Raw genomic sequence first — 43090 nt, forward strand, 5'->3', positions numbered from 1 at the left:
CACCTTCAAGACCGACGCCGTCAAGGGCGGCCTGCTCGTCGGCACCGCCACCATCACCGCCCAGATCAAGTAACACCCGGCGCGTCACCAGACGCACCACCACCACGAGAACGCCGCCCCGGCACACACCAGGGCGGCGTTCTCGCGTTCTCCCACCATGTGCCCGTGCGAGCGCGCCGACGTGACGGACGCGTGTCGCGCCTCCAGGCCGGTCACCGGCAGGAACGGTCAGCGCACCTCCGTCGGCTCCCGACACCTACCCGAGCGGCTCGACGCCGTAGCTGGTGACCACCGCGCGTAGCTCGTCCAGGTACGTCTGCGCCTGCACGGTCAGCGGGACCGAGGCGTGGGCGATCCACCCGATCTCGATGCATTCGTCGACGTCGAGCGGGATGGCGACGATCTCGGGGTCCAGGTCGTCGCTGATGAGCCCGGTGGAGATCGTGTACCCACCCAGGCCGATCATGAGGTTGAAGATGGTCGCCCGATCCGAGACCCGGATCTCCCGCTTGCTCGACATCGTCGACAGGATCTCCTCCGCCAGGTAGAAGGAGTTGTTCGCACCCTGGTCGAACGTCAGCCGGGGCAGGTCCGCCAGGTCGGCGAGGGTCGCGCGCTTCCGTGACGCGAGCGGGTTGCGCCGGGCGACGAAGATGTGCGGCTGGGCGACGAACAGCGGGGTGAAGACGACGCCGGCGTCCCGCATCAGCTTGCCGAGGACCTGTCGGTTGAAGTCGTTCCGGTAGAGGATGCCGACCTCGCTGCGCAGCGTGCGGACGTCCTCGATGATGTCCCAGGTGCGGGCCTCGCGGAGCGAGAACTCGTACTCGTCCGCGGCCGCCGCCTCGACCATGCGGACGAAGGCCTCCACGGCGAACGAGTAGTGCTGCGCCGAGACCCCGAGCAGCCGACGTGACGGCTGGCCGCCGACGTAGCGCTGCTCGAGCAGCGAGACCTGTTCGACGACCTGCCGGGCGTACCCGAGGAACTCGACCCCGTCGACGGTGAGCACGACCCCACGGGCCGAGCGGGTGAACAGGGGGCGGCCGATCCGCGTCTCCAGGTCCTTCATCGCCGCGGACAGGGTCGGCTGCGAGACGTAGAGCAGATCGGCCGCTGCACTGATCGAGCCCTCGGTCGCGACCTCGATGAAGTAGCGGAGCTGCTGCAGGGTGATGTCGTTCGAGACCCGAGCCATAGGCGCAGGCTATACCGGTGCATAGCGTCTCGGTATTACCTGATGACCCGGGCCTCCCGTCATGATCGTGGGATGGCGAATGACCTGACCTTCAGCATCACGCGGACGCGGTTCGACGAGGACTACTCCCCCGCCGACAGCTCCCGGCTGACCACGAACTTCGCCAACCTGGCGCGCGGCGAGCACCGTCAGCAGAACCTCCGTGCTGCGCTGGCGATGATCGACGGGCGCGCGAACGACCTCGCCGGGGTCCATGACCGCTACCGCCTGGAACTCGACATCGTGTCCGCCGCGCTCGCGTTCTCCGACGGTGGATCAGACGCCGAGTTCCCGCTGCTCGAGATGCTCGACGTCACGATCGTCGACCAGCACACCGGCGAGCGCCACCACGGCATCCTCGGCAACAACTTCTCGTCGTACCTGCGCGACTACGACTTCTCGGTGCTGCTGCCGTCATCGCCGGGCTTGCCGTCTGACTTCGGGGCGCTGCACGGGGCGCTCTTCCAGCGCTTCCTGGAGTCATCCGCGTTCCACTCGACTTTCAGTGCCGAGCCCGTCGTCTGCATCAGCGTCTCGACGAGCCAGACCTACCGCCGGACCGGGTACGTCCACCCCGTGCTCGGCGCCGAGTACGAGCACGAGCACTCCTCGCTCACCGACGACTACTTCGGTCGGATGGGCATGCAGGTCCGGTACTTCCAGCCCGCCGGAGCGTCGGCCCCGCTCGCGTTCTACACGCGCGGCGACCTGACCGGCGACTACACGGACCTCCAGCTCATCGGCACGATCGCCACCATGGAGACGTTCCAGAAGATCTACCGCCCGGAGATCTACGCCGCGAACACCCCGGCCGGGAGCACCTACCGCCCCACTCTCGACCACACCGACTTCACGCCCACTCCGGTCACCTACGACCGTGAGGAGCGCAGCCGCCTCGGGATCACCCAGGGCCGGTGGACCGAGGAGCACCTCGTGACGCCGCACCGCGCACTCCTCTCGCGGTTCGCTGCCGACTCCGTCCCTGCCCGCTGACCGACTGGATCGACACTTCCATGAGCTCTCTCCTCCCCACCTCGATCGTCGGCAGCCTGCCGAAACCCTCCTGGCTCGCCGAGCCCGAACGTCTCTGGAGCCCGTGGGAGCTCGAGGGCGCAGCGCTGACCGAGGGCAAGCAGGACGCACTCCGCTCCGCCGTCCACGAGCAGGAACGCCGCGGCATCGACATCGTCAGCGACGGCGAGCAGACCCGTCAGCACTTCGTCACGACGTTCATCGAGCACCTGGACGGCGTCGACCTCGACCGCAAGGAGACCGTCCGGATCCGTGACCGGTACGACGCGGCCGTCCCGACCGTCGTCGGTGCCGTCAGCCGCCGGGCGCCCGTGTTCGTGGACGACGCCCGCTTCCTGCGCGCGCAGACCGACCGGCCGATCAAGTGGGCGCTCCCCGGCCCGATGACCATGATCGACACGCTCTCCGACCAGCACTACAAGTCACGCGAGAAGCTGGCGTGGGAGTTCGCCACGATCCTCAACCAGGAGGCACGCGAACTGCAGGACGCCGGCGTGGACGTCATTCAGTTCGACGAGCCCGCCTTCACCGTCTTCCACGACGAGGTGCAGGACTGGGGCGTCGCCGCACTCGAACGCGCAGCCGAGGGCCTCCGCGTCGAGACCGCCGTGCACATCTGTTACGGGTACGGCATCGAGGCAAACAACAGGTGGAAGGAGACACTCGGGGCCGAGTGGCGCCAGTACGAGCAGTCGTTCCCGCTCCTGCAGCAGTCCTCGATCGACATCGTCTCGCTCGAGTGCATCCACTCGCACGTGCCGCTCGAGCTCGTCGAGCTCATCCGCGGGAAGAAGGTGATGCTCGGCGCGATCGACGTCGCGACCGAGACCGTCGAGACGCCGGAGGAAGTGGCTGAGGTGCTGCGTCGGGCGCTCGAGTTCGTCGACGCCGACAAACTCATCCCCAGCTCCAACTGCGGGATGGCTCCGCTGGCACGGGGTGCGGCGCTCGACAAGCTCGGCGCCTTGTCGGCCGGAGCGGACATCGTCCGCAACGAGCTCGTCGGCACCGCCGTCCCGTCTGCGCGTTAGTCGTCATCAACTGCAGGGCGGCTCCCCTCCGGAAGCAGGAGAGCCGCCCTGTTCGTCGCGTCCGCGGGATGCTTGGCTCTCGATCCGGCCTGGAGGCGCGGCTACCGTTCGACCGACGGGTCGCGTTGGTACTGGTGTCACCCCTCACCGCATCCGCGAACCGGATCGCCGTCGGAGCGGCGAGTGGATCGACGCGAGCAAACGATGACGATCGTCGCGAACACTGCAGCGGCGATCCAGGTCCCGACGCCGACCGGCCCCGCGAGGGCGAGGTCCGGCGGGTACTTCGCAGAGGAGAACAGCAGCACCAGACCGCCCGCTGCGTTGAACGCGCCGTGCCCGAGCACGGCGGGCCAGACCGAACCACTCCAGATCCGGAGCCAGCCGAGGAACGTGCCGACGGCGGTGGCTCCGACGATCATCAGGAAGACCCCCCACAGGTCTGGACGATCGAAGTTGTAGCCCAGCAAGACGATCGGAGCGTGCCAGACGCCCCACACGACGCCGGTGATGAGAACGGCCGGCCAGTCGCCGAGAGGTCGTAGGGCAGGGAGCAGAAGACCTCGCCACCCGACTTCCTCTCCGAATGCGAGCACCCCGTTCAGAGGCGCAGCGATCGGGATCGAGATGACCTGCACGAGGACGAGTACTCCGATCGGCAGGAGGTCCCGCGCTTCTTCGGGAAGCATCGCGGCAAACCCGCTGAACGTCTCGAGGTCGAGGCGGACGAGATGCAGGAGCGCGGCGACTGCGATGCCGGCGATGACGACGAGTGGCAGCAGGACGATGCCGCCCAATGAGAAGCGCAGGAGCTTTCCGACCGGTCGGAGCGGGACGATTCCGAGCTGCCGGACAGCCTGCCGCACCGGAACGCGTTGCTGCAGCAGCACGACGATCGCTGCTGCAGCGCAGGGTGTGAACATCATCGTCGGCAGGACCCACAGCGCGTGCACCGAAGCCAAGCCCTTCGGATCGATCCACAGCGGCAGGCTGACGAGCCATCCGAAGCCCCAGGCCAGGACCGAGAAGATCAGGATCGGCTTCCAGCGGACCTCCGCTGCCACTGACCCAGGAACGACAAGGCCATCACTGTGAAGCATCAGGTGCCTTCCGGACTGCTCGTTGCGCAGCGGCGACGCTCCACAGCCCCCCCGGCCAGCAGCACAGCAGCCTGGTGCCCTCGGCGCCAGGCTGCAGCATCGTGCATCGTCGCTCGCGTACGAACACCGACGAACGAGTTCCGGCCGATGACGCCCCATGCGGGCAGCACGACGAAGACCACTGTCACCACCGCCGCAACCATCTCGACGAAGACCACCGTCTACCCCTTCTCCAGAACGACCGAGCGCGCGCCTGGCCGTTGAACGTTGATACTGAACACCGCAGCGTTCTGCAGCGCGCGGCAGACGAGGAGCGCCCTGCCCGACGGACTCTTCGATCAAGACGCCTGGCCAGGAACTGATCTTTCACCGTACAGATGTTGCACGCCAGAAGGAGCCAGTGCAAGCGGCTCTTCGTGAAGAGGTGGATCCGCATCCTCGTCGTCGTCGCTGCAGCCACGGCGCACGGGTGCCTGTACCCGAGCCCGCTCCTGACCGGCTGGATGGGAGCAGCCACACTCTGGATGGCAACGACGCGCTGGAGCTCCGGCGAGCCGATCGAGCTCCCTGTCAGCACAGAGATCGATCCCGCAGACGTCCGCTCGCCAGTCCGCGTGGGCTTCGACGGCCGAGCGCGCCGTCGGACGCGAAACCACATGGCAGGTCCGACGAACGGACGATCAGGACGACGACCGCCCATGCCAGCAGACGCCATCCGGAAGGCGGCGCAGAGCGAATCAACGAGATGACGGCCGCGAGATCCAGGAGTAGCGCGACCAGCGCGACGGCCGTCAGCGCAACGGCGAGCACTGTCGGGACGAGTGGGTTCACGTACTCCGCCTCGGTCGACGGCGTCACTCCGTCGTTCCGCAACGCCAGACAATCGGTAGTACATTGCCGTTTCTATCCCGTGACGTTAAGTTGTTTGTGTGGTTGGAGCAATGGTGTTCGCGCTGGCACTCGTGATCGGCGGCGCCGTCCTCGTGACCTGGCTGACCTGGAGGGCTGCCAACGGATCTCTGGCTCGGAACGATCTCGCTGGCGTCCGGACGCGGGTCACGATGTCCAGCGATGAAGCCTGGCGAATCGGGCACCGAGCAGCACTACGCCCGACGGTCATTGCCGGAATCCTGACCGTGCTGTGGAGCCTGGCGAGCATCGGTCTCGCGCCGCTCCGCAATCCGGTCTCGGTCCTCGTGGCCACGGCGGTGCTCCTCGGCGGCGCGCTTCTGTCCATCCCGGTGGCGCATCGCGCGGTGCGCCGCTGCAACACGGAGAATGACGCCCCAGCCTGACTCGAGCGTCCGATCGCCTCGTCGATCGAGGCCGTCCGAAGACGGACGAGCGCTTCGCCGCGAAGTGTCAACCGGAAGGGCGTTGACTACCCCCATGATCACCAAGAGCATGATCCACGAGGTCGAGAACGCGACCGTCCGAGACCGCGAGGGTGCCTCGGTCGGCAAGGTCGCGCAGGTGTTCCCCGCCGAGGACGGCAGCGCTGCGTTCGTCAGCGTCGCGACAGGACTCTTCGGGGGTCACACCGCGCTCGTCCCGGTCGAGGACGCCACGTTCGACGGCACGGACCTGCACGTCGGGTACGCGAAGAGCGCGATCAAGGGAGCACCCTCCCCCGGAGTCGGAAACGCTCTGTCTGCCACCGAGGCGAACGCCGCCCGCAAGCACTTCGGGCTGTCCCCCACCGGCAAGGCCACCGGAGACATGGGCGACCCGCACGAGAACCTCGACCAGGCTGGTACCGGTCCGGCGGGCGCCGACGACACCGAGGGTGCGGGCACGACGCCGCCGGTGTGAGCAGCGCCGGCGAGTGACCCGACCCGTCGGGACGGAGCTGACGGTACTGCTCCGTCTGGTCGGCCGGGAGGCGCGGTGCCAGCTGGCACCGCGCCTCCAGTCAGGCACACGGTCGCGAACACGCGACGGCGATGCCGCTACCACTCACATGTCGGCGATGAGCCGGAGCGTGTAGTCGTCGGGGACCGTCTGGTGCTCGACGTGGTGCATGAACACCGGTGCTGCCTGGTCGGCCGTGAAGAGTTCCTCCGGGTGGCGCGGTTCGTGGGCCGCCTGCACGTCGATGGCCTCAGTGAGCGGTTCCCCGAGGTCGTGGTCACGGCCGACGATGTAGAAGCGGTACTCGCCGTCGTCCTCAAGGCGGCGGAGCTCGACGCTCATCTTCTCCGCGGTGCCGCCAGCCTGCAGGTACGAGCCGCCGTACTCATCGATGACCGACTGCGGACCAGCGCGCCAGGTCCGGTCGTCGATCGGCGCGGCGAAGACGAGCCACGCGAACTGGTCGTCGTTGTCGAGCAAGCCGAGGCAGAGGCGTACCTGGTCGAGGAGCGGGCGGAACGTGTCGTTGAGCACGCTGCTGACGGAACCGTTGGTCTTCATGATGATCACCGCGGGCAAGTCCCCTCGATCGTCGGCGGCGGGTTCTGGGTCTTTCTACTTCCTCGCCAGCAGAACGAACCCTACAAGGGACACATGCCCAGGGGCGCGCTCCCGCGAAGGAACGCCATGCTGAGACCCCGGGGATCGCGACCTCGACGACGAGGGGACACGCAGCAGCGACGATCGCGATCGTCAGTCGTCACGGGGCCGCCGCACCTCCTGCTCGACGAGCGCCGTGGCGATCCGGTCAGCTGCGTACGGAGCCTTCGCGAGCGTGTGGACGACGGCGGTCACGCCGGCCGCATCGACGATGACCGCTCCTGCCGCTCGGACCTCTCCGTTGATCCAGGTCGAGCCCCCTTCGCGCTGCCAACTCACCGTGCGGGATGGTCCGGCACCAGGCTCGAGGGCCCAGTCGGCGTAGCGACAGAGGTCGTCGAACGTGGCCCAGATACCGCCTGCCGCTGCAAAGGAGGACTCACCGAGTACCCAAGGCTTGATCGGGCGCCCGAAGAACGTCGGCATCACGCGCTCTGTCGGAGCGGGCACGAGCGTGGCGGAGACGATCCCCGCCGGCTCGAGCACATGGTGGCGGGCGGCGGCGAACCAGTCGCCGTGCGCTGCGTCGAGGACCGAACCGAGGAGCGCGTACCCGAGATTCGAGTAGACGAACTGGCCCCGAGGTGTGACAGGTACCGCCGATGCCGGATCCAAGGGAACGCCGACGGCCCTCCGGTACGGGTCGACGAACAGGTTGCCGCCCATCGTGACCGGCATCCGCGGCAAGCCGGAAGTGTGATGGACGAGGTCGGCGACGGTCATCTCGGTATCGGGCACCTGCGGGAGGTAGTGCGCGACCGACCGATCGACCTCGAGTGTGAGCCAGGCCGTCGTACCGACGACACCTTTCGTGATGCTCCCCCACTCGAGCAGCGATGCGGCGGCGTACGGTCCGCGAGGCTCCCGAACGGCGCGCCAGCTCTCAGCCGTGCGAACACTCGCGCGCCAGTCCCCGGAGCTTGTCAGCGGATTCCGCACCGTGTCCCTCTCTCTGATGAGGGGCGATCGTGGCGGCGCAGCCGTCACGTATCCCTCACGCTTGCCAGGTTGTACGCCTCAGTGACGTGTAGCACTCTAGGTGCTCACGCCACGCTAGTGGTGATGACGAGGGGGAAGACCATGAAGAAGACGATTCCGGTCGTGTCGGCGACCATGACCACCGCGATCGCGGCAGCGCTCCTGATCGCTGCGCCTGCACAAGCCCAGAGCGGAACCGGTCGCTCGAAGTCCGTCCCGTGGGGGAATGTGGCTGCCACCAAGAAGATGAAGGGCCTCACCGGCGTCGGCTGGGCCGGAGTGCAGTGGCAGTGATCCCAGAGCGATCGCGGCGACGCAGCGTCGAGGCCCTGGCCTCGACCTGCGTCGCCGCAGCCGTCCTGTCCGGGTGCTCGACGGGCTCCGACGAGCACGACCGTGGCCTGCCGCCGGCGCAAGCTCCTGCGCGCCTGCCAGGACCGGCTCTCGACGCGTCGGCGATGGAGAACTTGGCCGATGAGCTTCGCGCAACGGTGCCGTGCACGCGGGCAGATGCTCTGCTGGACGACCTCGCGTTCTGGGACACCATGCGCGGCTTCGACTGCCTCGATGGTGACGCACCGACGTTCATCCGCGTCTACGCGCACACAGCGTCAGTGCCCCAGACCCTCGTGGAATGGGACGGCACGTTCGGGCCAGAGCGGGCAGTCACCAGGGGAGCGAATTGGTACGTGATCGGCACTCCCGCAACCGTCTCGGCCGTGAAGCCTCCTGGCGAGGCACCTCGAACGGCGAACGATCTCGGGTCGCCGGTTCCCCTGACGGCGGAGCAGGACTACCTGACGACCTGCATGCTGTACGTCTCGAGCGAGAGCCAGCGGTACGTCCGGCATCCGGAGCAGCGAAGCGCGTCCGCCGACCAGTACGGCGCGCTCTTCCCTGGCATCACCGCCGCCGTCCACGCGGCGGTCGACGATCTCGGGCGGAGCAAGGTGACGCAGATCACGGACGAGGATCGATGGATCGCGGCCTTGTCGGTCATCGGACCGCAGCTCAAGGAGCAGTGCGGCGCTGCGTACCGAATGGTCGGAGACTCCGTCCGCCCGGTTGACGGGGGCCGAGGATGACCACGTCGCGATCCTCCCACTCGGCCATCACCCTGACCGCCTCCGCGTTGATCCTCAGTACCGCTGGCGCGGCCTTCCTCTCGATCGACAACTTGCTCGGATTCGTCGACACCCATGCGATCGGCACGGCTTCGGTCCCGATGGTCGCATGGTTCATCCTCTTCGCGGGTTCGGTGGCGGCTCTCGGTGGCATGCTCACTCGCGACCTCACGCGTGCGCTCGTCGCCATCGCCATCGTCGGCTTCGTGGCGACGCGTTCCCCCGCGACCAGCCTCCATCTGTCGCTCCCCATCGCGATCGCGCTCCAGGCCCTCGTCCCACTGACCTTCGCCGCGGCAGGAGCATCCGTCCTGCGCCGTCCTCGAGACCTCGTGATCGTGCAAGTCCTCGCGGCGCTGCTCATGGGGCTCGCCCTTGCTTGGACGGCGACTGCCTTCATTCCGGTTGCGCTCGGAGCGTTCCTCATCGCGCAGGCCGGCACGCTGCTCGTCGCGCTCAGCCTGAGCCTGCGACCGGTCCTCCGCCTGAGTCGGGATGTCGCACGCGACCTCTGGTCGAGCGCCGACGTCCGATGACGGCTCGATCCGGACGGCCACCCCATCCTGAGCCCAGAGACCTCGGCGACGTCACGTATCGATCATCTCGTGTGTCGTCCGGAGGCATGACCGCTCGCCGGAGCGCACAAGTCCGGTACATCTCGTCGGACTGGAGGCGCGCTACCAGCTGACACCGCGCCTCCCGTCCGGAACAGGGTCGCGGACACGCCGAGGCGATGCCACCACCACTCACATGTTCGCGATGAGCCGGAGCGTGTAACCGTCGGGAACCGTCTGGTGTTCGACGTAGTGCATGAACACCGGCGCCGCCTGGTCGGCCGTGAACAGCTCCGCCGGGTGCCGGGGCTCGTGAGCAGCCTGCACGTCGATGGTCTCAGTGAGCGGTTCCCCGAGGTCGTGGTCGCGGCCGACGATGTAGAACCGGTACTCGCCGTCGTCCTCACGACGGCGAAGTTCAACGCTCATCTTCTCCCCGGTACCGCCGGCCTGCAGGTACGAGCCGCCGTACTGCTCCTCAGCGGGTTCCGGGTTGAACATCCAATCGGCGTCGTCCGGACACCACCAGATCAGCCACGCGAATTGCCCATCGTTGTCGAGCAACCCCAGCCTGCGGCGTACCTGATCAGGCATCGGCCGGAAGGTGTCCTGCAAGATGCTGCTGACACTGCCGTTGCTCATTGTGATGATCATTCGCTGGCGCGGCCGTTCGCTACCGCGAGGGTCGACTTGCCGCTGTTCGACCGTGCCGGGATGCAGGTCTGGTTGCCGAGGTCGTCGAGGGCCATCTGGAGATTCTCGCAGGGGCGAATCGATGACCACCACCTCGTCCGCGTCGACCGGTAGCGGATCATGGTCCGGACGTTCGCGAGGAAGCGCATTCGGAGTGCGTCAGACTCGACACGTGGATGGCGAGCTTGGTCGGATCCTCGTCCGTGCGGCGACCGGTGACGACGTGGAGGCGGTGCTCGACGTTCAGCTCCGCTCACCGGGACGGTCCACATCGGCACACTTCAGGCAGCACGTCAGCGCGGGGATCGCTGACGAGTCGGTACTCGTCCTGATCGCCACTGTCGGCCCCGAGACTGTGGCGTGGGCGATGACCACCCACTTCGACGAGTCTGAAGGCCTGGCGCCCGCCGGGTACTACCTGACGGGCGTGACCGTTGCACCGGAGTGGCGTCGCAAGGGCGTGGGCGGGCTCTTGGTGCAAGCACGGTTGAACTGGATCGGAGAGCGCGACACGAAGGCGTTCTTCTTCACGAATGCCCGTAACGACGGATCGATCAAGTTGCACGAGCGATACGGATTCCGACCCGTCGCTCACGGAGCGCGGTTCCGCGGGGTGTCCTTCGAAGGAGGCCGGGGAATCCTGTTCGAGGCCGATCTGACGCACCGCGACAGCAGAACGCCCCGCCGGCCGAAGCCAGCGGGGCGTCCCCACAAGTGACCAGGCTCAGAAGTCCCAGTCCTCGTCCTCAGTGCTCTCCGCCTTGCCGATGACGTACGACGACCCCGACCCCGAGAAGAAGTCGTGGTTCTCGTCCGCGTTGGGCGACAGCGCCGACAGGATCGCCGGGTTCACGTCCGTCGTCTCCTTGGGGAACATCGGCTCGTAGCCCAGGTTCATCAGCGCCTTGTTGGCGTTGTAGTGCAGGAACTTCTTGACGTCCTCGGTCAGCCCGACCTGGTCGTAGAGGTCCTGCGTGTACTGGATCTCGTTCTCGTACAGCTCGAACAGCAGGCTGAACGTGTAGTCCTTGATCTCCTGCTTGCGCTCCTCCGAGGCGCCCTCGAGACCCTTCTGGAACTTGTACCCGATGTAGTACCCGTGGACGGCTTCGTCGCGGATGATCAGGCGGATCAGGTCAGCAGTGTTGGTGAGCTTCGCGCGCGAGGACCAGTACATCGGCAGGTAGAAGCCGGAGTAGAACAGGAACGACTCGAGCAGGGTCGACGCGACCTTGCGCTTCAGGGGGTCGTCGCCGGTGTAGTAGTCGAGGACGATCTGTGCCTTCTTCTGCAGGTTCACGTTCTCGGTGGACCAGCGGAAGGCGTCGTCGATCTCGGGCGTCGACGCCAGGGTCGAGAAGATCGACGAGTAGCTCTTGGCGTGCACCGACTCCATGAACGCGATGTTCGTGTAGACGGACTCCTCGTGCGGGGTGATCGCGTCGGGGATCAGGCTGATCGCGCCGACGGTGCCCTGGATGGTGTCCAGGAGCGTCAGACCCGTGAACACGCGCATGGTGAGCTGCTGCTCTTCGGGCGTGAGGGTGTTCCACGACTGCACGTCGTTCGACAGCGGCACCTTCTCGGGCAGCCAGAAGTTGTTGACGAGGCGGTTCCAGACCTCGACGTCCTTCTCGTCCTGGATGCGGTTCCAGTTGATCGCGCTGACCGAACGGATCAGCGGGACGGCTTTGCCGGTGGCGTGGACCGGGTCGGTGAGAGTCATTGCTTCTTCCGGAATTGAGATGGTGACGAATCGAAAGCCGGGAGGCGCGGTGCGGGCTGGCACCGCGCCTCCAGGCCGGGGGTGGTCGCGTCAGCGACCGGAGGTCACAGCATGCAGCTGACGCAGCCCTCGACCTCGGTGCCCTCGAGGGCGAGCTGGCGCAGACGGATGTAGTAGATCGTCTTGATGCCCTTGCGCCATGCGTAGATCTGGGCCTTGTTGATGTCACGCGTGGTGGCGGTGTCCTTGAAGAACAGCGTCAGGGACAGGCCCTGGTCCACGTGCTGCGTCGCCGCGGCGTACGTGTCGATGATCTTCTCGGCACCGATCTCGTACGCGTCCTGGTAGTAGTCCAGGTTGTCGTTCGTCATGAACGGCGCCGGGTAGTAGACGCGGCCGAGCTTGCCTTCCTTGCGGATCTCGATCTTCGACGCGATCGGGTGGATCGACGACGTCGAGTGGTTGATGTACGAGATCGAACCGGTCGGCGGGACGGCCTGCAGGTTCTGGTTGTAGATGCCGTGCTGCTGGACGGACGCCTTCAGCGCCTTCCAGTCGTCCTGCGTCGGGATGGTGATGTTCGCGTTGTCGAACAGCGACGCGACGCGGGCGGTGGCCGGCGTCCACATCTGGTCGGTGTACTTGTCGAAGAACTCACCCGACGCGTACTTCGAGTCGCGGAAGCCGTCGAAGGTCTCCCCGGTCTCGATCGCGATGTTGTTCGAGGCGCGCAGGGCGTGGAACAGCACCGTGTAGAAGTAGATGTTCGTGAAGTCGATGCCCTCTTCGGAGCCGTAGTAGACGCGCTCACGAGCCAGGTAGCCGTGCAGGTTCATCTGGCCGAGGCCGATGGCGTGCGACTTGTCGTTGCCGTCCTCGACACTGCGGACCGAGGTGATGTGCGACATCTGCGAGACCGAGGTCAGGCCGCGGATGGCGGTCTCGATGGTCTTGCCGAAGTCCGGCGAGTCCATCGTCAGCGCGATGTTCAGCGAGCCGAGGTTGCAGGAGATGTCCTTGCCGATCTCCTTGTACGAGAGGTCCTCGTTGAAGGTGGTCGGGGTGTTGACCTGCAGGATCTCGGAGCACAGGTTCGACATGTTGATCCGGCCCTTGATCGGGTTGGCCTTGTTCACCGTGTCCTCGAACACGATGTACGGGTAGCCCGACTCGAACTGGATCTCCGCGATGGTCTGGAAGAACTCGCGCGCCTTGATCTTCGTCTTCTTGATGCGCGAGTCGTCGACCATCGCGCGGTAGTTCTCGGAGATCGGGACGTCGCCGAACGGGACGCCGTAGACCTTCTCGACGTCGTACGGCGAGAACAGGTACATGTCCTCGTTGTTCTTCGCGAGCTCGAACGTGATGTCCGGCACGACGACACCGAGCGACAGCGTCTTGATGCGGATCTTCTCGTCGGCGTTCTCGCGCTTGGTGTCGAGGAACTTCATGATGTCCGGGTGGTGGGCGCTGAGGTAGACCGCGCCGGCACCCTGACGCGCACCGAGCTGGTTCGCGTAGGAGAAGGAGTCTTCCAGCAGCTTCATCACGGGGATGATGCCCGAGGACTGGTTCTCGATCTGCTTGATCGGGGCGCCGGCCTCGCGGATGTTGGAGAGCAGCAGGGCCACGCCGCCGCCGCGCTTCGAGAGCTGCAGCGAGGAGTTGATCCCGCGCGAGATCGACTCCATGTTGTCCTCGATGCGGAGGAGGAAGCAGGAGACGAGTTCGCCGCGCTGGGCCTTCGCGGTGTTGAGGAACGTCGGGGTCGCGGGCTGGAAGCGGCCGGCGATGATCTCCTCGACGAGGTCGATCGCGAGCTGCTCGTTACCCTGCGCCAGGCCGAGGGCCGTCATCACGACGCGGTCCTCGAAGCGCTCGAGGTAGCGCTTGCCGTCGAACGTCTTGAGCGTGTAGCTCGTGTAGTACTTGAACGCACCAAGGAACGTCTGGAACCGGAACTTCTTCGAGTACGCCAGGTCGTTGAGCCGCTGGATGAAGTCCATCGAGTACTGGTCGATGGTCGCCTGCTCGTAGTACTCGTTCTCGACCAGGTAGTCCAGCCGCTCCTTCAGGTTGTGGAAGAAGACGGTGTTCTGGTTGACGTGCTGCAGGAAGAACTGCTTGGCCGCCTCACGATCCTTGTCGAACTGGATGTTCCCGTCCGCGTCGTAGAGGTTGAGCATCGCGTTGAGGGAGTGGTAGTCCATCCCCGTCTGCGGCGACGTCAGATCGACGTCTGCAACTGCTGCGTCCAAAATGCTTCCAATCCTGAGTTGACCGCCACCACGTCGTCGGGGGTCCCGAAGACTTCGAAGCGGTAGAGAACGGGGACTCCGCACTTGCGCGCGACGATGTCCCCGGCGAGGCCGAACGCCTCACCGAAGTTGGTGTTCCCACCGACGACGACGCCCCGGATCAGAGCCCGGTTGTGTTCGTCGTTGAGGAACTTGATGACCTGCTTGGGGACCGCTCCGTGTCCGTTGCCGCCACCGTAGGTGGGGAGGACCAGGACGTAGGGCTCGTCCACACGGAGGGGTTCCTCACTCGCGTGCAGCGGGATCCGGTCGGCGTCCTGGCCGAGCTTCTCCACGAACCGGGCGGTGTTGCCCGAGACACTCGAGAAGTAGACGAGGCGGCTCATGGTGCGCTCCCTGACGAGGTGCGGACTGCGGACCGGAGGGGTGTGGCGGGGGCGGGACGAGCCTCCAGGCTGTCCTTCCGCCGCCGGGCGACGCGGGCCGGAGGGCCCGCGAGGCGTCAGGCCAGTTCGGCGCTGAGGGTGGCGATCTTGTCGGGGCGGAAGCCCGACCAGTGGTCGTCGTCGGTCACGACGACGGGGGCCTGCATGTAGCCCAGGCTCTTGACGTGCTCGAGCGCTGCTTCATCCGTGGAGACGTCGTGCACTTCGTACTCGATGCCCTTGTTGTCGAGGGCGCGGTACGTCGCAGTGCACTGGACGCAAGACGGCTTGGTGTACACGGTGACGGCCATGATCTCCCCTGGTTCTGGGCCCGGTTGGAGGCCCGTCGTTCTGGTGCTGTGTTGTCGATGACGCTACTACATGTAGTGCCCGATGGACGGGTGGACCACTAGAGGAAGTGTTACACCCCTGTAGTTTCCACAACGTCATCCACAGTCTGTGGATTCCCGCGAGGCCCGGTTTTCCGCCACTCTGCCACCGCCCACCGACACTTCCCACACCCTGTTGGGGGGACCTGTCCACGGATGTGGAAACTGCACGCCCGGCGTGTCTGAGAACGTCCAGCGGACAGCGGTCCGACACCCCGTCGACAGCCGCTCCCCCGCTCGGGGGCCACCACTCTCCGCCTCGGGGGCCACCGCTCTCCGGGTCGGAGGAGAGCGCTCTCCACACCCGCCGCAACGCGGTCCGTCCGGTCCGTACACTCGTCACGTGAGCGCGTACGGGTCCCTGCTGAAGACTCCCGGGGTCGGCCGGGTCATCGCCGCGCAACTCACCGCGCGTTTCCCGTTCGGCATGCTGTCGCTGGCGTACCTGCTGCACGTCGAGCACATCTTCGACTCGTACGGCGCCGCCGGCCTCGTCCTCGCGACGACGAGCATCGGCCAGGCCCTCGCCGGTCCGCTGACCAGCCGGTGGATGGGCCGCTGGGGCATGCGCCCCGTGCTGATCCTGACGAGCATCGTGGCGTTCCTGACCATGGGCGTCATCGCCTTCTTCGTGATGCCGCTCTGGGCGTACGTCGTGATCGGCTTCGTCGGCGGCCTGGCGGTCCCGCCGGTACAGCCCGCGGTCCGCACCATCTACCCGAAGATGGTCACGTCCTCGCAGCTCACCCCGCTGTTCTCCCTCGACGCCAGTGCGCAAGAGCTGATCTGGGTCGCCGGTCCGGTCATCACCACGTTCGTGGCGACGCAGATCGGCACGGTCGAGGCGATCGTCGTCGCAATGGTGTTCCTGCTCATCGGCTGCACGTGGTTCATCGCCTCCCCCGAGCTCGGCCGCGTCCGCATCCCCCGCTCGAAGCGCGCCTTCGGTGTCGTCATGAAGCGGCCGTCGGTCGTCGTCGCCACCGTCACGGGCCTGCTGCTCATCGGCGCGTGCTCCGCGGTGGAGGCCAGCGTCACCAGCGTCTTCGGCGAGGGCAGCCCGAACGCCGGCATCGTCCTCGCCGTGTTCGCGGTCGGGTCACTCGCGGGCGGGTTGGCGCTCGGCCACCGTCCGATCTCGCAGAACGCCCTCTGGCTGCGCATGACGATCGTGTTCGTCGGACTCGTGCTCGCGGTCGGCAACCCGACGCTCTGGTGGCTCTGCATCTCCCTCGTCATCGCGGGTGCCGGCATCGCCCCCGCCCTGACGGTGATGTTCGGCTCGGTCTCCGCCACCGTCAAGTTCTCCGACACGGCCGAGGCGTACGGCTGGATGGGAACCGGCCAGCTCATCGGTGCCGCCGGCGGCTCCGCGGTCGCGGGCTTCCTCATCGACAGCAACGGTCCGAGCGGCGGCCTGATGGTCGGCGCCGTCATGGCCGCGGCCGGCGTGGTGTTCCCCCTGGTCATGCGCCGCTGGCTGCCCGACCTGCGCGGACGCGACGCCAGTCCACTGCCCGACACCGAGCCGGTCCACCTCCCCACCTGATCCGTCCGGCCTGCGTTCTCCACAGGTCGGACTGGAGGCCCGCCCCACCCCCGTCACGCCGGGCAGGATGGGTGCATGGTCACCTCGATCCCCCTCCGCGACGGCCGGAGCATCCCCACCATCGGCTTCGGCGTCTACAAGGTCGACGACGCCGAGGCAGCGACGGCCGTCGGGCTGGCGCTGGACGCCGGGTACCGCCACGTGGACACGGCCGAGATGTACGGCAACGAACGGGGCGTCGGGCAGGCGCTCCGGGCCTCCGCGCTCGAACGTGACGACGTGTTCGTGACCACGAAGGTGTGGAACGACCACCAGGGCCGCGACGCCACGCTCCGGGCGTTCGACGCCAGTCTCGAGCGGCTGGGGCTCGACGCGGTCGACCTGTACCTGATCCACTGGCCGGCGGCGGCGAACGACCGCTACGTCGAGACCTGGCGGACGCTCGTCGAACTCCGCGCCTCCGGGCGGGCCCGCAGTGTCGGCGTCTCGAACTTCCAGGTGCCGCACCTCGAACGGATCATCGACGAGACCGGTGAGGTCCCGGCGGTCAACCAGGTCGAGCGGCACCCGTGGTTGCCGCAGCGCGAGCTGATGGCGTTCCACGAGCAGCACGACATCGTCACCGCGGCGTGGTCGCCCCTCGGTCGCGGACGGCTCATCGACGACCCGGTGCTCGTCGGCATCGCTGCTGCCCACGACGTCAGCGTCGCCCAGGTGCTCGTGCGGTGGAACGTGCAGCAGAGGGTCGTCGTGCTGCCGAAGTCGGTGACGCCGTCGCGCATCCGCGCGAACCTCGATGTCGACGGCTTCGTGCTGACGGACGACGAGCTGGCTGCGATCGCGGCCCTGGAGTCCGGCCAGCGCACGGGCTCCCACCCCGACGCCGTCGCCTGACCGCAAAACACCGGTGTTCGTCAGTCGCGCCGCGCAGTCGCGCGGTGTCTCCGACGAACACCGGTGTTTCGAGAAAGCCCAGCGCCGCTCGGGCGGCCCGGCGCCGCTCGGGCGGCCCGGCGCCGCTCGGGCGGCCCGGCGCTCAGCCCTGGCGGTCCTCCTCGGACTGCCACGGCAGGTGCAGGTCGCCCGGCTCGGGCTCGACGTCACCGGCGTCGTCCGCGCCACCGGTCCCCGGTGCCGCGACGATGCGGGAGGGGTCGATGCCGTCCGCGCGCAGGTCGTCGTCGTCGCGCTGCTCCGTCTGCGACGCGTCCATCTCCCGCTCGCTCGAGGGGCTGTACGACGTGTCGGCGGCCCGCTGCTCGCTGCCGCTCACCCCGTCGACGTCGTCGCTGTGCGCTGCCGAGGCCAGGGCGTCGGAGCGGTCCCGGTCGTCGGAGTGCTCGGGGCCTGCGATGTCGTTGCTCATGGTGGTTCCTCCCGTTTCCCCGAACGCTAGGCGGCAGCGCGCCCCGGACTCCCAGGCCGCCGGGCCGATCGGGGCACAACCGGACCCCGGTCACACCGGTACCGTCGAAGCGTGATGGATCCTCGCGCCCTGGCCACCGAGCAGCTCCGACCCGGGGAGCGCCTGCTGTGGGTGGGGCAGAGCGACCCTGCGCGGCTCTTCACCGGACGAGACGGCTTCCTCGTGCCCTTCAGCCTCCTGTGGGGCGGCTTCGCGATCTCCTGGGAGGTCGGCGTCCTGACCACCGGAGCGCCGTGGTTCTTCGCCCTCTTCGGCAGCGTCTTCGCCCTCATCGGGCTGCAGCTGATCATCGGCCGGTTCTTCGTGAAGCGCCACCGGAAGCGGACGGAGGCCTTCGCCGTGACCGACCGGCGGGCGTTCATCACGAACGGACGCAGCAGCCGCGAGACCGACGTCACCCGGACCGACCGGAACATCGCCTGGACACGCGATCGGACCCACTGCTCGGTCGAGTGGGGCGACAGCTCCGGACGCGGAGTCTTCGGCGGCGGCGGGTTCGGCGGACCCAACCTCCAGCACATCTACGCCAACACCGGCCTGGACGGGTTCTTCGGTCCACGCCCCATGGCGTTCTACGACGTCGCCGATGGCGCAGCCCTGGTCCAGGCGCTCGATGACGCAGCCCGACGCTGACCACGGGCTGGTCGCCGCACTCCGCCGGACGGCCGGGCGCTGACGACAGCCGGGAGGCACGCCGCACCCCGCAGGTCCGTTACGCTCGTCGGGCACTCGCCACCACCAGGAGGTCCCACCGTGACGATCGTCGCCGCCGCTGACGGCTCAGCCCTCGGCAACCCCGGCCCTGCCGGCTGGGCCTGGTACGTGGACGACGACCGCTGGGCTGCCGGCGGCTGGCCCCGCGGCACCAACAACCAGGGCGAGCTGACCGCCGTCCTGCAGCTGCTCAAGGCCACGAAGGACTCCGGCGAGCCGCTGCACATCCTCTGCGACAGCCAGTACGCCATCAAGGCCTGCACCGAGTGGCTCGCCGGGTGGAAGCGCAAGGGGTGGCGGAAAGCCGACGGCAAGCCGGTCCTCAACGTGGAGATCATCCAGGAGCTCGACGCCGAACTGCAGGGCCGCAAGGTGACGTTCGAGTGGGTCCGTGGGCACATGGGCCACGAGATGAACGAAGCCGCTGACGTCCGTGCCCGTGGTGCGGCGACGGCGTACCAGAACCGCACCGAGGTCCCGACGGGCCCGGGCTGGCCGGGCGTCGACGTTCCGGAGCCGGCGGCGATCCCCGAGGTCGCCCCGCCCGCGACGCTCTTCTAGACCGCAAGACGGTCGCCAGAAGCCAGATGACAGACAGCGAGGGCGGGACCGATCGGTCCCGCCCTCGCTGTCTGTCATCTGGCTTCAGTAGGTGCCGTCGCGGCGGTCCTGCTGGGTGATCTGTTCGCCCGAGGCCGGGTCGACGCCGGAGCGCGTCGTGGTGGTGGTCCGGCGTCCGCCGAAGCCGACCGCCAGGCTGATGATGAGCAGGACGACGCCGGCGGCCATCAGGATGTAGCCGATGAGGCGCAGGTCGATGCCGGCGACCTGGTAGTCGACCGCGAACGCGACGATGGCGCCGATCACGATCAAGGCGATGCTGGAGCCGATTCGCATGGGGGTTCCTTCCGTGGGCTGCGGCTGACCGTACCCGGTCGGCTGCCCACGTGTTCCGGCCAGGCGAGCCGTGCGTTCCCCGGAGCAGAGCGGGCCGGACCACGCGCACTCAGTCGACGTCGACCTCGGCCCACCCGTCGAAACGGCCGATCTCGGTGACACGGACCACCGCCTCCCCCGTGTCGTCCGAAGCGTCGAGGTCGATGGTCGCCGAGAACCCGAAGTCCTTGTCACCCGCCGGGTCGGCGAAGATCTGTCGCGCACGCCAGGTCCGCCCCTGCTCGGAGAGCACGAGGTACTGCATCGACCGGGCCTCGGCGTCGATGCCGATCGTGTCGTGCTCGTCGTAGTACTCCTCGAGCACGGCGTCCCAGGCGTGCTGGTCGAAGCCGGCGGTGGCGTCGAGTTCGCCGAGGCCCTCGATGTCGTCCCGCGCGGCCAGCAGCACGCGCTGGAACAGGGCGTTGCGGACCAGGACGCGGAAGGCGCGGACGTTGCCGGTGAGTCGGGCGGGCTGCGGCGGCGCGATCTCCTCGTGTTCCGCCTCGGCGAGCGCGATGTCCCCGTTCATCAGCGCCTCCCACTCGTCGACGAGCGAGGAGTCGACCTGGCGCACGAGTTCGCCGAGCCACTCGATGATGTCGTCGAGCTCCTGGGTGCGGTGCTCGTCCGCGATGGTCTGCCGCATGGTGCGGTACGCGTCCGACAGGTACCGCAGGACCAGCCCTTCGGAGCGGGTGAGCTGGTAGAAGCGCACGTAGTCGCCGAAGGTCATCGCCCGCTCGTACATGTCGCGGACGACGGACTTCGGGGACAGCGAGAAGTCGAGCACCCAGGGCTGTTCGTCGGCGTAGCTCTCGTACGCGGCGGTGAGCAGTTCGTCGAGCGGCTTCGGCCAGGTGACCGCTTCGAGGAGCTCCATCCGCTCGTCGTACTCGATGCCCTCCTGCTTCATCCGGGCGACCGCCTCGCCACGTTCCTTGAACTGCTGCTGCGACAGGATCGCCCGCGGGTCGTCGAGGGTGGCCTCGACGATGGACACCATGTCGAGGGCGAAGGTCGGCGACTCGGGGTCGAGCAGTTCGAAGGCGGCGAGCGCGAACGGCGACAGCGGCTGGTTGAGCGCGAAGTTCGCCTGTAGGTCGACGGTGAGCCGGTAGGTGCCGTCGACCTTCTCGATCACCCGGGCGTTGACGAGGGTCCGGGCGATGGTCAGGGCTCGGCGTGCCATCGCGAGCTGTCGGGCGCGGGGTTCGTGGTTGTCGTAGACGAGCGAGCGGACGTCCTCGAAGGCGTCCCCACCGCGGGCGACGACGGACAGCACCATCGCGTGGGTGATCCGCATCCGGGACGCCATCGGCTCGGGCTCGGCGCCGATCAGCCGTTCGAAGGACGCCTGCCCCCAGGACACGAAGCCCTCGGGTGCCTTCTTCCGCTTGATCTTGTTCTTCTTCTTCGGGTCGTCCCCGGCCTTGGCGACGGCGCGGGCGTTCTCGATGTCGTGCTCGGGCGCTTCGGCGACGACGTCGCCCTCGGTGTCGTACCCGGCCCGTCCGGCACGGCCGGCGATCTGGTGGAACTCGCGAGCGGAGAGCTGGCGCATCTTGGTGCCGTCGAACTTCGTCAGGCCGGTGAACAGCACGGCGCGGATCGGCACGTTGATCCCGACGCCCAGGGTGTCGGTGCCGCAGATGACCGGCAGCAGGCCGCGCTGGGCGAGTTGTTCGACCAGCCGTCGGTACTTCGGCAGCATGCCGGCGTGGTGGACGCCGATGCCCGCGCGGATCAGGCGCGACAGGGTCTGTCCGAACCCGGCGCTGAAGCGGAAGCCGGCGATGGCCTCGGCGATCTGGTCGCGGCGTTCGCGGGAGGCGACCTTGGCCGACATGAGCGCCTGGGCGCGTTCGAGGGCGGCGGCCTGGGCGAAGTGCACGATGTAGACCGGCGCCTTGCCCTCCTCCAGCAGCCGTTCGACGGTCTCCTGCACCGGGGTCATCACGTACTCGTACTCGAGCGGCACGGGGCGGGAGACGCCGGTGACCCGTGCGGTCGGGCGTCCGGTCCGACGGGAGAGGTCGTCCGCGATGGTCGTGACGTCGCCGAGGGTGGCGGACATGAGCAGGAACTGTGCCCGTTCGAGCACGAGCAGCGGCACCTGCCAGGCCCAACCGCGGTCGGCGTCGCCGTAGAAGTGGAACTCGTCCATCACCACGACGTCGACGTCGGCGTCGGGTCCTTGGCGCAGCGCCAGGTTCGCGAGGATCTCGGCGGTGCAGCAGACGATCGGGGCGTCGGCGTTCACTGCCGAGTCGCCCGTGACCATGCCGACGTTCTGGGCGCCGAACAGGTCGACGAGCTGGAAGAACTTCTCGGAGACCAGGGCCTTGATCGGCGCGGTGTAGTAGCTGCGCTTGCCCTCCGCGAGTGCGGCGAAGTGGGCGCCGGCCGCGACGAGCGACTTGCCGGTGCCGGTCGGGGTGCTCAGGACGACGTTGGCGCCGGACACCAGCTCGATGAGGGCTTCGTCCTGCGCCGGGTACAGCGGCCGTCCGCCGGACTCCGCCCAGTCGGCGAAGGCCTGGTAGACGGCGTCGGGGTCGACCACACCGCCGGGGGCCGCCGGCATCGCGGCGACGAGCGGGGCAGCAGTGGTGGCGTCGGTCATGTGCCCATCCTCCCAGCCCGGCCGTGGCCGACGGACGGGAGGCTCGACATCCGTGGACAGACCCCGCACCTTCCACAGATCCATACGGCCGCATAGACTCGCCCCGTGCGCGAACTCGGCTTCCTCTCCTTCGTCCCGAACCACGGCGGTACCGACGGTGCCGCGAGCGCCCTGGAGGACGGACTCCGGCTCTTCCAGACCGCGGAGACCCTGGGCTACGGCACCGGCTGGGTCCGCGGCCGGCACTTCGAGCCGTTCCTCACGAGCCCGATGACGTTCTTCGCCGCCGCCGCCCAGCGGACCAGCACGATCGGCTTCGGCACCGCCGTGCTCGGCATGCGCTACGAGGACCCGGTGCGCCTGGCCGAAGACGCCAGCACCGTCGACCTGCTCAGTGGTGGGCGCGTGCAGCTCGGCATCAGCACCGGCATCGCCGGCTACGGCCCGATCCTCGACCCGGTGTTCGGCGCCTCCGAGCGGTCCTTCCGCGACGAGGCCGAAGCCCGCGCCTCCCGACTGCTCGAGGTCCTGCACGGCGACGCCCTCGGCTCGGCGGGCAAGGGTTACGAGAGCATCCCCGCCGGCGCCGAACTCACCCTGCAGCCCCGGAGCCCCGGTCTGCTCGACCGTGTCTGGTGGGGTGGCGGCAGCATGGGCACCGCGGTCCGAACGGCGGAGAAGGGCCTGTTGCTGCACTGCTCGACCCTGAACACCGAGGACACCGGCGAGCCCTTCGCGGTGGCGCAGGCCGCACAGATCGGGGCCTACCGCGAACGGTTCGCCGACCTGCACCCGGACCGGCAGGCGAAGGTCGCCGTCGGCCGCATCATCGTCCCGCTGCTCGACGACCACGACCGCGCCGTGCACGAGGAGTTCCTCACCGGGTACGCAGCCGGCATGGACGACGAGGGCCGACCGCTCTCGGGCCCGCCGTTCCGCTTCAGCAAGGTGCTCTCGGGCGAGCCGGCCGCCATCATCGACGCCCTGCGTGCCGACCCGGCAGTGGCGGCGACCGACGAACTCGTCGTGACCCTGCCCGCCAACGGGGACGGCGCCTCCCACGAGCGGATCCTGCGGATCATCGCCGAGGAGATCGCCCCGTCGGTCCGCGCCGCCTGAGCAAGCGGCCAAGCGGGCAAGCGGGCAAGCGGGCACGCAACCGCGCGAACGACCAGGGAACATCCGACGGGGCCCACGGGTCGGTGAGTCCCGTGGGCTCCCCCGCCGGACGACCATGGCATCCCTGATCCGGACGCGATGGTGCACTCATCGTTCCACTTGCGCACCTCTTTGTCACACCCGGAGGAAGACGGGTACCGGCTGCCACAGTGCGCTTCCCGGAACGAGGATGCGCCCCCGCACCAGGTGCGGGGGCGCATCGGAACGCATCAGGACCACCGGGGCGTCATCGGCCGGATCAGGAGGCCGCGACACACACTCGGCAGTCCTTCTTCGATGCGTGCGCCGACGGTAACCAGCCGACTGGCGCACCGACAAGCGTACCGACGTCATCGGACGCGGTGCGGAAAATGGACGGATGTACAGCCTCGTCAGGCGCTCCAGTCCGAGGGTCACGCCGGCAGCCGCCGCCCGGGAGGGCACTCCGCCCCCGGACGGTACAGTCGCGCCATGGCACGACGGGGTTCGTACGCGAAGGGCATCGCGAAGCGCGAGGAGATCCTCGCCGTCGCGCTCGACCGTGTCGCCACCCAGGGGTTCCGGCGGACGAGCATCCGGGACATCGCGGCCGCCGTCGGTCTCACCCAGGCCGGCCTGCTGCACTACTTCGACTCGAAGGACGACCTCTGGGTCGCGGTGCTCCGACGCCGTGACGAGGAGGACCGTGCGGCCCAGTGGGACGCCCCCGACCTCGCGTCGCTCCTGGCGTCGGTCGTCCGCCACAACGCCGAGGTGCCGGGGCTGGTCCAGATGTTCGTGAACCTGTCGGCGGCAGCGGCGACCGACCCGGAACACCCGGCACACGCGTACTTCCGCGAGCGCTACGAGTCGGGTCGTGCCCGCATGACGGCCGACTTCCGCGCGATGCAAGTGGACGGACGGCTCCGGAGCGACCTCGACCCGGCGGAACTCGCGAGCGTCCTCCTCGCCGTCGCGGACGGACTGCAGATCCAGTGGCTCTACGACCCGAGCCGCGACATGGCGGAGCACGTCGAACTCGTCACCCGACTCGCCATGGCCCGGGTCTCGGTCGGCTCCTGACCTAGCCGGGAGGCTCGCCCACCCTCCGGCGGGCAGGTACCGCCCGTACCTGGTTGCGTCCACCACCGGCAGGGCAGGATGGGCGTGACCCGACCCGGGGTCTCGACGACGAGGTGGAGTGACGCGATGACGCGTGTAGTGGTGACCGGTGGCAGCGGCAAGCTCGGACGGGCGGTCGTCCGCGACCTGGACGAGCACGGCTACGACGTCGTGCTCCTCGACCGGGTGGCCTCCCCGGACAAGCCGGAGCGGGTGCAGTTCGTCCGCACGGACCTGACCGACTACGGCCAGGTGCTCAACACGTTCCTCGGGGTCGACGACCGCTACGACTCGGTCGACGCGGTGGTGCACCTCGCGGCCGTGCCCGCGCCGGGCCAGGTGCCGGACGTCGCGCTCATCACGAACAACGTGACCGCGTCGATCAACGTGTTCCACGCCGCCCGCGCAGCCCGCATCCGGAACGTGGTGTGGGCGTCCAGTGAGACGCTCCTGGGGATCCCGATGGGTGAGCACCACCCGCCCTACCTGCCCGTCGACGAGGAGTTCGCGGTCCGGCCGCAGTCGTCGTACTCGCTCGGCAAGGCGGTGGAGGAGGAGATGGCGCGCCACTTCACCCGCTGGGACCCGCAGTTGAAGATGATCGGCCTGCGCTTCTCGAACGTCATGGACGAGACGGACTACCCGGCGTTCCCGTGGGACGCGTCCCCGGAGGCGAAGACCTTCAACCTGTGGTCGTACATCGACTCGCGGGACGGCGCCCAGGCCGTGCGCAAGGCGGTGGAGAGCGAGCTGACCGGGTTCGAGGCGTTCATCATCGCCAGTCCGGACACCGTGATGGAGACGCCGACGCTGGAGCTCGTCGAGCGGTTCCTGCCGGACGTCGAGCGTCGTGCCGAGATCGACGGCACGAGTTCCCTGCTGTCCTCGGACAAGGCCCGCGAGCTGCTCGGCTACGCCCCCGAGCACACCTGGCGCCCCTGACCCCCTCGCGGGCCCCTACGCGGGGAGGAGCAGGCCGTCGAGGACCAGGTCGCGGAGGCGCGGCAGCAGGTCCGCGGACAGCGCCCGGTCGTCGACGCCGGTGAGCTGGGCGATCGCGCCGACGATCTGCCCGACCGTGAGCTCGCCGTCGGCCGCGCCGACGAACGCGGCCAGCGCGGTGTCGGCGTCGACCCGTCGGCCGAACCCGCCGCCCTGCACGAGCGTCATCACGGTGGGGTCGTCGTTGCCCGGCCAGTAGTGCCGTTCCTCGGTGACGTCACCGGCGACCCGGAGGTGCGCGGCGGCGAACGCGTCGTCGTCCCGTCCGGCGAGCCACGAGACCGCGTCGAGGGTGCGGGCGATGGTGGCGCCCAGGCCGGCGGGGTTGGCGCCGAGCACCTGTGGGAGGCGCTCGAAGCGGCGGAGGGCGGAGGTGCCTCCCGACCGGACGACGACGTAGCCGAAGCCGACCCCGGTGACGTGCCGGTCGCGGAAGTCGTCGAGCCAGGCGTCGACCAGGTCGTCGAAGACGGGCGTGCCCGGCTTCGTGCCGCCGTCGCGGATCCACGTCTCGGCGTAGGCGGGCGGGTCCTCGCGCTCCCGTTCGACCACCCACACGTCCAGGTCGGTGTCGGCGAACCAGGAGCGGACGCGCTCCAGGCCGTCGTGGCCCCACCGGTGTTCCCAGTTGCCGAGCAGCTGCGCGGTGCCGCCGGGCTCCAGGTGCTCGGCCAGACCGCGGAGGACGGTCTCGACGAGCGCGTCGCCGACCATCCCGCCGTCGCGGTACTCGTAGGCGGGGACACCCTCGCGCCGAGGGGTGATGACGAACGGCGGGTTCGAGACGATGCGGTCGAACCGCTCCCCCGCCACCGGCTCGAACAGTGAGCCGTGGCGGAACTCGATGCCGTCGATGCCGTTCAGCTGCGCGTTGAAGCGGGCGATGTCGAGCGCCCGTCGGGAGATGTCGGTGGCGACGACCTGCTCGGCGAAGCGTCGGGCGTGCATGGCCTGGATGCCGCAGCCGGTGCCGAGGTCGAGCACCCGCCGGACCGGCACGGGCAGCTGCAGGCCGCTCAGCGTGGTGGTGGCGCCGCCGATGCCGAGGACGTGCTCCTCGCTGATGGCGTGGCCGAGGGCGAGTTCGCCGAGGTCGGAGACGATCCACCAGCTGCCGGCACCCAGGTCGTCGACGAACGCGTACGGGCGGAGGTCCACCGCGGCGGCGACCGAGTCCCCGTCGATGCGCAGGACCCCGGCCGCGACCAGGGCCGGAACGCCGACGGTCGGGAACGCGGCCTCGGCGTCGGCCCGCGGCACCGGCAGACCGAGCACGAAGAGCGTGGCGGTGGTGGACAGCGGGGTCGTCGGTCGGGCGGCGAGTGCCCGGCGGGCGGCGACCCGGACACCGCGGTGCAGCGCAGCGGCGGCCTCGGTGCCCCAGAGCGCGTCGACGCCCTCGACCGTGTAGCCGTCGGTGGTCAGGTCTGCGGCGAGCGCCGAGGTGACGGCGGGCTCGGCGACGACGTCGGGCAACCGGACTGCGCTCACGCCGATCTCGCCGCTCACGCCAGGGCCTCGGCGCGGACCAGGCCGGCGGGCACCTGCCAGTCGAGGACCAGGTCGAGCAGGCCCGGGAACCGCTGCTGGACCTCGTCGGTCCGGACTCGGCTGACGCGGGTCAGCCCCTCGAGGTGCTGCTCGAGCAGCCCGGCTTCGCGGAGGACCCGGAAGTGGTGCGTCAGCGTCGACTTCGGCCGGTCGATGCCGACCCAGCCGCAGGAGCGCTCCTCGCCGGCACCGTCGACCAGGTACCGGTGCAGGATCGACAGCCGGATCGGGTCGGACAGGGCGTCCAGGACGACCGGCAGGTCCATCTCGGCCGGCGTCGGCTGCGGAAGCGGGGTGTGCTGCGGGAGTGGTGCGGCTCCGTCGGTGCGCTCGGGCATGCACGGACGGTACCACTCCGCACCGACTAGTACGACTTGCGTCGTACAGCGCGAGTAAGGTACGAATGCAGTCGTACAATGAAAGGGACGGCCATGCAGTCACCACGTTCCGTCGCAGGGTTCTGGATCCTCGCGACGATGCTCCTCGTCTCGGTCGCCTCGTCGGCCGTGCCGTCGCCGATCTACCCGGTCTACGCGGCCGAGTGGCACCTCACGCCGCTGATGCTCACCGCGGTGTTCGCGATCTACGTCGCCGGGCTGCTGCTCAGCCTGCTCATCGCCGGTCGGCTGTCGGACCACGTCGGCCGGAAGCCCGTCCTGGTCGTCGGCGGCCTCGGCGTCGCCGTGTCGCTCGGGCTGTTCGCCGTCGCCGACGGGCTCGGCGCGCTCATCGTCGACCGCATCGTGCAGGGCGTCTCGGTCGGGCTGCTCATCGGTGCCCTGGGAGCGGCACTCATCGACAACTCGCTCGAGCGGCACCCCGCGCTCGCGGGTGTCCTCAACGGCGTCATCCCGCCGATCGCCCTCGCCACCGGTGCACTGTCGAGCGGGGCACTGGTCGAGTGGGGTCCCGCGCCGGAGCAGCTCGTCTACCTGCTGTTCGGCACGCTCCTCGTGCTGCTCGTCGTCGCGCTCGTGGTCGTCCCCGAGCAGGTCGTCGCTCGACCCGGGGCACTGCGGTCGCTCCGTCCGACGGTGTCGGTGCCACGGGCCTCCCGTCGGCTGTTCCGCAGCGTCGCCGGGTCGCTCGTGTCCAGCTGGGCGCTCGGCGGACTGTTCCTGTCGCTCGTGCCCTCCGCCCTCGGCGCGGTGTTCGGCATCCACAACCACTTCGCGGCCGGTGCCCTGATCGCCGTGGTCACCGGTGTCGGCGCCCTGACCGGCCTGGCGATCCAGCGGGTCGACACCCGCAAGGCCGTCCTGCTCGGCCTCGTCGCGCTCGTCCTCGGGCCGATCGTCACGGTCACGTTCGTGGTCATGCCGTTGCTGCCCGGACTGGTCGTCGGCAGCGCGATCGCCGGTGTCGGCTTCGGCGCGGGGTTCCAGGCGCCGCTCCGGATGCTCCTCGCCACCGCGGCACCCACCCACCGCGCCGGACTGCTGTCGACGATCTACGTGGTCAGCTACCTGGCCTTCGGCGTGCCGAGCGTCATCGGCGGGTTCCTCGAGCCGGCGCTCGGCCTGGTGCCGGTGCTCGCCGGCTACGGGGCGTTCATCGTCCTCGCGGCGCTCGTCGCCCTCGTCCTGCAGGTCACGTCGAAGGACGCGGCCGAGGTGGAAGAGGCCGCAGCCGACGAGGTCGAACGCACCGCGACCGGATCGGTCCGCACGGTCTGACGCGCAGCGAGCGGCGAGCAGACTGCGGGCGGCCCCCAGCGCCGGTCAGCGCCCGGTGCGCGCGGTCAGCGCCCGGTCCGCGCGGTCAGTGCCGGCCCGCCGGTGAGTGCCCGGTCCGCGCGGTCAGTGCCCAGTCCGTGCGGTCTGGCCGCGCGGGCGCTGCACCCCGACGTTCCGGTGCGCCTCGGCGTGCGCGGCATCGACGTCCGCCTTGCCCTTGTCCGCCGCGTCGCGCATGCGCTTCGACGGCGCGTGGTGCTTCGCCCAGTCCCAGAACCGGTGCAGCTTCGCGCGGAGCCAGGTGATGATGCGGTGGAAGAAGTGGAACTCGCTCGCCAGGACCGTCAGACCGACGAACACGACGAGCCAGCCCGGACCGGGCAGCGGAACCAGGATCAGGCCGATGACGACGATGAGCCCGCCGACGATCCCGACCAGGACCTTGTAGAAGAGGTGCACGTGCGGTCGGGCGTGGATCCACGTGCGCAGGTCACGGAACCACTGGAAGCGCTGCCGACCGGATGATGCGTCGGGAGCAGCACTCCGGGGAGGCTCAGTCGGGTCGCCGTGCATGTCCGCACGCTAGGGCGCGCGGCTGGGAAACCGCGGCGGAACGGGTCGGAGCAGGGTGGGGACTGCGCATCGCGACGTGCGTTCCGGGGTCTGCCGCGCCTCCCGTCCGGCCTGGAGGCCCGTCACGCGTGCGCGACGCACGTCGCCGCCCACGGGACCGCGGCCAGGCGCGCTTGCGGAATCGGCTCCCCGCCCACCGCGCAGCGGCCGTAGGTCCCCGCGTCGAGCCGCCCGAGGGCCGCGTCGACTTGCTCGACCCGGCGGCGGGCGTCGTCCCGCACGGCACCGAGCGAGCTGCGTTCCCAGGCCAGGGTCGAGCCCTCCGGGTCGTGCTCGTCGTCGGTGTTCGCGCCGTCCCGCGCATCACTGACGTCCAGCATGCTGCGCTCGACGTCGACCAGCAGCTTCGTCGCACGGGTCCGTTCGGTCAGCAGGGTGGTCCGCGGATCGAAGTCCATGTCCTCGACCGTAGTCCGCCGGAATGCCCGCCCAGCCGGATGCGTTCGCATGCACATGACGAAGATCGGGTTCCTCTCCTTCGGGCACTGGCGTGACGTGCCCGGCTCCCGGGTGCGCAGCGCGCGTGAGTCCCTCGTGCAGGCGATCGACCTCGCCGTCGCGGCGGAAGAAGTGGGTGTCGACGGCGCGTACTTCCGCGTGCACCACTTCGCACCGCAGCAGGCCGCGCCCTTCCCGCTGCTGTCCGCGATCGCCGCCCGGACCAGCCGCATCGAGATCGGCACGGGCGTGATCGACATGCGCTACGAGAACCCGCTGTACATGGCGGAGGAGGCCGCGGCCACCGACCTCATCTCCGGCGGCCGACTGCAGCTCGGCGTGAGTCGGGGATCACCCGAGACCGCCCTCGCCGGCTACCGCTCGTTCGGCTACGTGCCCGAGTCCGACGACGAGAACGGCGCCGACCTGGCGCGTGACCACACCGCGGTCTTCCGGCGGGCCATCGCCGGCGAGCCGATGGCGAACGCGAACCCGCAGATGACCGGCGCGGTCGGCTCGCTCGCGATCACGCCGCAGTCCGACACCCTGTCCGAGCGCATCTGGTGGGGTGCCGGCACGCGGGCCACCGCCGAGTGGACGGCCGAGCAGGGCATGAACCTGATGTCGTCGACCCTGCTCACCGAGGACACCGGCGTGCCCTTCGACCAGCTGCAGGCGGAGCAGATCGAGCGCTTCCGCTCCACCTGGCGCGAGATGGGCTGGGAGCGCGAGCCCCGGGTCAGCGTGAGCCGCAGCATCATCCCGATCATCGACGACGAGTCGCGCCACTACTTCGGCGTCCGCGCGCAGGTCGAGGGTCAGGACCAGGTCGGACACCTCGACGGCGGTCTCGCCCGGTTCGGTCGGTCGTACATCGGCGAGCCGGAACAGCTCGTCGCGGAACTCGCCGCCGACCAGGCGGTCCGCGACGCCGACACCGTCCTGGTGACCGTGCCGAACCAGCTCGGCGTGGACTTCAACGCCCGGCTGCTCGCCGCCGTGAAGGACGTCTTCACCGAGGTGGACGCCGCTCCCGCAGCGGTCTGAGGTGGGGGCCGGGCCGACCGGTCCCCCCTTCTGCCGACACCCGCTCTGGGGCAGCGGGACGGGAAGTGTGCCGGGTACCGTCGGAACGCACTGACGACCCCCGCACACACCAGGAGTTCCCCGTGACGCTGCCGGCCGCCGGCTGGTTCCCGGACCCACAGGACACCGCGCGACTGCGGTGGTGGGACGGTCACGCCTGGGGTGAGGCGACCCGGGTGCTCCCCCGCGAGGCACCGGACCCCGTCGTCCCCGTCCTCGCCGCGATGCCGGCCGGGCCGGCGTTCTCCGTCGAGGCGTCCGCCCGTGTCGTCGAGGCCCACTCCTGGGCGTACGGCAGCAGCGACCGACGGGTCTGCCTGTTCGCGGCGCTGGCCGTCGTGGCCGCGATCGTGTCCCTCGTCGTGAACCCCTGGGGGCTCGCCAGTCTGCTCGGCATCGCCGCGGGCCTGGTCGCCCTGGTCCGTCCGGGCGCCACCGGTCCCTGGCGGGTCGTCGGGCAGAGCATCGGGGCGTCCGCGCTCGTGCTCGCCGTCGCGACCGGGGTCGTCGTGGCGAACGGGCACCTGCACCTGTTCTGAGTCCGGCACCCCTCCGGCCGTCGGGCGTCGGTCAGTCGTCCGACGGCCGCCGACGCTGCTGCTTCGTGGCGGACCGCTGCTGCTTGCCCGCCAGGCGTCGGCGCTGTGAGCCCCGTGTCGGCCGGGTCGGACGCCGTGCCGGGGCCGGCGGGGCGAGCGCTTCCCGCAGGAGCTCGCGGAGCGCGTCGAGCGCAGCCTCACGGTTGCGCAGCTGCGACCGCCGCGCGGACACCGTCACGGTGATCGCTCCCGCGGCAGCCGTCCGCCGACCGGTCCGCTCGAGGATCCGCGTCCGCTGCTCCTCGGTCACCGCCGACGACCCCGCGACGTCCCAGGTCAGCTGGACACGACTGTCCGAGGTGTTGACGTGCTGGCCCCCGGCGCCGGACGACCGCGAGAACCGCCACTGCAGTTCCGACTCGGGGATCGTCAGCCCCGGCCCCACCTCGAGGTCCATGCGCCAAGGTTGCCACGGTCCGGGCGCCGCGGCCCCCCGCTCCGCCTACCGCCGCGCCCGCGGGTGTGCCGTCTGGTACACGTCCCGCAGCATGTCCGCCGTCACCAGCGTGTAGATCTGCGTCGTCGCCACACTTGCGTGCCCGAGCAGCTCCTGCACCACCCGGACGTCCGCGCCGCCCTCGAGCAGGTGCGTGGCGAACGAGTGCCGGAAGGTGTGCGGCGACACGTGCGCCGCCAGCTCGGCCCGCTCCGCCGCCGCCTGGATGACGAGCCAGGCGCTCTGCCGCGACAACCGGGCTCCGCGGGCACCGAGGAACAGCGCCGGCGTCGCGGACCCCCGGACGGCGAACACCGGCCGGGCCCGCACCAGGTACGCGTCGACCGCAGCCCGGGCGTAGCTGCCGAGCGGCACGATCCGCTGCTTGTTCCCCTTGCCGGTGACCCGCACCACGGAGACGTCGGTGTCCTCGTCCGAGACCTCGTCGACGTCGGCGAGCGTCGTCACGTCGTCGACGGAGAGCCCCACCGCTTCCGAGATGCGCGCCCCGGTCGCGTACAGCAGTTCGAGGAGCGCCCGGTCCCGGAGCTGCACCGGGTCGTCGCCCACGACGGAACCGATCAGTCGCTCCATGTCGTGCACGGAGATCGCCTTCGGCAACCGCATCGGTGCCTTCGGCGGGCGGACCGAGGCACCAGGGTCGAGCGGCAGCCAGCCCTCTCCCGCGGCGAACGCCGAGAACGAGCGCACCGAGCTGAGCATCCGCGCGACCGACCTCGGCGCCAGCGGCCCCTCCGGACGGGTGGTGAGGTACTGCACGAACCCGGCGAGGTCCGCGCGCGCCAGACGTCCGACGTCCTCGAGCACCCCGGCCCCGCCGGCACGGTCTGCGCCGCTGGAGGCGACGACCGGCTGCGTGCCGATCCACTCGCCGAACGTCGCGAGGTCGCGCCGGTACGCCGAGAGGGTGTGCGGCGACAGCCCCCGCTCGATGGCGATGTGCCGCAGGTGGTCCTGCACGGCACGCTCGAACGGCATCACCCGACGAGGCTACCGGGGACGAGACCGCCGAGGCGGACCGGCCGAGCCCGCTAGCGGCGCTCGGCGGCCTCCACCGCGAGCGTCGCCACGATGAGCGCCGAGTTGTGCAGTCGTCCCTCGAGGATCCCGGCCACGAGCTCGGTGCGCGGCACCCAGCGGATCACGATGTCGGCCTCCTCGGCCTCCCGCTCGAACGCCGACGAGGTCGCCCGCACCCCGGTCGCCCGGAACACCTCGATGAACTCGTTGCTGCCGCCCGAGGACGTGTTGTAGCGGACCAGGTGCTCCCAGTGGTCGGCCTCGACGTCGGCCTCCTCGGCGAGCTCGCGCTTCGCGGCGGTCAGGTGGTCCTCGCCCTCGTGGTCGAGCAGCCCGGCCGGCAGCTCCCAGTCGCGCACCTGCACCGGGTGACGGTACTGCTGGATGACCAGGACACGGCCGTCCTCGTCCTCCGCGAACACCGCGACGGCGCCGGTGTGGTCGATGTACTCGCGGACCATGTCCGTGCCGTTGTAGTCGACGGTGTCACGGGTGATGTCCCAGACCGCACCCTCGAACACCCGCTCGGAGGCGGTCACGTCGAAGGAGGCGGGTTCGTCGGCGATCGGTGCGTCAGTCACCTCGCCATCCTGCCCCACCGTCGACGACGAGCGTCCAGCGCGGCGGACGACGGACGGGAGGCTCCCCACCTGCTGGTGGGGAGCCTCCCGTCCGTCACGTGGTCGCGACCGCGACCCGCCGGCTCAGGCGACCGCTTCGGTCTCCGGGTCGAACAGGCGCGTCGACTCGTTGCGTTCGATCGCCGCACCGACGAGGCCCGCGAAGAGCGGGTGCGCGCGGTTCGGACGCGAGCGGAGCTCCGGGTGTGCCTGGGTGCCGATGTAGAACGGGTGCTCCGCACGGTCCAGCTCGACGTACTCGACGAGGGTTCCGTCGGGCGAGGTGCCGGAGAAGACCATGCCTGCGTCCGCGATCTGCTCGCGGTAGTGGTTGTTGACCTCGTAGCGGTGACGGTGGCGCTCCGATGCCTCCGTCGAGCCGTACAGCTCGGCGGCGAGGCTGCCCTCGGTGAAGTGCGCCGGGTACATGCCGAGGCGCATCGTGCCGCCCAGGTCGCCACCGGCGATGATGTCCACCTGCTCCGCCATCGTCGCGATGACCGGGGTGGAGGTCTCCGGGTCGAACTCGGTGCTCGAGGCGTCGAGCAGGCCGGCCTCGTGGCGGGCGTACTCGATGACCATGCACTGCAGGCCGAGGCACAGACCGAGCGTCGGGATGGCCTGCTCACGGGCGAACTTCAGCGCGCCGAGCTTGCCCTCGATGCCGCGGATCCCGAAGCCACCGGGGATGCAGATGCCGTCGACGTCGCCGAGGTTCTTCGCCGCGCCCTCCGGGGTGAGGCACTCGTCCGAGGCGACCCACTTCAGCGTGACCTTCGCGGTGTGGGCGAAGCCGCCGGCACGCAGCGCCTCGGTCACCGACAGGTAGGCGTCGGGCAGGTCGATGTACTTGCCGACCAGGGCGATCGTCACGGCCTTCTTCGGCTCGTGCACCGCGGTCAGCACACCGTTCCAGCGCGACCAGTCGACGTCGTGCGCCTCGAGGCGGAGGGCCTCGATGATGACCTGGTCGAGGCCCTGGTCGTGCAGCATCGTCGGGATGTCGTAGATCGACGGGACGTCCACCGCGTTCACCACGGCGTCCTCGTCGACGTCGCACATCAGCGCGATCTTGCGCTTGTTGGCGTCCGAGACGGGGCGGTCGCTGCGGAGCACGAGGGCGTCCGGCTGGATGCCGATCGAGCGGAGCTGCGCGACCGAGTGCTGCGTCGGCTTCGTCTTCTGCTCACCCGATGCCGCCATGAACGGCACCAGGGAGACGTGCACGAAGAACACGTTGTTGCGGCCGAGCTCGTGGCGCACCTGCCGTGCCGCCTCGATGAAGGGCTGCGACTCGATGTCACCGACCGTGCCGCCGACCTCGGTGATGATGACGTCGGGCTGCGGGTCGTTCTCGGACTGCTCGCGCATCCGACGCTTGATCTCGTCGGTGATGTGCGGGATGACCTGGACGGTGTCGCCGAGGTACTCGCCACGACGTTCCTTGGCGATGACCGTCGAGTAGACCTGGCCGGTCGTGACGTTCGCCGACTGCGCCAGGTCGATGTCGAGGAAGCGCTCGTAGTGCCCGATGTCCAGGTCCGTCTCGGCGCCGTCGTCGGTCACGAAGACCTCGCCGTGCTGGAACGGGTTCATCGTGCCCGGGTCCACGTTGAGGTACGGGTCGAGCTTCTGCATGACGACCTTGAGGCCGCGTGCCGTGAGCAGGTTGCCGAGGCTGGCCGCCGTCAGGCCCTTGCCGAGAGACGAGACGACCCCGCCGGTCACGAAGATCTGCTTCGTCACCTTCGGGGTCGTGTTCGAAGAATTGGTTCCGCCGCTGAGAGTGTCCGCCACGGGATTCCATCGTACGTCAGAAGTGCCGGGAGGCGCGACCCGCGTTCGCCGGGCGCGTTGCGTCCGGCGCGTTGCGTCCGGCGGCGGCGCACCCGGGTGAGGCGCGCCTCCCGGCCGGTGCTGGGACCGGTGCTCGCGCTGGTGCTCCCGGGCGGTACTCCCGGCCCGCGCTCGGACCGGTGCTCGCGCTGGTGCGGGGACCGGTCAGGCGGAGCGGCCGGCGACCTCGAGGAGCTCGCGTGCGTGCTCCATGCCGCTGGCGCTGTCGCCGAGGCCGGAGAGCAGCCGTGCCATCTCCTGCAGTCGGTCGTCGCCCTCGAGGCGGCGGACGCTCGACGAGGTCACCGCGCCGCTGGCGTCCTTGACGACGTTGAGGTGGTTGTTCGCGAACGCGGCCACCTGCGCCAGGTGCGTGACCACGATGACCTGGGTCCGTTCGGCGAGCGCCGCGAGACGTCGGCCGATCTCGATCGCGGCCGCACCGCCGACACCCGCGTCGACCTCGTCGAAGACGAAGGTCGGGACGGTGGTGCTGCCAGCCATCACGACCTCGATCGCGAGCATCACACGCGAGAGCTCACCACCGGACGCACCCTTGCCGATCGGCCGCGGGTCGGTGCCCGAGTGCGGCTGCAGCAGGATCGCGACCTGGTCACGCCCGTGGCGACGGAACTCGCCGGCGTCGGTGACCTCGACCACCAGGGTCGCACCGGCCATCGCCAGGCTCTTCAGCTCGGCGGTGACCCGCTTGGCCAGTTCCGTCGCCGCCTTCGTCCGCACCTTGGTCAGGGCGGCGCCGGCGGCCTCGAGCGCTGCCCGGTCGGACTCGACCGACTGCTGCAGCTGCGCGATGCGGTCGTCGTCGCCGTCCAGCTCGAGGAGCCGGTCGGAGGCACGCTGTCCGGCGGCGATGACGTCCTCGACGCTCTCGCCGTACTTCCGGGTCAGGCCGGCGAGCAGAGCCCGTCGTTCGTTGATGAGTTCGAGGTCGTGGCCGGCCTCGGGTTCGAGCGAGCCGATGTAGCTCGACAGCGACGCCGAGGCCTCACTCGCCTGAATGCCCAGCTCGGTCAGTTGCTCCAGCACCGGCTGCAGCGCCGGGTCGACGCTCGCGACGCGTTCGATCGCGCGCCGGGCCGACTCGACCAGGCCGATCACGTCCGGGCCGTCGAGCGACTCACTCGACACGGCCTCGTGCGCCAGGCCGGCGGACAGTCGGAGGTCCTCGAGGTTCCCCAACCGCTCCGCGCGTTCGGCGAGCTCGGTGTCCTCGCCCGGCTGCGGGTCGGCGGCCTCGATCTCGGCGGAGGCTTCACGGAGGCGCGCAGCCTCGGCGAGCCGCTCGTCGCGGTCACGGGTCAGCGTCTCGAGGTCGCCCGTGTGCTGCTGCCAGGCGTCGTACACGGCGACGTACTTCGCCAGGGCCTTCTCGACCGCTGCGCCGCCGAACCCGTCGAGGGCGGCACGCTGCGCGGCTGCCGAGGTCAGGCGGATCTGGTCGGACTGCCCGTGCACGGTGACGAGCTGGTCGGCGAGTTCGCCGAGCACCGCGACCGGAGCGGTCCGGCCGCCCACCGTTGCACGGCTGCGGCCCTCGGCCGAGACCGTGCGCGTCAGGATGAGTTCGCCGTCCTCGACCGTGCCCCCGGCGTCCTCGACCCGCTCGGCGACGGCCGCGTGGTCGGGCAGGTCCCAGCGACCCTCGACGACGGCGTTCGGTGCACCACGGCGGACCGAGCCGGCGTCCGCACGGGCCCCGAGGAGCAGGCCGAGCGCGGTGACGATCATCGTCTTGCCGGCGCCCGTCTCACCCGTCACGACGGTGAAGCCGGGGCCGAGCTCGAGCGTGGCGTCGCCGATCACGCCGAGGTCGGAGATGCGGATTTCCTCGATCACTGGATGTGCTCCTGCTGCTGGTTCACGTCGTGGTGCCGGTGCTCGTGCTCATGCTCGTGCTCGTGGGGGTACTGGTGGTGTTGCCCGGGGCTTCAGGCAGCCGAGGGTCCGCGTCACACGTCCTCGTCGTCACGCTGGGGCCCGCGCCAGCCCGCCACCGGCAGCCGGAACTTGGCGACCAGGCGATCGGCGAACGCGGCGTCCTTGATCCGGGCAACCCGCACCGGCTCCGGCGAACGGCGCACCTCGACGCGGGCTCCGGGAGGCAGGTCGTGCGTTCGACGCCCGTCGCACCACAGGACGCCCACACCGCTCGTGCGCCGGAGGACCTCGACGGCCAGGACCCGGTCCGGGCCGACCACGATCGGTCGGGAGAACAGGGCGTGGGCACTCAGCGGCACCATCAGGATCGCGTCGACGTCCGGCCACACCACGGGGCCGCCGCCGGAGAAGGAGTAGGCGGTCGACCCGGTCGGGGTCGAGAACACCACACCGTCACACCCGAAGGACGACAGCGGACGGCCGTCGACCTCGGTGACGACCTCGAGCATGCGCTCGCGAGAGGCCTTCTCCACCGTCGCCTCGTTGAGCGCCCAACTGGAGTAGACGATCTCGTTGCCGACGACCACGTCGACCTGCAGGGCGACGCGCTCCTCGACCTTGTACTCGCCGGTCAGGGCGCGCTCGACCGTCTCGGCCAGGCCGTCGCGCTCGCTCTCGGCGAGGAACCCGACGTGCCCCAGGTTGACGCCGACGATCGGTGCCTTCGTTCCCCGGGCCAGCTCGGCTGCGCGGAGGATCGTGCCGTCGCCACCGAGGACGATGACGATCTCGATCTCGTCCGGACGCACGTCGACGCCGAGGATGTCGACCTGACCGACCGATGCTTCGGCCCGGCGGATGTCGGCGTACTCGTCGAAGGGCATCACGGGGGTCAGACCGGCGTCGTGCAGGATGTCGCACACCTCGACCGCGGCGTCGATCGAGTCGCGCCGTCCGGTGTGCGAGACCAGCAGGATGTGTCGTTCGTCGCTCATGGCGCTCCCTCTGCCAGTTCCGTCGCCCGGAGGATCCATTCTGTCGGGTTCTCCCCGGCACCTCGCTGGAGACGCGCGAGGTACTCGTGGTTGCCGTGCGTCCCGACGATCGGGGACGCCGCCACGCCCGCCGTTCCGAGGCCCAGGTCCCAGGCGGTCCAGAGGACGTTCATGAGCGCGTCCTGCCGCAACGACGCACTACGGACGATGCCCTCGCGGATGCCGGTCCGGCCGACCTCGAACTGCGGCTTCACCAGCAGGACGAACTCGTCGGCCGGCACCGCGGCGACGAGGGCGGGCAACACCATGCGGAGGCTGATGAACGACAGGTCCCCCACCACCAGACTGGTGCGCTCGGCAGCGGGGTCGAGAGCCAGGTAGTCGTCGCGCGTGAGGTTCCGGGCGTTGACCCCCTCCACGACGGCGACCCGGTCGTCGATCGCGATCGCCGGGGCCAGCTGACCGTGACCCACATCGAGGGCGATCACCCGCGAGGCACCACGTGCGAGCAGCACCTGGGTGAACCCGCCCGTCGAGGCTCCGACGTCCAGGACCGTCCGGCCACGTGGGTCGACTCCGAACGCGTCGAGCGCGCCGACGAGCTTCAGCGCGGCGCGTGAGACCCATTCGTCCTCGGCGTCCACCACGATGTGCGAGGAGGCGGTGACCGGGGTCGAGGCCTTGACGACCGGGACCCCGTCGATCGTGACACGGCCGGCCAGGATGAGGGCGGCCGCGGCGGTCCGGGAGCGCGCGAGACCACGCGCGGGGATCGCGGCGTCGAGGCGCATCGTGGCGGTCGACGGCATCGCGGTGCTGGTGCTGGTGCTGGTGCCGGCGCTGCCCGTGCTGCTGTCGGCGCCGACCGTGCTGCCGTCAGCGCTCACCGTGCTGGTCTCGGCGCTGGCCATCGGGTCGGTCCCGGCCGTGTGGTCGGTGCTGGCTACGTGCTCGGTGTCGTTCGTGGGGGACGTCCCGATCGTGGAGGTCGTGCCGGGAGCGATGTCGGCCCCACCTGCTGTCTCGCTGACGTGGTCGGCGGTGTCCCCGCGCTCACCCACGAGTGTCCCCGCCCTGTTCGAGCCGGGTCCGGAGTTCGTCGTGCAGCGCCGCGAACGCGTCCGCACGATCCGCCAGCGGCAGACGCTCGACCCCTGCGGCCCGACCACCCACGGTGTCGACGCCGGACTCGATCAAGACCTCCGCCGCGCCGTCTGGGTCGTCACCGCTCCGAACGGCCGAGGCCGAGGCCGAGGCCGAGGCCGAGTCAGCGTGCAAGGTCCAGGCCGCGTCCGCGGTCACGGCCGCGTCGGCGCCCGGGATCGTCTCGACGCCGCGCAGACCGCCGGGCGTCGGGCGCGGCGGTCCGGGAACAGCCCGCGACTCGGTCGGCGCGCCGGTCGACCGGCCAGCGGAGGGAGTGCCCGTCACGTCGTCGCTCCGGGCTGGTTCCACGCCGGTCACGCTACTCGCCGCCGTACAGCGCCGGGTCCACGTCGAGGCCGTAGATGGCCAGGCCGGAGTCCCAGATCGCGGTCGCACCGGCGCGCAGCAAGTCCATCTCGTCCGACCCGACGTGCTCGGCTCGGACGACGTGTCCGCGCATCGAGACGATCGACTCCCCGACGGTCACGCGACGCGTGCCGTCCGGGTCCTCGCTGCGGATGGTGTCCGGGTAGGGCTCGTGCAGTCCGCGGAGGTCCTTGAGCACGTAGGTCGGCCGCGAGCGCTGGTCAGCCGCCAGCACCTGCTTCGGCTGGTCGATGCCGGTCAGCACGAGCACGCTCGGGATGCCGGCGTCGTTCGCGCCCTTGATGTCCGTGTCCAGACGGTCCCCGATGAACAGCGGACGCTCGCCACCGAAACGTGCCAGGGCCGCTTCGAAGATCGGTCGCTCGGGCTTCCCGGCCACGACCGGCATCCGGCTCACCGCCTGGTGCACCGCTGCCACGAGGGTCCCGTTCCCCGGAGCGATGCCACGCTCCACCGGGATCGACCAGTCCATGTTCGTGGCCACCCACGGTACGGAGGCATCCGCCAACGCGAAGGAGGCTTCGGCGAGCTGCTTCCACCCCAGGTCTGGCGAGAACCCCTGGATGACCGCTGCCGGGTGGTCGTCCGCGCTGTCGGTCACCACGAACCCGGCCTGCTCGACGATCGTCGTCAGTCCGAGTCCGCCGATCACGAGGACGGTCGATCCTTCCGGAACGAGGGTCGCGAGCAGCCGAGCCCCCGCCTGGGAGGAAGTGACGACGTCGTCGGCGGTCACCTCGAGCCCGTACTGCTCGAGGTGTTCGGCGACGTCCATCGGACGCCGCGAGGCGTTGTTGGTGATGTAGCCGACGCGGGCCGACGTGGCGGCCTGGTTGAGGGCCTCCACGGCGTGTGGGATGGCGTTCCGTCCCCGGTAGACGACACCGTCGAGGTCGGTCATGACCACGTCGATGCCGTCGACCGGGGTGCGCGGAGTCTCAGCCGGCTGCGGAGCCGTCGATGTCGCGGGGGTTGTCTTCGTCGATCTCGCCGGGCTGGTCCCCGGCGTCGTCGGAGTCGTCGTAGAGGTCGTCGTCCCCGAGGGCGCTGACGTACCCGTTGCCCGGCTCGGCGTCCCCGAGTTCTGCGTCATCGAGCTCGACGGACTCGTCGTCTCCGGACTCGTCGTCGCGGGACTCGTCGTCTCCGCGCTCGTCGTCTGCGGGCTCGTCGAACTCGTCGACTTCGATCGCTTCCTCGACCACATCCACTGTCTCCCAAGCATCGTCTTCGGCGGCTTCCGCGAGGGCTTCGGCCGCGCGGTCGACGCGGGCCCACCACTCGTCGGCCTCGTCCTGGCGACCGAGCTCCTCGAGCGTGGCCGCGTAAGCACTGTAGAGCGCCGGCGACCAGCTGTAGGCGGTCGAGGGGTCGAGCTGTGGAATCTCCAGCTCGCCCAGCGCGGCTGTGGGATTCCCGAGGTCCAGACGTGCTCCGGACATCGCGATCGCGAGTTCGACCTGCACCGGCGTCTCGAGTGCGGCGCGGTCGACGGACCGTCCGAGCTCGAGGGCACGCTCCGGGCGCCCGAGCCCGCGCTCGCAGTCGACCATCATCGGGAGCTGGTCGTTGCGGCCGGAGATCCGTCGGTACGTGCGGAGTTCTCGGAGCGCCGTGGCGAAGTCGCCGAGACGGTACGCCGTGATCGCGGCGGTCTCACGGACCACAGCCACGCGGCCGGCTCGGCGTGCAGCGCTCAGCGCGTGCTGGTTCGCTTCCTCCGGATCGGAGTCGACGAGGAGCGCCGCGGTGATGAGGTGTCGCGCCACCCAGTCAGCGTTGTCCTTGCTGAGGGTCTTGAGCTCAGCACGAGCGGCGGGGTGGAGGTCTCGGGCATCGATCTCGTCCGGGATCTCGGGGTCGTCGTGACGCGGGCGGATCGAACGGGTGCCGTACGGGTCCCGGTCTTCCCAGTCGTCCCGAGCGGCCTCGCCGAAGCGGGCGCCGGCCGAGCGGTTGCCGTCGCCGAACCGCTTCCGATCGGCTCCACCGTCGCGGGAGGGGCGGTCGTCATTGCCACGGAACGGACGGTCGTTGCTACCACTGCGAACGGGCCGATCTCCGTCACGACGGGGACGGTCATCGTTGCTGCGGAAGGGCCGGTCACCGTCACTACGGGGACGGGGACGGTCATCGTTCCCACGGAACGGACGGTCACCGTCACGACGGGGACGGTCGTCGTTCCCACGGAACGGACGGTCACCGTCACGACGCGGACGGTCGTCGTTCCCACGGAACGGACGGTCGTTGCTGCCACCGCGAACGGGCCGGTCGCCATCACGACGGGGACGGTCATCGTTCCCACGGAACGGACGGTCACCGTCACGACGGGGACGATCGTCGTTCCCACGGAACGGACGGTCACCATCACGACGCGGACGGTCAGTTGCGGGCCGGTCAGATCGCCACGAAGGACGGTCGTTCCGGGCTCCACCTTCGCGGAATTCACGGCCGGACGGGCGTCGGTCCGTGCTGTCGCCGCGAGGACGATCCCCACGAGGGGCCCCACCACCAGCACGACCACCTTCACGTCGTTCGAAGTCACGCGGCCCAGACGACCAACGACCGCTGTCGCCTTCGCGTCGAGGTCGATCCGGACGGTCTCCGTCACGCCCGTCTCGCCGCTGTTCGTCGTCGTTCGCCACCGTAGCTCCTCGTTGCGTGCCGAAGACTCGTGTCTCGGCGATCGTCCGCTGTGTCGTTGTGTCGTGCTGTGGCAGCCCATGCTGCCCTTGTTGGTCCAGTCCATCATGAACCGGGCGCAGAGTCGACCTCGTGCGCCTGAGATGAAACAGAAAATGGCCACCGGCCCTCACGAGAGCTGTTGCTCTCGATGGAGGGCCGGTGGCCACATCATTGAAAAGAAGTCCGGCGGCGTCCTACTCTCCCACAAGGTCCCCCTTGCAGTACCATCGGCGCTGAGAGGCTTAGCTTCCGGGTTCGGAATGTGACCGGGCGTTTCCCTCTCGCTATGACCACCGGAACACCATCGACCCGAAACGGATCAAACAGGTTCCAGCCATCCCCCACCAACGGTTCGGTGTCAACACTCCCGCCGAAACAGGGTTGATGACACCCCACACCGGTGGGGTAGCTGAACTATTCAGTTTGATTCCCGATCGTCTGTCGGGAACCACAAAGTGGACGCGAGCCCTGACCCGTAAAGGGTCAGGAAAA

At 69.5% G+C, this 43090-nt stretch carries 47 protein-coding genes and 1 rRNA gene; 18 read left to right on the forward strand and 30 right to left on the reverse strand.

The window, feature by feature from the left end; translation table 11 throughout:
- Positions 1 to 256: 256 nt before the first annotated feature.
- Entirely contained in the window at positions 257 to 1198 is a 942-nt protein-coding gene (locus QL987_RS09750; RefSeq protein WP_290157456.1) for a LysR family transcriptional regulator, read from the reverse strand.
- 72 nt (positions 1199 to 1270) lie between these two features.
- Between QL987_RS09750 and QL987_RS09755 the strand changes: the two genes are divergently transcribed.
- Both QL987_RS09755 and QL987_RS09760 read left to right on the forward strand, forming a co-directional pair.
- Complete coding sequence (locus QL987_RS09755) at positions 1271 to 2230, forward strand: putative oxygenase MesX (RefSeq protein ID WP_290157457.1); 960 nt, start codon at positions 1271 to 1273, stop codon at positions 2228 to 2230.
- A gap of 20 nt (positions 2231 to 2250) precedes the next feature.
- Positions 2251 to 3300: a methionine synthase gene (locus QL987_RS09760; protein ID WP_290157458.1), complete on the forward strand. Its 1050-nt coding sequence runs from the start codon at positions 2251 to 2253 to the stop codon at positions 3298 to 3300.
- 137 nt (positions 3301 to 3437) lie between these two features.
- On the opposite strand, the gene QL987_RS09765 is transcribed toward QL987_RS09760, so the two are convergent.
- From QL987_RS09765 to QL987_RS09775, 3 genes are all read right to left on the reverse strand, one after another.
- Positions 3438 to 4364: a CPBP family intramembrane glutamic endopeptidase gene (locus QL987_RS09765; protein ID WP_290157459.1), complete on the reverse strand. Its 927-nt coding sequence runs from the start codon at positions 4362 to 4364 to the stop codon at positions 3438 to 3440.
- A gap of 35 nt (positions 4365 to 4399) precedes the next feature.
- Complete coding sequence (locus QL987_RS09770) at positions 4400 to 4618, reverse strand: SdpI family protein (protein WP_290157460.1); 219 nt, start codon at positions 4616 to 4618, stop codon at positions 4400 to 4402.
- Between the two features lie 352 nt (positions 4619 to 4970).
- Complete coding sequence (locus QL987_RS09775; RefSeq protein WP_290157462.1) at positions 4971 to 5231, reverse strand: hypothetical protein; 261 nt, start codon at positions 5229 to 5231, stop codon at positions 4971 to 4973.
- A gap of 110 nt (positions 5232 to 5341) precedes the next feature.
- Between QL987_RS09775 and QL987_RS09780 the strand changes: the two genes are divergently transcribed.
- Complete coding sequence (locus tag QL987_RS09780) at positions 5342 to 5695, forward strand: SdpI family protein (RefSeq protein ID WP_290157464.1); 354 nt, start codon at positions 5342 to 5344, stop codon at positions 5693 to 5695.
- Between the two features lie 94 nt (positions 5696 to 5789).
- On the forward strand, positions 5790 to 6212 hold the full coding sequence (locus tag QL987_RS09785; RefSeq protein WP_221850954.1) for a PRC-barrel domain-containing protein: 423 nt from the start codon (positions 5790 to 5792) through the stop codon (positions 6210 to 6212).
- Positions 6213 to 6356: 144 nt separating this feature from the next.
- On the opposite strand, the gene QL987_RS09790 is transcribed toward QL987_RS09785, so the two are convergent.
- Positions 6357 to 6830, reverse strand: a complete 474-nt coding sequence (locus tag QL987_RS09790) for a hypothetical protein (RefSeq protein WP_290157467.1) — start codon at positions 6828 to 6830, stop codon at positions 6357 to 6359.
- Positions 6831 to 7004: 174 nt separating this feature from the next.
- Positions 7005 to 7898: a serine hydrolase domain-containing protein gene (locus QL987_RS09795; protein WP_356840918.1), complete on the reverse strand. Its 894-nt coding sequence runs from the start codon at positions 7896 to 7898 to the stop codon at positions 7005 to 7007.
- Between the two features lie 93 nt (positions 7899 to 7991).
- On the opposite strand from QL987_RS09795, the gene QL987_RS09800 reads away from it, so the two are divergent.
- From QL987_RS09800 to QL987_RS09810, 3 genes are all read left to right on the forward strand, one after another.
- A complete protein-coding gene (locus QL987_RS09800) occupies positions 7992 to 8183 on the forward strand; it encodes a hypothetical protein (protein ID WP_253464684.1) in 192 nt (63 codons plus the stop codon).
- Positions 8184 to 8347: 164 nt separating this feature from the next.
- Complete coding sequence (locus QL987_RS09805; RefSeq protein WP_111076183.1) at positions 8348 to 8974, forward strand: hypothetical protein; 627 nt, start codon at positions 8348 to 8350, stop codon at positions 8972 to 8974.
- Positions 8971 to 9549, forward strand: a complete 579-nt coding sequence (locus QL987_RS09810; protein WP_111076182.1) for a hypothetical protein — start codon at positions 8971 to 8973, stop codon at positions 9547 to 9549. The genes QL987_RS09805 and QL987_RS09810 overlap by 4 nt, the downstream gene beginning before the upstream one ends.
- Before the next feature lie 210 nt (positions 9550 to 9759).
- On the opposite strand, the gene QL987_RS09815 is transcribed toward QL987_RS09810, so the two are convergent.
- On the reverse strand, positions 9760 to 10209 hold the full coding sequence (locus tag QL987_RS09815) for a hypothetical protein (RefSeq protein WP_290157472.1): 450 nt from the start codon (positions 10207 to 10209) through the stop codon (positions 9760 to 9762).
- Positions 10210 to 10432: 223 nt separating this feature from the next.
- On the opposite strand from QL987_RS09815, the gene QL987_RS09820 reads away from it, so the two are divergent.
- Positions 10433 to 10978 (forward strand): GNAT family N-acetyltransferase, encoded by a 546-nt coding sequence (locus tag QL987_RS09820; protein WP_290157473.1) that lies wholly within the window; start codon positions 10433 to 10435, stop codon positions 10976 to 10978.
- A 6-nt stretch (positions 10979 to 10984) separates the two neighbouring features.
- Here QL987_RS09820 and nrdF read toward each other — a convergent pair whose 3' ends face one another.
- From nrdF to nrdH, 4 genes are all read right to left on the reverse strand, one after another.
- Positions 10985 to 11986 carry a class 1b ribonucleoside-diphosphate reductase subunit beta gene (gene nrdF, locus QL987_RS09825; protein WP_056119980.1) on the reverse strand — a complete coding sequence of 334 codons (1002 nt, stop codon included), beginning with the start codon at positions 11984 to 11986 and terminating at the stop codon, positions 10985 to 10987.
- Positions 11987 to 12090: 104 nt separating this feature from the next.
- Positions 12091 to 14196 (reverse strand): class 1b ribonucleoside-diphosphate reductase subunit alpha, encoded by a 2106-nt coding sequence (gene nrdE, locus QL987_RS09830; RefSeq protein ID WP_290157475.1) that lies wholly within the window; start codon positions 14194 to 14196, stop codon positions 12091 to 12093.
- 17 nt (positions 14197 to 14213) lie between these two features.
- Entirely contained in the window at positions 14214 to 14630 is a 417-nt protein-coding gene (gene nrdI / locus QL987_RS09835) for a class Ib ribonucleoside-diphosphate reductase assembly flavoprotein NrdI (protein WP_111076178.1), read from the reverse strand.
- Positions 14631 to 14746: 116 nt separating this feature from the next.
- Positions 14747 to 14980 (reverse strand): glutaredoxin-like protein NrdH, encoded by a 234-nt coding sequence (gene nrdH, locus QL987_RS09840; RefSeq protein ID WP_017886897.1) that lies wholly within the window; start codon positions 14978 to 14980, stop codon positions 14747 to 14749.
- A gap of 421 nt (positions 14981 to 15401) precedes the next feature.
- Here nrdH and QL987_RS09845 point away from each other — a divergent pair, with 421 nt between their 5' ends.
- A complete protein-coding gene (locus tag QL987_RS09845; protein WP_290157487.1) occupies positions 15402 to 16607 on the forward strand; it encodes an MFS transporter in 1206 nt (401 codons plus the stop codon).
- A 75-nt stretch (positions 16608 to 16682) separates the two neighbouring features.
- Positions 16683 to 17501, forward strand: coding sequence for an aldo/keto reductase (locus tag QL987_RS09850; RefSeq protein WP_290157488.1), 819 nt, complete (start codon positions 16683 to 16685; stop codon positions 17499 to 17501).
- 142 nt (positions 17502 to 17643) lie between these two features.
- Here the strand turns inward: QL987_RS09850 and QL987_RS09855 are convergent, their stop codons facing one another.
- Positions 17644 to 17973: a hypothetical protein gene (locus QL987_RS09855; protein ID WP_111076175.1), complete on the reverse strand. Its 330-nt coding sequence runs from the start codon at positions 17971 to 17973 to the stop codon at positions 17644 to 17646.
- A gap of 111 nt (positions 17974 to 18084) precedes the next feature.
- Between QL987_RS09855 and QL987_RS09860 the strand changes: the two genes are divergently transcribed.
- Together QL987_RS09860 and QL987_RS09865 are read left to right on the forward strand one after the other, a co-directional pair.
- The gene (locus QL987_RS09860) at positions 18085 to 18666 is read left to right on the forward strand and encodes a hypothetical protein (protein WP_290157489.1); all 582 of its coding nucleotides are present in this window, start codon (positions 18085 to 18087) and stop codon (positions 18664 to 18666) included.
- Positions 18667 to 18786: 120 nt separating this feature from the next.
- Complete coding sequence (locus QL987_RS09865) at positions 18787 to 19308, forward strand: ribonuclease H (protein WP_111076172.1); 522 nt, start codon at positions 18787 to 18789, stop codon at positions 19306 to 19308.
- A gap of 84 nt (positions 19309 to 19392) precedes the next feature.
- Here QL987_RS09865 and QL987_RS09870 read toward each other — a convergent pair whose 3' ends face one another.
- Positions 19393 to 19644, reverse strand: coding sequence for a DUF6458 family protein (locus QL987_RS09870; RefSeq protein WP_111076171.1), 252 nt, complete (start codon positions 19642 to 19644; stop codon positions 19393 to 19395).
- Between the two features lie 109 nt (positions 19645 to 19753).
- Positions 19754 to 22270: a DEAD/DEAH box helicase gene (locus QL987_RS09875; RefSeq protein ID WP_290157504.1), complete on the reverse strand. Its 2517-nt coding sequence runs from the start codon at positions 22268 to 22270 to the stop codon at positions 19754 to 19756.
- Positions 22271 to 22414: 144 nt separating this feature from the next.
- Between QL987_RS09875 and QL987_RS09880 the strand changes: the two genes are divergently transcribed.
- From QL987_RS09880 to QL987_RS09890, 3 genes are all read left to right on the forward strand, one after another.
- Positions 22415 to 23428 (forward strand): LLM class flavin-dependent oxidoreductase, encoded by a 1014-nt coding sequence (locus QL987_RS09880; RefSeq protein WP_290157490.1) that lies wholly within the window; start codon positions 22415 to 22417, stop codon positions 23426 to 23428.
- 510 nt (positions 23429 to 23938) lie between these two features.
- Positions 23939 to 24529, forward strand: a complete 591-nt coding sequence (locus QL987_RS09885) for a TetR/AcrR family transcriptional regulator (protein ID WP_290157491.1) — start codon at positions 23939 to 23941, stop codon at positions 24527 to 24529.
- A 126-nt stretch (positions 24530 to 24655) separates the two neighbouring features.
- A complete protein-coding gene (locus tag QL987_RS09890; RefSeq protein WP_111076167.1) occupies positions 24656 to 25510 on the forward strand; it encodes an NAD(P)-dependent oxidoreductase in 855 nt (284 codons plus the stop codon).
- A 15-nt stretch (positions 25511 to 25525) separates the two neighbouring features.
- On the opposite strand, the gene QL987_RS09895 is transcribed toward QL987_RS09890, so the two are convergent.
- Positions 25526 to 27061, reverse strand: coding sequence for a class I SAM-dependent methyltransferase (locus tag QL987_RS09895; protein ID WP_290157492.1), 1536 nt, complete (start codon positions 27059 to 27061; stop codon positions 25526 to 25528).
- A gap of 14 nt (positions 27062 to 27075) precedes the next feature.
- Positions 27076 to 27459: a helix-turn-helix domain-containing protein gene (locus tag QL987_RS09900; protein WP_221850925.1), complete on the reverse strand. Its 384-nt coding sequence runs from the start codon at positions 27457 to 27459 to the stop codon at positions 27076 to 27078.
- A gap of 93 nt (positions 27460 to 27552) precedes the next feature.
- On the opposite strand from QL987_RS09900, the gene QL987_RS09905 reads away from it, so the two are divergent.
- Positions 27553 to 28797: an MFS transporter gene (locus QL987_RS09905; RefSeq protein ID WP_290157493.1), complete on the forward strand. Its 1245-nt coding sequence runs from the start codon at positions 27553 to 27555 to the stop codon at positions 28795 to 28797.
- 123 nt (positions 28798 to 28920) lie between these two features.
- On the opposite strand, the gene QL987_RS09910 is transcribed toward QL987_RS09905, so the two are convergent.
- Positions 28921 to 29370, reverse strand: a complete 450-nt coding sequence (locus QL987_RS09910) for a TIGR02611 family protein (RefSeq protein WP_290157494.1) — start codon at positions 29368 to 29370, stop codon at positions 28921 to 28923.
- A gap of 122 nt (positions 29371 to 29492) precedes the next feature.
- On the reverse strand, positions 29493 to 29828 hold the full coding sequence (locus QL987_RS09915; protein ID WP_111076163.1) for a TraR/DksA C4-type zinc finger protein: 336 nt from the start codon (positions 29826 to 29828) through the stop codon (positions 29493 to 29495).
- A gap of 49 nt (positions 29829 to 29877) precedes the next feature.
- Here QL987_RS09915 and QL987_RS09920 point away from each other — a divergent pair, with 49 nt between their 5' ends.
- Positions 29878 to 30915, forward strand: coding sequence for an LLM class flavin-dependent oxidoreductase (locus QL987_RS09920; RefSeq protein WP_253464723.1), 1038 nt, complete (start codon positions 29878 to 29880; stop codon positions 30913 to 30915).
- 122 nt (positions 30916 to 31037) lie between these two features.
- Positions 31038 to 31493: a DUF2510 domain-containing protein gene (locus QL987_RS09925; RefSeq protein ID WP_290157495.1), complete on the forward strand. Its 456-nt coding sequence runs from the start codon at positions 31038 to 31040 to the stop codon at positions 31491 to 31493.
- Between the two features lie 31 nt (positions 31494 to 31524).
- Here QL987_RS09925 and arfB read toward each other — a convergent pair whose 3' ends face one another.
- The 12 genes from arfB to rrf form a co-directional block, all read right to left on the reverse strand.
- On the reverse strand, positions 31525 to 31950 hold the full coding sequence (gene arfB, locus QL987_RS09930) for an alternative ribosome rescue aminoacyl-tRNA hydrolase ArfB (protein ID WP_290157496.1): 426 nt from the start codon (positions 31948 to 31950) through the stop codon (positions 31525 to 31527).
- A gap of 45 nt (positions 31951 to 31995) precedes the next feature.
- Entirely contained in the window at positions 31996 to 32988 is a 993-nt protein-coding gene (locus tag QL987_RS09935; RefSeq protein WP_290157497.1) for a site-specific tyrosine recombinase XerD, read from the reverse strand.
- 53 nt (positions 32989 to 33041) lie between these two features.
- Positions 33042 to 33611 carry an NUDIX hydrolase gene (locus tag QL987_RS09940; protein ID WP_290157498.1) on the reverse strand — a complete coding sequence of 190 codons (570 nt, stop codon included), beginning with the start codon at positions 33609 to 33611 and terminating at the stop codon, positions 33042 to 33044.
- A 123-nt stretch (positions 33612 to 33734) separates the two neighbouring features.
- Complete coding sequence (locus tag QL987_RS09945; RefSeq protein WP_290157499.1) at positions 33735 to 35447, reverse strand: CTP synthase; 1713 nt, start codon at positions 35445 to 35447, stop codon at positions 33735 to 33737.
- Positions 35448 to 35651: 204 nt separating this feature from the next.
- Positions 35652 to 37343, reverse strand: coding sequence for a DNA repair protein RecN (recN, locus tag QL987_RS09950; protein ID WP_290157500.1), 1692 nt, complete (start codon positions 37341 to 37343; stop codon positions 35652 to 35654).
- A gap of 113 nt (positions 37344 to 37456) precedes the next feature.
- On the reverse strand, positions 37457 to 38380 hold the full coding sequence (locus tag QL987_RS09955; RefSeq protein ID WP_111076141.1) for an NAD kinase: 924 nt from the start codon (positions 38378 to 38380) through the stop codon (positions 37457 to 37459).
- Complete coding sequence (locus tag QL987_RS09960; RefSeq protein ID WP_290157505.1) at positions 38377 to 39189, reverse strand: TlyA family RNA methyltransferase; 813 nt, start codon at positions 39187 to 39189, stop codon at positions 38377 to 38379. Before QL987_RS09960 ends, QL987_RS09955 begins: the two co-directional genes overlap by 4 nt.
- Positions 39190 to 39433: 244 nt before the next feature.
- A complete protein-coding gene (locus tag QL987_RS09965) occupies positions 39434 to 39835 on the reverse strand; it encodes a hypothetical protein (RefSeq protein WP_290157501.1) in 402 nt (133 codons plus the stop codon).
- Between the two features lie 10 nt (positions 39836 to 39845).
- The gene (locus tag QL987_RS09970; RefSeq protein WP_111076139.1) at positions 39846 to 40814 is read right to left on the reverse strand and encodes an HAD-IIA family hydrolase; all 969 of its coding nucleotides are present in this window, start codon (positions 40812 to 40814) and stop codon (positions 39846 to 39848) included.
- A gap of 37 nt (positions 40815 to 40851) precedes the next feature.
- Positions 40852 to 41682 (reverse strand): hypothetical protein, encoded by an 831-nt coding sequence (locus tag QL987_RS09975; RefSeq protein WP_290157502.1) that lies wholly within the window; start codon positions 41680 to 41682, stop codon positions 40852 to 40854.
- On the reverse strand, positions 41610 to 42665 hold the full coding sequence (locus QL987_RS09980; RefSeq protein WP_290157503.1) for a hypothetical protein: 1056 nt from the start codon (positions 42663 to 42665) through the stop codon (positions 41610 to 41612). Before QL987_RS09980 ends, QL987_RS09975 begins: the two co-directional genes overlap by 73 nt.
- 114 nt (positions 42666 to 42779) lie before the next feature.
- Positions 42780 to 42896, reverse strand: a 5S ribosomal RNA gene (gene rrf / locus QL987_RS09985).
- Positions 42897 to 43090: the final 194 nt, after the last annotated feature.

The organism is Curtobacterium sp. APC 4022, assembly GCF_030407555.1.
In the GTDB taxonomy this organism is placed as follows: domain Bacteria; phylum Actinomycetota; class Actinomycetes; order Actinomycetales; family Microbacteriaceae; genus Curtobacterium.

Excerpts from the sequence above, each read along its gene's own strand:
- QL987_RS09760 (WP_290157458.1), top strand. The coding sequence starts at position 2,251 with ATGAGCTCTCTCCTCCCCACCTCGATCGTCGGCAGCCTGCCGAAACCC.
- QL987_RS09980 (WP_290157503.1), bottom strand. The coding sequence starts at position 42,665 with ATGATGGACTGGACCAACAAGGGCAGCATGGGCTGCCACAGCACGACA.
- QL987_RS09750 (WP_290157456.1), bottom strand. The coding sequence starts at position 1,198 with ATGGCTCGGGTCTCGAACGACATCACCCTGCAGCAGCTCCGCTACTTC.
- QL987_RS09805 (WP_111076183.1), top strand. The coding sequence starts at position 8,348 with ATGGAGAACTTGGCCGATGAGCTTCGCGCAACGGTGCCGTGCACGCGG.
- QL987_RS09755 (WP_290157457.1), top strand. The coding sequence starts at position 1,271 with ATGGCGAATGACCTGACCTTCAGCATCACGCGGACGCGGTTCGACGAG.
- QL987_RS09955 (WP_111076141.1), bottom strand. The coding sequence starts at position 38,380 with ATGAGCGACGAACGACACATCCTGCTGGTCTCGCACACCGGACGGCGC.
- QL987_RS09890 (WP_111076167.1), top strand. The coding sequence starts at position 24,656 with ATGACGCGTGTAGTGGTGACCGGTGGCAGCGGCAAGCTCGGACGGGCG.
- QL987_RS09800 (WP_253464684.1), top strand. The coding sequence starts at position 7,992 with ATGAAGAAGACGATTCCGGTCGTGTCGGCGACCATGACCACCGCGATC.
- QL987_RS09870 (WP_111076171.1), bottom strand. The coding sequence starts at position 19,644 with ATGCGAATCGGCTCCAGCATCGCCTTGATCGTGATCGGCGCCATCGTC.
- QL987_RS09785 (WP_221850954.1), top strand. The coding sequence starts at position 5,790 with ATGATCACCAAGAGCATGATCCACGAGGTCGAGAACGCGACCGTCCGA.
- QL987_RS09850 (WP_290157488.1), top strand. The coding sequence starts at position 16,683 with ATGGTCACCTCGATCCCCCTCCGCGACGGCCGGAGCATCCCCACCATC.
- QL987_RS09935 (WP_290157497.1), bottom strand. The coding sequence starts at position 32,988 with ATGCCGTTCGAGCGTGCCGTGCAGGACCACCTGCGGCACATCGCCATC.
- nrdF (WP_056119980.1), bottom strand. The coding sequence starts at position 11,986 with ATGACTCTCACCGACCCGGTCCACGCCACCGGCAAAGCCGTCCCGCTG.
- nrdH (WP_017886897.1), bottom strand. The coding sequence starts at position 14,980 with ATGGCCGTCACCGTGTACACCAAGCCGTCTTGCGTCCAGTGCACTGCG.
- QL987_RS09960 (WP_290157505.1), bottom strand. The coding sequence starts at position 39,189 with ATGCCGTCGACCGCCACGATGCGCCTCGACGCCGCGATCCCCGCGCGT.
- QL987_RS09875 (WP_290157504.1), bottom strand. The coding sequence starts at position 22,270 with ATGCCGGCGGCCCCCGGCGGTGTGGTCGACCCCGACGCCGTCTACCAG.
- QL987_RS09855 (WP_111076175.1), bottom strand. The coding sequence starts at position 17,973 with ATGAGCAACGACATCGCAGGCCCCGAGCACTCCGACGACCGGGACCGC.
- QL987_RS09780 (WP_290157464.1), top strand. The coding sequence starts at position 5,342 with ATGGTGTTCGCGCTGGCACTCGTGATCGGCGGCGCCGTCCTCGTGACC.
- arfB (WP_290157496.1), bottom strand. The coding sequence starts at position 31,950 with ATGGACCTCGAGGTGGGGCCGGGGCTGACGATCCCCGAGTCGGAACTG.
- QL987_RS09910 (WP_290157494.1), bottom strand. The coding sequence starts at position 29,370 with ATGCACGGCGACCCGACTGAGCCTCCCCGGAGTGCTGCTCCCGACGCA.
- QL987_RS09815 (WP_290157472.1), bottom strand. The coding sequence starts at position 10,209 with ATGAGCAACGGCAGTGTCAGCAGCATCTTGCAGGACACCTTCCGGCCG.
- QL987_RS09810 (WP_111076182.1), top strand. The coding sequence starts at position 8,971 with ATGACCACGTCGCGATCCTCCCACTCGGCCATCACCCTGACCGCCTCC.
- QL987_RS09915 (WP_111076163.1), bottom strand. The coding sequence starts at position 29,828 with ATGGACTTCGATCCGCGGACCACCCTGCTGACCGAACGGACCCGTGCG.
- QL987_RS09900 (WP_221850925.1), bottom strand. The coding sequence starts at position 27,459 with ATGCCCGAGCGCACCGACGGAGCCGCACCACTCCCGCAGCACACCCCG.
- QL987_RS09920 (WP_253464723.1), top strand. The coding sequence starts at position 29,878 with ATGCACATGACGAAGATCGGGTTCCTCTCCTTCGGGCACTGGCGTGAC.
- QL987_RS09885 (WP_290157491.1), top strand. The coding sequence starts at position 23,939 with ATGGCACGACGGGGTTCGTACGCGAAGGGCATCGCGAAGCGCGAGGAG.
- nrdE (WP_290157475.1), bottom strand. The coding sequence starts at position 14,196 with ATGGACTACCACTCCCTCAACGCGATGCTCAACCTCTACGACGCGGAC.
- QL987_RS09905 (WP_290157493.1), top strand. The coding sequence starts at position 27,553 with ATGCAGTCACCACGTTCCGTCGCAGGGTTCTGGATCCTCGCGACGATG.
- nrdI (WP_111076178.1), bottom strand. The coding sequence starts at position 14,630 with ATGAGCCGCCTCGTCTACTTCTCGAGTGTCTCGGGCAACACCGCCCGG.
- QL987_RS09970 (WP_111076139.1), bottom strand. The coding sequence starts at position 40,814 with ATGACCGACCTCGACGGTGTCGTCTACCGGGGACGGAACGCCATCCCA.